General features: G+C 46.7%; 47 protein-coding genes, 2 tRNA genes and 1 riboswitch (1 of these 50 running past the window's edge). Of the genes, 22 read left to right on the top strand and 27 right to left on the bottom strand.

Translation table 11 applies throughout. From position 1 onward, the window contains the following. Nucleotides 1-43, top strand: the final stretch of a protein-coding gene (gene scpA / locus FW767_RS06785; RefSeq protein ID WP_121699501.1) for a methylmalonyl-CoA mutase. Its footprint begins 2093 nt before the window's first position; only the last 43 of its 2136 coding nucleotides appear in the window; the start codon falls outside the window, past its left edge; the stop codon is at nt 41-43. 103 nt (nt 44-146) lie between these two features. Here the strand turns inward: scpA and FW767_RS06780 are convergent, their stop codons facing one another. The 3 genes from FW767_RS06780 to FW767_RS06770 are packed head-to-tail and all read right to left on the bottom strand — an operon-like array spanning nt 147 to nt 2286. After that, on the bottom strand, nt 147-1025 hold the full coding sequence (locus FW767_RS06780) for a carbon-nitrogen hydrolase (RefSeq protein WP_121699500.1): 879 nt from the start codon (nt 1023-1025) through the stop codon (nt 147-149). Nucleotides 1026-1028: 3 nt separating this feature from the next. After that, a complete protein-coding gene (locus FW767_RS06775; RefSeq protein WP_317133119.1) occupies nt 1029-2069 on the bottom strand; it encodes an agmatine deiminase family protein in 1041 nt (346 codons plus the stop codon). Next, the gene (locus FW767_RS06770) at nt 2053-2286 is read right to left on the bottom strand and encodes a hypothetical protein (RefSeq protein WP_121699498.1); all 234 of its coding nucleotides are present in this window, start codon (nt 2284-2286) and stop codon (nt 2053-2055) included. The genes FW767_RS06775 and FW767_RS06770 overlap by 17 nt, the downstream gene beginning before the upstream one ends. A gap of 228 nt (nt 2287-2514) precedes the next feature. Here FW767_RS06770 and FW767_RS06765 point away from each other — a divergent pair, with 228 nt between their 5' ends. From FW767_RS06765 to FW767_RS06750, 4 genes are all read left to right on the top strand, one after another. Continuing rightward, nucleotides 2515-3111, top strand: a complete 597-nt coding sequence (locus FW767_RS06765) for a DUF4136 domain-containing protein (RefSeq protein ID WP_205523847.1) — start codon at nt 2515-2517, stop codon at nt 3109-3111. A gap of 102 nt (nt 3112-3213) precedes the next feature. Further along, nucleotides 3214-4227, top strand: coding sequence for a porin (locus FW767_RS06760; protein ID WP_121699496.1), 1014 nt, complete (start codon nt 3214-3216; stop codon nt 4225-4227). A 137-nt stretch (nt 4228-4364) separates the two neighbouring features. Then, on the top strand, nt 4365-5222 hold the full coding sequence (locus tag FW767_RS06755) for an enoyl-ACP reductase FabI (RefSeq protein WP_121699495.1): 858 nt from the start codon (nt 4365-4367) through the stop codon (nt 5220-5222). Between the two features lie 84 nt (nt 5223-5306). Next, nucleotides 5307-6659: an MATE family efflux transporter gene (locus FW767_RS06750; protein ID WP_121699494.1), complete on the top strand. Its 1353-nt coding sequence runs from the start codon at nt 5307-5309 to the stop codon at nt 6657-6659. Between the two features lie 3 nt (nt 6660-6662). Here the strand turns inward: FW767_RS06750 and feoB are convergent, their stop codons facing one another. The 3 genes from feoB to FW767_RS06735 all read right to left on the bottom strand — a co-directional run bounded on the left by feoB (nt 6663) and on the right by FW767_RS06735 (nt 11233). Further along, nucleotides 6663-9083, bottom strand: coding sequence for a ferrous iron transport protein B (feoB, locus tag FW767_RS06745; protein WP_121699518.1), 2421 nt, complete (start codon nt 9081-9083; stop codon nt 6663-6665). Nucleotides 9084-9194: 111 nt separating this feature from the next. After that, entirely contained in the window at nt 9195-9962 is a 768-nt protein-coding gene (locus FW767_RS06740) for a TIGR03915 family putative DNA repair protein (protein ID WP_121699517.1), read from the bottom strand. Beyond that, a complete protein-coding gene (locus FW767_RS06735) occupies nt 9962-11233 on the bottom strand; it encodes a putative DNA modification/repair radical SAM protein (RefSeq protein ID WP_121699493.1) in 1272 nt (423 codons plus the stop codon). Before FW767_RS06735 ends, FW767_RS06740 begins: the two co-directional genes overlap by 1 nt. Nucleotides 11234-11343: 110 nt before the next feature. Between FW767_RS06735 and FW767_RS06730 the strand changes: the two genes are divergently transcribed. The 4 genes from FW767_RS06730 to radC are packed head-to-tail and all read left to right on the top strand — an operon-like array spanning nt 11344 to nt 16567. After that, on the top strand, nt 11344-13647 hold the full coding sequence (locus tag FW767_RS06730; protein WP_121699492.1) for an ATP-dependent helicase: 2304 nt from the start codon (nt 11344-11346) through the stop codon (nt 13645-13647). Further along, entirely contained in the window at nt 13644-14798 is a 1155-nt protein-coding gene (gene nspC, locus FW767_RS06725; RefSeq protein ID WP_121699491.1) for a carboxynorspermidine decarboxylase, read from the top strand. The genes FW767_RS06730 and nspC overlap by 4 nt, the downstream gene beginning before the upstream one ends. After that, nucleotides 14798-15793 carry a glycosyltransferase gene (locus tag FW767_RS06720; protein ID WP_121699490.1) on the top strand — a complete coding sequence of 332 codons (996 nt, stop codon included), beginning with the start codon at nt 14798-14800 and terminating at the stop codon, nt 15791-15793. Before nspC ends, FW767_RS06720 begins: the two co-directional genes overlap by 1 nt. 51 nt (nt 15794-15844) lie before the next feature. Then, nucleotides 15845-16567, top strand: a complete 723-nt coding sequence (gene radC, locus FW767_RS06715; RefSeq protein WP_121699489.1) for a RadC family protein — start codon at nt 15845-15847, stop codon at nt 16565-16567. A gap of 9 nt (nt 16568-16576) precedes the next feature. Here radC and FW767_RS06710 read toward each other — a convergent pair whose 3' ends face one another. Further along, nucleotides 16577-17350, bottom strand: coding sequence for a porin family protein (locus FW767_RS06710; protein WP_369863475.1), 774 nt, complete (start codon nt 17348-17350; stop codon nt 16577-16579). A 22-nt stretch (nt 17351-17372) separates the two neighbouring features. Then, nucleotides 17373-18518 (bottom strand): PCMD domain-containing protein, encoded by a 1146-nt coding sequence (locus FW767_RS06705; protein ID WP_121699515.1) that lies wholly within the window; start codon nt 18516-18518, stop codon nt 17373-17375. Nucleotides 18519-18715: 197 nt separating this feature from the next. On the opposite strand from FW767_RS06705, the gene FW767_RS06700 reads away from it, so the two are divergent. Beyond that, nucleotides 18716-20296, top strand: coding sequence for a DUF4925 domain-containing protein (locus FW767_RS06700; protein WP_121699488.1), 1581 nt, complete (start codon nt 18716-18718; stop codon nt 20294-20296). A gap of 142 nt (nt 20297-20438) precedes the next feature. After that, nucleotides 20439-20511 (top strand) — tRNA-Glu (locus tag FW767_RS06695). A 518-nt stretch (nt 20512-21029) separates the two neighbouring features. Here FW767_RS06695 and FW767_RS06690 read toward each other — a convergent pair. The 4 genes from FW767_RS06690 to FW767_RS06675 all read right to left on the bottom strand — a co-directional run bounded on the left by FW767_RS06690 (nt 21030) and on the right by FW767_RS06675 (nt 25250). Then, nucleotides 21030-21446 carry a hypothetical protein gene (locus tag FW767_RS06690; protein WP_147438775.1) on the bottom strand — a complete coding sequence of 139 codons (417 nt, stop codon included), beginning with the start codon at nt 21444-21446 and terminating at the stop codon, nt 21030-21032. A gap of 193 nt (nt 21447-21639) precedes the next feature. Further along, nucleotides 21640-23304, bottom strand: coding sequence for a helix-turn-helix domain-containing protein (locus FW767_RS06685; RefSeq protein ID WP_121699485.1), 1665 nt, complete (start codon nt 23302-23304; stop codon nt 21640-21642). A gap of 802 nt (nt 23305-24106) precedes the next feature. Next, nucleotides 24107-24193: transfer RNA gene (locus FW767_RS06680), tRNA-Ser, on the bottom strand. Nucleotides 24194-24332: 139 nt separating this feature from the next. Continuing rightward, nucleotides 24333-25250: a phosphatase PAP2 family protein gene (locus FW767_RS06675; RefSeq protein ID WP_205523846.1), complete on the bottom strand. Its 918-nt coding sequence runs from the start codon at nt 25248-25250 to the stop codon at nt 24333-24335. Between the two features lie 143 nt (nt 25251-25393). Here FW767_RS06675 and FW767_RS06670 point away from each other — a divergent pair, with 143 nt between their 5' ends. The 4 genes from FW767_RS06670 (at nt 25394) to FW767_RS06655 (ending at nt 31254) form a co-directional block, all read left to right on the top strand. Next, entirely contained in the window at nt 25394-26398 is a 1005-nt protein-coding gene (locus FW767_RS06670) for a hypothetical protein (RefSeq protein WP_121699482.1), read from the top strand. Nucleotides 26399-26569: 171 nt separating this feature from the next. After that, on the top strand, nt 26570-28612 hold the full coding sequence (locus FW767_RS06665) for an outer membrane beta-barrel family protein (RefSeq protein WP_205523845.1): 2043 nt from the start codon (nt 26570-26572) through the stop codon (nt 28610-28612). A 45-nt stretch (nt 28613-28657) separates the two neighbouring features. Beyond that, nucleotides 28658-29428 carry a DNA alkylation repair protein gene (locus FW767_RS06660; RefSeq protein ID WP_205523844.1) on the top strand — a complete coding sequence of 257 codons (771 nt, stop codon included), beginning with the start codon at nt 28658-28660 and terminating at the stop codon, nt 29426-29428. 32 nt (nt 29429-29460) lie between these two features. Beyond that, a complete protein-coding gene (locus FW767_RS06655; RefSeq protein WP_121699479.1) occupies nt 29461-31254 on the top strand; it encodes an ABC-F family ATP-binding cassette domain-containing protein in 1794 nt (597 codons plus the stop codon). A 29-nt stretch (nt 31255-31283) separates the two neighbouring features. On the opposite strand, the gene FW767_RS06650 is transcribed toward FW767_RS06655, so the two are convergent. From FW767_RS06650 to FW767_RS06615, 8 genes are all read right to left on the bottom strand, one after another. Then, nucleotides 31284-31958 carry a hypothetical protein gene (locus FW767_RS06650; protein WP_121699478.1) on the bottom strand — a complete coding sequence of 225 codons (675 nt, stop codon included), beginning with the start codon at nt 31956-31958 and terminating at the stop codon, nt 31284-31286. 5 nt (nt 31959-31963) lie between these two features. Beyond that, complete coding sequence (locus FW767_RS06645) at nt 31964-33238, bottom strand: AAA family ATPase (protein ID WP_121699477.1); 1275 nt, start codon at nt 33236-33238, stop codon at nt 31964-31966. Between the two features lie 448 nt (nt 33239-33686). Beyond that, complete coding sequence (locus tag FW767_RS06640; RefSeq protein WP_235898078.1) at nt 33687-34688, bottom strand: iron ABC transporter permease; 1002 nt, start codon at nt 34686-34688, stop codon at nt 33687-33689. Nucleotides 34689-34698: 10 nt separating this feature from the next. Then, nucleotides 34699-35841: an ABC transporter substrate-binding protein gene (locus tag FW767_RS06635; protein ID WP_205523843.1), complete on the bottom strand. Its 1143-nt coding sequence runs from the start codon at nt 35839-35841 to the stop codon at nt 34699-34701. A gap of 8 nt (nt 35842-35849) precedes the next feature. Then, nucleotides 35850-36980 (bottom strand): YncE family protein, encoded by a 1131-nt coding sequence (locus FW767_RS06630; protein ID WP_121699474.1) that lies wholly within the window; start codon nt 36978-36980, stop codon nt 35850-35852. A gap of 27 nt (nt 36981-37007) precedes the next feature. Then, entirely contained in the window at nt 37008-38909 is a 1902-nt protein-coding gene (locus FW767_RS06625) for a TonB-dependent receptor plug domain-containing protein (RefSeq protein ID WP_235898077.1), read from the bottom strand. Between the two features lie 145 nt (nt 38910-39054). Next, a riboswitch (cobalamin riboswitch) is annotated at nt 39055-39254 on the bottom strand. An 81-nt stretch (nt 39255-39335) separates the two neighbouring features. After that, nucleotides 39336-39938: a porin family protein gene (locus tag FW767_RS06620; RefSeq protein ID WP_121699472.1), complete on the bottom strand. Its 603-nt coding sequence runs from the start codon at nt 39936-39938 to the stop codon at nt 39336-39338. A 137-nt stretch (nt 39939-40075) separates the two neighbouring features. Next, nucleotides 40076-40348, bottom strand: a complete 273-nt coding sequence (locus FW767_RS06615) for an HU family DNA-binding protein (RefSeq protein ID WP_121699471.1) — start codon at nt 40346-40348, stop codon at nt 40076-40078. Between the two features lie 192 nt (nt 40349-40540). Between FW767_RS06615 and FW767_RS06610 the strand changes: the two genes are divergently transcribed. The 5 genes from FW767_RS06610 (at nt 40541) to FW767_RS06590 (ending at nt 46354) form a co-directional block, all read left to right on the top strand. Further along, entirely contained in the window at nt 40541-41314 is a 774-nt protein-coding gene (locus tag FW767_RS06610) for a rhomboid family intramembrane serine protease (protein ID WP_121699470.1), read from the top strand. Next, nucleotides 41301-42206 carry a rhomboid family intramembrane serine protease gene (locus tag FW767_RS06605; RefSeq protein WP_121699469.1) on the top strand — a complete coding sequence of 302 codons (906 nt, stop codon included), beginning with the start codon at nt 41301-41303 and terminating at the stop codon, nt 42204-42206. Before FW767_RS06610 ends, FW767_RS06605 begins: the two co-directional genes overlap by 14 nt. A 17-nt stretch (nt 42207-42223) precedes the next feature. Further along, the gene (locus FW767_RS06600; RefSeq protein WP_121699468.1) at nt 42224-43351 is read left to right on the top strand and encodes an endonuclease/exonuclease/phosphatase family protein; all 1128 of its coding nucleotides are present in this window, start codon (nt 42224-42226) and stop codon (nt 43349-43351) included. Nucleotides 43352-43380: 29 nt separating this feature from the next. After that, nucleotides 43381-45549 carry a M3 family metallopeptidase gene (locus tag FW767_RS06595; protein WP_121699467.1) on the top strand — a complete coding sequence of 723 codons (2169 nt, stop codon included), beginning with the start codon at nt 43381-43383 and terminating at the stop codon, nt 45547-45549. 64 nt (nt 45550-45613) lie between these two features. Continuing rightward, nucleotides 45614-46354: a HesA/MoeB/ThiF family protein gene (locus FW767_RS06590; protein WP_121699466.1), complete on the top strand. Its 741-nt coding sequence runs from the start codon at nt 45614-45616 to the stop codon at nt 46352-46354. A 54-nt stretch (nt 46355-46408) separates the two neighbouring features. Here the strand turns inward: FW767_RS06590 and FW767_RS06585 are convergent, their stop codons facing one another. The 4 genes from FW767_RS06585 to FW767_RS06570 form a co-directional block, all read right to left on the bottom strand. After that, the gene (locus tag FW767_RS06585) at nt 46409-47161 is read right to left on the bottom strand and encodes an OmpA family protein (protein ID WP_235898076.1); all 753 of its coding nucleotides are present in this window, start codon (nt 47159-47161) and stop codon (nt 46409-46411) included. A gap of 136 nt (nt 47162-47297) precedes the next feature. Beyond that, nucleotides 47298-47513 carry a hypothetical protein gene (locus tag FW767_RS06580; protein ID WP_147438774.1) on the bottom strand — a complete coding sequence of 72 codons (216 nt, stop codon included), beginning with the start codon at nt 47511-47513 and terminating at the stop codon, nt 47298-47300. A 145-nt stretch (nt 47514-47658) separates the two neighbouring features. Beyond that, entirely contained in the window at nt 47659-48921 is a 1263-nt protein-coding gene (gene fabF, locus FW767_RS06575) for a beta-ketoacyl-ACP synthase II (RefSeq protein WP_121699464.1), read from the bottom strand. Nucleotides 48922-48950: 29 nt separating this feature from the next. Further along, nucleotides 48951-49187, bottom strand: coding sequence for an acyl carrier protein (locus tag FW767_RS06570; RefSeq protein WP_121699463.1), 237 nt, complete (start codon nt 49185-49187; stop codon nt 48951-48953). A 301-nt stretch (nt 49188-49488) separates the two neighbouring features. On the opposite strand from FW767_RS06570, the gene FW767_RS06565 reads away from it, so the two are divergent. Then, a complete protein-coding gene (locus FW767_RS06565; RefSeq protein WP_121699462.1) occupies nt 49489-50355 on the top strand; it encodes an RsiV family protein in 867 nt (288 codons plus the stop codon). Here the strand turns inward: FW767_RS06565 and FW767_RS06560 are convergent. The 3 genes from FW767_RS06560 to FW767_RS06550 all read right to left on the bottom strand — a co-directional run bounded on the left by FW767_RS06560 (nt 50292) and on the right by FW767_RS06550 (nt 55445). Next, nucleotides 50292-51107: a tRNA pseudouridine synthase A gene (locus FW767_RS06560; RefSeq protein ID WP_121699461.1), complete on the bottom strand. Its 816-nt coding sequence runs from the start codon at nt 51105-51107 to the stop codon at nt 50292-50294. The genes FW767_RS06565 and FW767_RS06560 overlap by 64 nt on opposite strands. A 14-nt stretch (nt 51108-51121) precedes the next feature. Further along, the gene (gene speA, locus FW767_RS06555) at nt 51122-53020 is read right to left on the bottom strand and encodes a biosynthetic arginine decarboxylase (protein WP_121699460.1); all 1899 of its coding nucleotides are present in this window, start codon (nt 53018-53020) and stop codon (nt 51122-51124) included. A gap of 85 nt (nt 53021-53105) precedes the next feature. Next, nucleotides 53106-55445: a glycoside hydrolase family 31 protein gene (locus FW767_RS06550; protein WP_369863721.1), complete on the bottom strand. Its 2340-nt coding sequence runs from the start codon at nt 55443-55445 to the stop codon at nt 53106-53108. A 108-nt stretch (nt 55446-55553) separates the two neighbouring features. On the opposite strand from FW767_RS06550, the gene FW767_RS06545 reads away from it, so the two are divergent. After that, the gene (locus tag FW767_RS06545) at nt 55554-57239 is read left to right on the top strand and encodes a tetratricopeptide repeat protein (protein WP_121699459.1); all 1686 of its coding nucleotides are present in this window, start codon (nt 55554-55556) and stop codon (nt 57237-57239) included. Nucleotides 57240-57671 lie beyond the last annotated feature (432 nt).

The raw sequence follows: 57671 nt of genomic DNA, 5'->3' as shown, positions 1-57671 counted from the left end.
ATCGGCCATCAAGATGCTCGAAATCCTCAACGGAGAAGATTAAACTTCCCCAATTACCCATAACAGCCGAGGGCATGTGCTTTATGCACATGCCCTCGCTTTTTATAAGACCAATGGACCGATTGGTCGATAGTATATTATGGGAATCAGTCGAGATAGCGGGAGGTCAGGCCGGAATAGGCGTCAATGCGGCGGTCGCGGAGAAACGGCCACCAGCGCCTTACGTTTTCGGAACGCTGAAGGTCCACATCGACCACAGCACAGACTTCGCTGTCGGAGGCCGCCCGGAAAAGGAACTCACCCTGAGGTCCGGCGACAAACGAGTTGCCCCAGAACGATATACCGGCAGTGGCTCCTGAAGGATCAGACTCGTGCCCGACTCTATTGACAGCCACAAGCGGCAGTCCGTTGGCTATGGCATGACCGCGCTGTACCGTGACCCAAGCATCAAGCTGACGGGCTTTCTCGTCATCTGTATCGCTGCTTTCCCAGCCTATGGCTGTAGGATAAATGAGTATCTGCGCACCGCGCAACGCCATCAGGCGCGCGGCCTCCGGATACCACTGGTCCCAGCACACGAGCACACCGAGCCGTCCTACCGAGGTGTCTATAGGCTCAAAACCGAGGTCACCGGGGGTGAAATAGAACTTCTCGTAGTAAGCCGGATCGTCTGGTATATGCATCTTACGGTATTTACCCGCCACAGTGCCGTCTTTCTCAAACACGACAGCGGTATTATGGTACAATCCGGGAGCACGGCGCTCATAAAGCGACGTCACTATCACCACTCCGAGCTCCTTGGCAAGCTCCGAATAAAAGACGGTAGTCTCGGATGGAAACGGCACGGCAAGGCCGCAAAGGTCGACCGACTCGGTCTGGCAGAAATACAATGAATCATGGAGTTCCTGATTCACAATAAGCTCTGCTCCGCTTCGGGCCAGACGTCTCATCTTGTCAGCGAGACGACGGCGATTATCTTCAATCGAGGCAGTATTGGACTGCTGTATTAATCCTATTTTCAACATAGTTTATATCGGTAATATTTCGCGGGGCACCTGCATTGTCACACAGTGCAGCGATCCATGCTGTTTTATCAGCGCCCGGCAGTCGATCATCCTGATTTCGTGGTCGGGAAACGCTATCTTAAGTATTTTTGCCGCAAGCTCGTCCTTAAGCGGTTGCGCATAAGAGGGCATGAGTATCGAGCGGTTAATTATCAAGAAGTTGGCATATGTGGCCGGCAACCTTTGCCCCTCATCGTCATAAATGGCGTCGGGCATGGGAAGCTGAATGAGATTGAACGGATTGCCCTCGAGGGTGCGCATCTGCATCAGCTGACACTTCATCGAGGCCAATTCGGCATAATGCTCATCGTTCTCGTCATCGCAGCCTACATACAATATGGTGTCACCGGGAGCGAGACGCGCGAGGGTGTCTATATGGCTGTCGGTATCGTCACCGGCAAGATATCCGTGGTCAAGCCAAAGGACCTTTTTCAGTCCGAACTGACGGGTGAGGTATCGCTCAATATCGTCACGCGACATCTCGCCATTACGGTTTGGCGACAGCAGACACTGCGAGGTAGTGAGCAGAGTGCCCTGTCCGTCGCTCTCTATCGACCCTCCTTCAAGCACGAAACCGAGGCGATTGCGATATATACCCTGCAGCACACCTGCACTCGTCATACCGCGAGTCAGCAGATTGTCCTTATCAGCAGGGAATTTAAGCCCCCAACCGTTGAAACGGAAATCACACATGATGTGGCTGCCGTTTTCGATAAGAGTTATCGGGCCGAAATCACGCGCCCACGTGTCATTAGTGGGGAGTGTCACATATAGAACATTGTCAAGGTCGGCGAGGCGGCTTTGCGGTATTGAAGTATCGGGAGCGATGACAACGGCAATCTCCTCTTCGGCAACGGCCCTGATTATATTTTCAAAACAATCAGAAACCTCCTCCAATATAGGCGCCCAATCGGTATCGGCATGAGGCCATGCGAGTATAACACCTCCATGAGGCTCCCACTCCGCCGGAAGCCGGCGGCAATTCACATCATTCGTCATAATCATTTAGTGTATCATATATCGACTCCTGAGAGTCCATGTATTCGTCGCAATAATCGAGGAAGCCCATCTTTTCGGAACTGCCTACGGCGTCGCACCATTCACGGTACTCTTCACGAAGCTCTGTATCTTCATGAAGCATCTTTTTAAACTCGGCCTCTGCTATGTCAACACTTTTATACTGATGAATAATATGCAGAAACAGTTGTGTGATATCGGTCATAATGCAGTGGTATGTCTACGTTAAATTAAGGTGACAATCAATGACGTGTCGTTGCATAATCATAATGTGAGCCCAAATATACTACACTATTCTTTACCCGCCAAACCTTTTTGCAATTTTAAAGAAATATTGTCAATAAGCTTCGCGAAACATTTGACTTTCCGGCATTGTTATCATATTACTAAACAGTAGGGTTTTATGAAATACATATTTTTATTATTTACGACTGTGCTAATATTAACGGGATGTTCCAGATACACTCTGCTCAACAGCGAGACATACAATAATGCCGATATGAGCGATTATGAAAAATACCGCATCGTCAGCCGGTCCAAAGGCAAGCTGCCTCCGGGCATGCAGCCTGTAACCTATTCCAACATCGTAGCCTCGATACGCGACCAGATGCTGAAACGCGGTTATCATGAAGCCCCCGACGCCACACTGCTTATAAATATAGGTGTAACAGTACACCACACTATAACTCCCGAAAGCGCAGCCGATAGTATGCGCCCGGGACACAAAAATCAGTCAGGGCCATATTACAACGGATATTACCCGTTTTTCGTTATGCCACGCGACTTTTATTGGAACGACAGCGAAACCTACACCCGCATCGTAAAGGGTCTTTACGAAGAGGGCGTTCTCACAATCGACATGATCGATACCCGGCTGATGAAGCCGCTTTACTCCTCGTCAGTAGCCACAATCATAAATCCGGTCAACGGCGCATACCGCGATCTTCCCGCCATCAGTCAGGCCGTGTCGGTTATGTTCTCACAATATCCCGTACCTCTTCTGGAAGGATACCGTCAAAACAAAAACTGACGTTGCCTCGACGATAGCACATTAAAACAATGACATAATTTCAGCATGTCGGTTTTATTCTGTATCTTTACGCGCTGAATAAACCACCTTTATACTGTAATTATGCCATTCCGTATTCTTATTTTCTTTTTTACATTATTATTGACGGCAAACATACCGGCCAAGGCTGAAGAATCAGATATCGATTATAAACCGGTATTTCACGGCACTGTAAGATCACGTTGGGAACTTGCCACTGAAAACGGCGAAAACCGCTTTCAGGTGCGCAATGCACGTCTTAGCGTTGAAGGACGGATAGCTCCCGAAATACAATATTATATAAACACAGACCTTTGCGACCGCGGAAAGATGAAAATACTTGATGCATGGGGACAGATCAACATCACTGACGACCTTAAAGCACGGGCAGGCCAGTTCCGTATGCCTTTCGGCGTCGACCCATTCAGAGGGCCTCAAAACTATATTTTCGCCAACCGGTCATTTATAGGCAAACAGGTATGCAACGTACGCGCTGTAGGAGCTAAGTTAGAGTACTCGTTGCCGGTTATTCCGCTCAAGGTCGAGGCCGGAGCATTCAACCCGTCAACCATATCGGACCATGAGACATGGCACCGCAAGATGTCATATGCCGGCAAAGCCACATATACAATAGACTGCGTCAAACTTGCCACCGGCATACAATCGCTAAGCCCCGACTCTGTGAGAATGAACCTCATTGACGGCAGCATAAGCTGGAGCGCCGACCGATGGACAATAGAGGGAGAGTATATGTATAAGCACTATACCCACAAGGCTCACAAAGCATGTCATGCCTACAGCATATTTGCCGATTACCGCATGCCGGTCAATGCAGGCATATTCAACACCCTGTCCTTTCAAGGACGCTTCGACGGCATGACCGCACACAGCAACGGCACCCGTAATGAAGACGGACTTCTGACGACAACCGACCCGGCACGCAACCGCATAACCGCCGGCGCCACTCTGAGTTATGTAAAAAAAGCACTCCACGCCGACATAAGGGTCAACTATGAAAAATACTTTTACCGCCATGACGCCAAATACCTGCCCGGCGACGGCGATAAACTTGTAGTAGAACTTGTAGTCAGATTCTAAATGCCTGATATAGACGACTTATCTGCCCGACTTTCACCGGTTTATAATAATCAGAAGGTATATTGTCGCAACTGAACAAATTTAAAGTATTTTTTGTAACTTTGCAGCCGCAATTTTTTTACTAACATCATATCATAATGAGTCATAACTTATTGAAAGGAAAGCGCGGCGTGATATTCGGAGCGCTCAATGACATGAGTATCGCTTGGAAAGTAGCAGAAAGAGCGGTAGAAGAAGGAGCCGTGATCACGCTGTCAAACACCCCTGTGGCAGTGAGGATGGGCGATGTAAGCAAGCTCGGAGAAAAGCTTAACGCAGAAGTACTCCCGGCCGACGCTACAAATGTCGAGGATCTTGAGATGGTATTTGAAAAATCGATGGAGATACTCGGCGGCAAAATCGATTTTGTATTACACTCAATAGGCATGTCGCCCAATGTAAGAAAAAAACGTCTGTATGACGACATTGACTACGACCTGCTCAACAAAACTCTCGACATATCCGCCATATCATTCCACAAAATGATACAGGCCGCAAAAAAACTCGACGCCATAAACGACTACGGCAGCATAATAGCCCTCAGCTACATAGCCTCGCAGCGCACCATGTTCGGCTACAACGACATGGCCGATGCCAAGGCTCTTCTTGAGTCAATAGCCCGCAGCTTCGGCTACATCTACGGCCGTGAGAAAAATGTGCGTATAAACACCATCTCGCAGTCACCGACACAGACCACTGCAGGAAGCGGTGTAAAGGGCATGGAGTCGTTGATGGACTTCTCAAACCGCATGTCGCCGTTAGGCAACGCCAACGCCGACGAGTGCGCCGACTACTGCATAGTCATGTTCAGCGACCTTACACGCAAGGTGACAATGCAGAACCTATTTCACGACGGCGGCTTCTCAAGCATGGGTATGAGCCTTCGCGCCATGGACCAATATGAGAAGAGTTTCGACCTCTACCGCAATCCCGACGGCACTATACAGTACGGATAAACAGCTGTCATCACCACGACATTAAAAGACAAAAGAGCGGATAAACGACTGAATCCGTCTCTTTTGTCTTTATATAAATACTCTATGACTTCACTTAAGCCGACCAACAGCCTAAAAAAGCAATTGGCATCGCTTACCGTGCCGATATTCATTGAGACACTGCTCATCATGACTCTCGGAGCGGTAGACACTATCATGCTCTCACGGCACAGCGACACATCAGTTGCGGCCGTAGGTGTTGTGAATCAGATAGTCATGCTGTGCTTCCTCGTATTTGAAGTCATAAATCTTGGCACATCTGTGCTTGTGAGCCAATACCTCGGAGCACGTCTGAACAACCGCATCTATGACGCCGTAGGAGTGGCACTCGTCGTGAATCTTGTCATAGGACTGGCCATAAGCGGCCTGCTATGCTTCGGAGCGGTACCCATACTGAAGCTGATGGGTCTTGATGACAACCTACTCAAAGAGGGCATAGGCTATATGCAAATCGTAGGTCTGTTCGCATTCTTTCAAGCGCTGTCACTAACACTGTCGGCGACTCTGCGCGCGAGCAACAAGGCCGTCTACCCTATGATAGTCGTCGGGCTTGTCAACATACTTAACATATTCGGCAACTATGTACTCATATTCGGTAAATTCGGAGCTCCTGCACTCGGGGCCGAAGGGGCCGCCATATCCACCGCCTCAAGCCGCGCCATAGCCATGACTGTGCTTGCCGTAATATTGTTCCGCACCACAATACCGCGCTTCCCATGGCACATATTCAAGAGGTTTCCAGTCAAAGAACTTAAAAACCTGCTTAAGATCGGCATACCCTCGGCCGGCGAACAGCTCAGTTACAGTTCGGCCCAGATAATAATGACATTTTTCATCAATATGCTCGGACTCGAGGTACTTGCAGCACGCACATATGTGGTAAATATAGTGATGTTCGGCTATCTGTTCTGCATAGCCATATCGCAGGGTGGCGCCATATCGGTGGGGCATCTCGTAGGCAAAGCCAAATACCGCGGCGCCTTCATACTCGGCAAGTACGTAATGCGGCTCGCTCTTGTCATTACCGTCAGCCTCTCGCTGGCACTCGCATTTTCAGGCAAATGGCTACTCGGAATGCTTACATCCAATCAGGAGATAATAGCCATAGGATGCACAATACTTTGGATTGACGTACTCGTGGAACTCGGCCGCCCGGTAAATATATTCGCCACAAATGCTCTGCGTGCGGCAGGCGATGTCAACTTTCCGTTTTATGTGGGACTGGCAAGCATGTGGCTACTCCAAGTACTCGGAGGATACGCGCTCGGCATATACTTCGCACTCGGCATCAATGCTCTGTGGTGCATGATTGCAGCCGACGAGCTGACACGCGGCGCCATATTCATACACCGCTGGTGGAGCATGAAGTGGGCCAACAAGACATTTGTCAACACATAGACTCTATATTAGCACGGCAACATTATAAGTAAGCCATGCCACAAGCCATGCCACAAGCGTATTGTATATTACCGAAAATGCTCCGTACCGCCAAGACCCTGTCTCTCTGACAATGGCCACGACCGTGGCAGTGCATGGAAAGTACAGCAATACAAACACCATAAGGCTAAGGGCCGAAGCCGGAGTAAAGTCGGGCTTACCCGTTATGGGATCGGGAGCGGTAAGACGCGCCGACAATGAATTGTCATCAATCTCCTCATCGCCGGTATAAAGCACGCCAAGGGTCGATACCACTATCTCCTTGGCCGGAGCGCCCGCTATGGCGGCTACTGTAGTACGCCAGTGAAAGCCGAGCGGAGTCATCACGGGATTTACGGCCTTGCCCAGCATCTCAAGATAAGAATCACGGTTAAGGTCTATCTCGGAGTCATCTACTTCGGCTATGGCTATGGCCTGAAACTCCGGTGTCGACGAACGCTCATCATGCAGAGGGAAATAGTTAAGCGCCCATACCACTATACTTGCCACAAGTATTATGCCGCCCATTTTTTTCAGATACTGCTCACCTTTGGTCCACATATGACGCAATGAAGTACGGAAAGTGGGCAACCGATATGGAGGCAACTCCATAACAAAGGGTGTCTCGTCGGCTTTAAACCAGAAACGCCTTAACAGCCTTGCAGTCATCATGGCCACCACTATACCGAGCAGATAAAGACCGAGAAATACAAGACCTGCATGACGGTTGAAAAATGTTCCCACAAGAAGCACATATACCGGCAGACGCGCCGAACACGACATAAACGGATTTATAAGAATCGTAATAATGCGGCTGCTGCGGCTTTCGATAGCACGGGCCGACATTATGGCCGGGACATTGCATCCGAAGCCCATGACCAAAGGAATAAACGACTTGCCGTGAAGCCCTATCTTGTGCATGAGCCGGTCCATTATGAAAGCGGCACGGGCCATGTATCCCGAGTCCTCCATAAAGGATATGAAAAAATACAATATGAGTATATTAGGCAGAAACACAATGACCCCTCCCACTCCACCTATTATGCCGTCGGCTATAAGATCCTTGAGCGGACCTTCGGGCATCAAAGTCTGTACAGTACGTGCAATAAAGTCTACAGCAGCCTCAATCCATGCCATAGGATAGGAACCGACCTCGAACGTACACCAGAATATAAACCACATGATCATCAGAAATATCGGAAATCCGAAAAGCCTGTTAGTCACAAAAGCATCGATGACATGGGTAGTCCGGGCCGTCTCCTTGGTGGTCTCGGTATATGTCTCGGCAAGAGCGCCGGCTATAAATCCGTATTTCTCATTGGCAATAAGAGAAGTAACATCCTCATGGCCGTTTTTCTCTATTTCGGCCACCGCTTCATCGCGCAATCCAAATATAGCTTCATGATCGGGCGAACGCCTGACCATGTCCTCCACCTCGCGGTCATGCTCCAGCAACTTTATGGCAAGATACCGCGGCGAAAAATGCGCGCCTATGTTTCCGTCGCGTTTTATGGCATCCTTTATAACAGTTATGCCCCGCTCCACATCAGGTCCGAGATTCACGTGTATGTGCCTTACGGCATTGTCACGTCCTTCGTAGACGCTTATTATCGTATCAAAGAGCTTGTGAAGTCCCTCACCGTTGCGCGACACGGTAGGCACCATAGGCACACCTATCATCTGGCCAAGCAGACTGTAATCAAGCGACGCACCCGAGCGTTCAAGCTCGTCATACATATTCAGAGCTATGACCATAGAGCGGTCCATGTCGATAAGTTCAGTCGTAAGGTAGAGGTTGCGCTCAAGGTTGGACGCCACAACGACATTGACAATCACATCAGGTGTCTCGTCGCGCAGATAGCGCCTTACATAAAGTTCTTCAGGCGAATATGACGACAAGGAGTAGGTACCGGGCAGATCCACTATATTAAAACAATAGCCTCCATACTCGAAACGGCCCTTCTTTGCATCGACCGTAACACCGCTATAGTTGCCTACATGCTCCTGTGCTCCGGAAGCCGCGTTGAACATAGATGTCTTTCCGCAGTTCGGATTGCCGATAAGTGCTATGTTTATCGTTTTGCATTTGCCTTCTATATCCTTACGTATTACTTCATCATGAACCGGATTGCCGGGGTAACCGGCAACTCCGACAGCGTCACCGCCAATATGATGCGACTCCTCAAGAGGAAGCACCTCGACCATCTCGGCCTCGCTCCGGCGCAATGACAGTTCATAGCCCATTATACTGTATTTGATCGGGTCTTTCAGCGGTGCGTTGAGCAGCACCTTTATACGCTGACCTTTGACGAAGCCCATTTCGATGACGCGTTTGCGAAACGCCCCGTGTCCAAGAATTTTTACGATAACACCGGTCTCCCCCGTTTTCAAATCGGAAAGTCTCATCATATATGTAGAATAAATTTCGGTTATCACTCTGCAAATATCGTAATTTTATAAGCGACAACCGAAAAAACGCAGACGTTAATTTATAACCGATATAAATAATAACATTATTTAACCATTTTTCTCCGTAAGATATTTCCAAAACCTCACAGGCATGTCCTGACGTTGCTTTCGAGGATTCATACGCTCCTTGATGGCAATAGCCTTGAAATAAGCGCGCCACATGTCCTGATACAGTTTTTCATCGGCGTCCATCATGGATTCGTCAAGACGCCCGGAGGATATATGGGGCAAAGTCTCGGGCATGGTCACGCAATGCACCTCACGCCCGTCATAATAGTATCCATATCCGCGCCGCTTGTCGTAAATAACGAATGTCATTGATGAAAAACGGTCAACAAAGTGTCCGACAGCCAATGACAAGACATTGTACAACGGCTCCATAAGCGCAAAGTATGTGCCGTCGGCAGCTTTCTGAAACCGTAAAAACTGCCTTATTCTCATAGCCTCATACCGCACCCGCCTCACCATCTTGGTGACCTCGACCACATCGGGGTCTGAAAAATCGGTCTCGATGCTCACAGGCGAATTCAAGGCACGGCATATATAACGAAAAAGCGTTATGTCATAATCAGGCAACTCGCAAAGAAAACTCGTAGCGGTAGCCGACAGCGCAGCTGCCGACAATTTGCGTCCGAGACCGCGCCACACCCGGTCACTCTTACCGGTATCGGCGATAACCTCATGACATTCATCGCAAAACATAGGCAGAACCGCGCCCTCCCGGACAATAGCTTCCGGAAAAGACTTACGTGAATAAGCATCAAACACAGCTGTGAGAAGCCCTTCAAAAGTACCGTCAAACATGTATACCAACATCATGAACCGAAATCAATGGTTAGCTGCAACGGATTGTTATCACGCTCCTTACCGGTAGCGGCGGTAAGGCTGCGACGTACATAGTCGGGCGACACATCGGCCACACACGGCGCTTCAAGCTCGCCGCATGTTATGAAATAGCGTGCCCGCTTCATGACCACACCGATTTTACGCAGATGCTCCGAATTAAGCCTGCGGAAACGTCGCGCATTTACGATAAGCGTAGCCGATTTAACCCCGACTCCGGGTATGCGCAGTATGGACTCATAATCGGCCCGGTTGACGTCGACAGGAAAAAACTCCGGATGGCGCAGAGCCCATGACAGCTTCGGGTCAATATCAAGCTCAAGGTCGGGATGAGCATCGTCCACAATCTCATCGGCCGTAAAGTTATAAAAACGCATCAGCCAGTCGGCCTGATACAGACGGTTTTCCCTGATTAAAGGAGGCTGCTTAAGCACCGGCAAGCGTGCATCGTACGTATTTACCGGAACGTAACCCGAGTAATACACACGCCGCATGGTGGGCATCGAGTAAAAAGCCGATGACAGGCGCAGTATGTCGCGGTCATGCTCAGGCGACGCGCCAACTATCATCTGCGTGCTCTGACCTGCCGGGACAAAACGCGGGGCACTGCGAAATTTACGGCGGTCCTCCTTGTTCTCAAGCACACCCTGACGTATAAACCCCATGGGCTCGTAAACACTCTTGAAATCTTTTTCCGGAGCGAGGTACTTAAGGGAGCACTCATTAGGTATCTCGATATTGACGCTCATGCGGTCGGCATACAATCCGGCCCTGTTTACCAGCTCGCGCGAAGCTCCGGGTATACTTTTAAGATGTATATATCCGTTGAAACGGTGCACGGTACGCAGATCCTGAGCGACTTTCACAAGTCGCTCCATTGTATAATCGGGATTTCTCACCACACCGGAGCTGAGAAACAGTCCTTCAATGTAGTTGCGTCGATAAAACTCCATCGTAAGCTCCACGAGTTCCGATACCGAAAGCGTGGCCCTCGGCACATCATTGCTACGTCGGTTTATGCAATATGCGCAGTCATACATGCACACATTTGTAAGCATAACCTTAAGCAGCGATATGCAACGGCCGTCATCGGCAAAACTGTGGCATATGCCCACACCTCCCACGGTGTTGCCTACGCCGTCGTCCTTGCGTCCGCGGCGCACAGTGCCGCTCGACGAGCACGACACGTCGTATTTGGCGGCTTCAGCCAGTATTTTCAGTTTATTGAGTGTAGCTTCAGTCATAGCCCGTGATTAAGAGAGTCAACAGAGATACAAATTTAATGTATCCGCAGGATATTGCCAAATCAACATTCGGCTGATGTCAATAAAAATCACTATTTTTGCACTGATATATGGAAGACTATATACAACAACTCAACAAGCAGCAACAAGACGCAGTGCTTTACACCGACGGCCCCCAGCTCGTGATAGCAGGAGCCGGATCTGGAAAGACGCGTGTGCTTACATACAAGATTGTGCATCTGCTCCGGCTCGGATACGAGCCGTGGCGCATACTCGCCCTGACGTTTACCAACAAGGCGGCGCGAGAGATGCGTGAACGCATCGAAGGGATGACAGGAGCGGCTACGGCCTCGAAGCTGTGGATGGGTACGTTTCACTCCATCTTTGCACGGCTTCTGCGCAGCAATGCCGAGCGTCTGGGCTTCAAAAGCAACTTCACCATCTATGACACGTCCGACTCCAAGTCGCTCATAAAGACCATCATCAAGGACATGGAACTTGATGACAAGATATACAAGCCATCGGTGGTCATGTCGGCTATATCATCGGCCAAAAACGCACTGATATCGCCACAACGCTATGCCATAAGCGCCGACATCATGGAAGCCGACCGCCGCTCCAAGCGCGAACGCCTGCATGAGATATACCGCATATACCGTGACCGTTGTTTTGTAGCCGGAGCCATGGACTTCGACGACCTTCTGTACTACACAAACATACTGCTGCGCGACAATCCCGATGTGCTCCGCCATTATCAGGAATTTTTCCGCTATGTTCTTGTCGACGAGTATCAAGACACCAACTTCGCCCAACATCTCATCATATCGCAGATATGCCGCGACTCCCACAACCTGTGTGTGGTAGGCGATGACGCCCAGAGCATATACTCGTTTCGCGGCGCCAATATACGCAACATACTCAATCTGAAAAAGTCATACGACAACCTGCGCATATTCAAACTCGAACAGAACTATCGCTCCACACAGAACATCATAAACGCGGCCAACTCGCTTATTGCGAAAAACACGGAACAGATACCCAAAAACGTATTCTCAAAAAACGACGAAGGCTCGCGAATAGAGGTGGTACAGAGTTTCAGCGACTATGAAGAAGCCTATCTTGTAGCCAACAGGATATCGCAGCTGAAGATGCGGCAGCATGACGGCTATGACGAGTATGCAGTTCTGTACCGCACTAACGCGCAGTCGCGTATACTCGAAGAGTCACTCCGAAAGCGCAACATACCGTACCGCATATACGGCGGTCTGTCATTTTACCAACGCAAAGAGGTAAAAGACGCCATAGCATACTTCCGTCTATCGGTCAACCCCGACGATGACGAAGCATTCAAGCGTGTCATAAACTATCCTAAACGAGGTATAGGTGAGACTACCGTCAACAAGATACTGCGCGCGGCCATAGACAACAACGTAAGCGCATGGAGAGTACTCGCCGACACCGGAGAGTACGACCTCGGCCTGAACGGAGGCACAGTAAAAAAACTCACGGCATTTCGTGACATGATACAGGAATTCATCGAAATGAACCGTAACGGAGAAAACGCAGAGACGGTGGCAAGACATATAATAACCCGCACGGCATTGCTGAGCTCGCTGCTTAGCGACCGTACACCCGAAAGCATATCCAAGCAGGAAAACCTTCAGGAACTGCTGGCGGGAATACAGGAGTTCGTGTCGGGAAAACAGGAAGAGGGTTCTGACGGAACGACCCTGACCGACTTTCTCGGCGAAGTATCGCTCGCCACCGATCAGGACACTCAGGACTCGACCGAAGCCTCCATAACGTTGATGACCGTACATGCGGCCAAGGGTCTCGAGTTTAACAACGTGTTTATTGTCGGCGTAGAGGAGGAACTGTTTCCTTCGGCCATGTCATGCGACTCGCTTGCCGCAATAGAGGAGGAGCGCCGACTGCTATATGTAGCTATAACACGAGCCAAGCTGAACTGTGTCATCAGCTACGCATCGTCAAGATTCCGCAACGGACAGACCAAGACATGCTCGCCGTCACGCTTCCTGAAGGATATCGACCGCACCTACCTGCATCTTGCCACCGGCAACGATATCGTAAGACCCGACAACTTCATAAACCCAATCGACAACTACAGGGAAACGTCGGCAAAAGAGAGACGGCGTTCGTTCAGCCATCCGTTGGTTGACCAACAGGAACCGACAACGTATGCCCACAAGTCGGTCACGGCGTATGGCGACGAAGACCTCCACACTATCGAACAACTTGCCACAGGCATGACAATAGAGCACAGCCGCTTCGGACGAGGAGTCATCACCGACATTGACACCGCCGCGGGCGATGCACGCATAGAGGTTAGCTTCAACACCCTCGGCGTAAAGAAATTATTATTGAAGTTCGCACGTTTTAAAATCATCGGATAATGAAACCCAACGACATACCTACCCCGTTTTACATCGTATACGAAGAAAAGCTGCGCCTTAACCTCGAGCTTATAGCACGGGTAAAAAAAGAGGCAGGCGTAAACATCATAATGGCGTTCAAAGCCAATGCATTGTGGAAGACTTTCCCTATAATAAAGGAGTATGTACGCGACTCCACAGCGAGTTCGCTCAACGAGATGAGACTCGGCAACGAAGAGCTCGGAGGCGAGGTACATTCCTACTGCCCCGCCTATACCGACGACACCATAGTGCCTTTCATGGAAGGGAGCACCCACCTTACATTCAACTCCATATCGCAATATCTGCGTTTCAAGCCAGCTGTCGACAGGCATAATGCCGGCGATGGCAACGGCAAAGTATCTACAGGATTGCGCGTGAATCCGCAATGCTCCGTGATTGAAACCGACATATACAATCCAGCATTGCCCGGCTCCCGCTTCGGAGTGACGGCCGACATGATAGGCTCTGAACTGCCCGAAGGCCTTGAAGGGCTGCACTTCCACTCCCTGTGCGAGTCATCGTCCTACGACCTTGAACGGGTGCTTCAGGCATTTGAGCAGCAGTTCGGACGTTATCTTCCGTCAGTCAAGTGGGTCAATATGGGCGGCGGCCATTTAATGACCCGTGCCGATTATGACGTCGAGCACCTCATAAAGCTTTTGCGCGACTTCAAGGCCCGCTATCCGTGGCTGAACGTGATAATGGAGCCCGGCAGCGCATTCACATGGCAGACGGGCGACCTCATAACCTCAGTGGTAGATGTGGTGGAAAACCAAGGGATAAAGACGGCCATAATAGACGCATCATTTGCATGCCATATGCCCGACTGCCTTGAAATGCCCTATAAGCCGGCAATCGCCGAGAGTATAGAGCCTGACGGCTCGGCTCCGGAATACCGTCTCGGAGGCAACTCCTGTCTTAGCGGAGACTTTGTGGGCGACTGGTCGTTTGCAGCACCGCTGAAGGTCGGCGACCGCCTGACTCTTAAAGACATGAATCACTACACGACAGTCAAGACCACCATGTTCAACGGCATCAGCCATCCGTCCATAGTGTTCTGTGACCGCAACGGCGACTGCCGATATCTGCGAGAGTTTGACTATAACGACTATAAATCACGCATGAGCTGATGAAATACTCCGTAATCATACCGGTCTACAACCGCATTGACGAGATAGAGGACCTGCTGCACAGCCTGTCATTGCAGACTAACAAGAACTTTGAAGTCATCATTGTCGAGGACGGCTCCACAATGCCCTGCGCCGACACAGTCAAGAAATATGACGGTCCTATCGACGTGAAGTATTTTTATAAAGATAACGAAGGGCGATCAATAGCCCGCAATTACGGAATGGAACGGGCTACGGGCGACTACTTCATATTCTTCGACTCGGACTGCGTGATACCGCCCGAGTACTTCGCCCGTCTTGACTACGCACTCTCATCAAGACCGCTCGACTGCTTCGGCGGCCCCGATGCGGCCCATGACTCTTTTTCCGACACGCAGAAAGCCATCAACTACTCCATGACCTCGTTTCTGACCACTGGAGGCATACGCGGCGGCAAAATACAACTTGAAAAGTTCACACCCCGCACGTTCAACATGGGTTTCTCACGGAGAGTATATGAGAAAGTGGGAGGCTTCAGAGAGATGTTTTCGGAAGATATCGACATGAGCACGCGCATCAAGAACGCCGGATGTTCGATAGGCCTCGTCAGAGATGCATTCGTATACCATAAACGTCGTGTAGACTTCAGAAAATTTCTGCGTCAGGTATATGTGTTCGGCATGTCACGCATAACTCTCTATCTGCTTTATCCCGACTCGCTGAAAGTCGTGCACATGCTGCCTGCCTTGGCGGTCATGGGCGCCTTGGCGCTGACAGCGCTCGGCCTTGCGGTAAGTCCGTGGTTTTTCCTGCCGCTCGGGCTTTACCTCACAGCCATATGGATATGCGCCCTCGCGGCTACAAAAAGCGTCAAGATAGCATGTCTGTCAATACCCGCAAGCATAATCCAGCTCGGCGGCTACGGATGCGGTTTCATAAAAGCCTACTTCACCAAAATCATATTGCGGCGCGGCCGCAACGTGCAAGAAGAGATACTTTTGCGTAAAGGCAAATGACAAACGCCACAAACCGCCCCACCCCTTAATACTTAAAAAAATCATATCCTTATGAAAACCGACTCTGCTACAGCAGTGCGTGACTACGTACTTATCGAAGACCTTGCGGCCGATGACCGTCCGAGAGAAAAAGCCATGCGTCACGGTATAAAATCGTTAAGCAACGCCGAGTTGATAGCCATAATATTCGGCAACGGCATGAAAGGCAAATCGGTGCTTACCCTTAGCCGTGAACTCCTGTCGCGCAGCAACGGACGCTTGTCGGAGCTGGCCCGCAAGCCCATACGCGACATAATAAAGAAAAATCCCGGAATAGGTCCGGCCAAGGCCATATCGCTGGCGGCGGCCATAGAACTGGGCATGCGATGCCGCGACGAAATACCGCAGGAAAAACCACGCATAACCGGCAGCAGCTCGGTATACGAACTTATGCGCGGCTCAATGCAAATGCTCAACCATGAAGAGTTCTGGATAATGCTGCTGTCGCGCTCCCATCAGGTACTTGACAGTGTGTGCATAAGCAAAGGCGGAAGCGCGGCCACAGTGGTGGACCCCAAGATACTGTACCGTAAAGTGCTTGAGTTCGGCGACATAGTATCGGCCATAGTGCTTCTGCATAACCATCCGTCGGGCAACATGCGTCCGAGTCCGGAGGATGACAGGCTCACACGTCAACTTAAGGATGGCGGAGCGCTACTTGACATAAGAGTGCTTGACCATGTCATCATAACGCCTTCAGGCTACTTCTCTTATGCCGACGAAGGCAAGATATAATAAATAGTATCAGAACGCGTAGCCGAAACCCAAGTTAAGGTATATCGGATACATTGTAAACGTTATAGTCTTGAACGAGGACTTGAATATGCCGTTACAACCCCACGTAAGATTGGCATTTACCGAAAGATGGCGGAAAGCCAACCAAGAAACACCGGCCTGAGCACCCCACTGGAAAGCACGTATATCGTCGGAGAAGTCATAGGCGGCACGTGAATCACCTTCAAACGACACCTTATTGCCCGTCGGGTCATTCTCGCGCAGATAGCCATCATAGACATATCCGTCAAAATTGCTGTTCATGGCTATGCCTATATACGGGCCGGCACTTACCTTAAGACGGCTGTTGATCTTATAATTGGCCGTCAAAGGCAAAGTAAGCAGACTGGAACTGTAACGGGTCTGGACACGTCCCGTCCAGTTGCCTTTCAGACGGCTGCCCTCCTGAATTATCTCCATGCCGTAATTCTTTACCGTGGCCTTTGTTTTCATGCCTTTGGACTCGAATATAATACCGAGGCCTATACCCCACTTTTTGTCCTTGCCGAGCCATTTTGTGGCCTTTGCTCCAAGCTGCAGGTTCAGATTGGGATTGTAGCTGTCGATGCTTCTTATTTCGGCAGGAAGCGGAATAGGTGAAGTACCGCCGATATTCACTCCGGCAAAAACCTCGTAATCAAGCGCATGCAGAGCTGACCAGACAAGGCCCGGAGTTGTATCGCCCTGTGCCGATGCACAAAAAACCACTGCAGCGGCAAAAAACGCCGATATATATCGTTTTATATTCATGACTGTATGCATATTATTATAATTCATCCTGATTAAGACATACAAGCGATACTTCGTCAATCAACAGCGTACTGCCCGGAGCTCCCGAGAAGTAATCGCCGTCTATGCTTGAAGAGAACACAATGGTTATACTGTATTTGCCGTCAATAAGTTTCTGCGGGTCAATCTCTTTGCCTTCACGATATACAAACGGGATATTGAACGAGGTCCATTCGCCGGCGGCCACCCTGTCGGCATCGTTTATCTCGGCCACGGCCACAATGTTAGCATTGTCAGCCGACAAAACATTATATCCGTCAAGCATCTCCATGCCCTTGACCGCCTCGAAAAATACGGCATATATATTGAACTTGTCAACCTTTCCGGGCACCTGAACAAGATTGCCTTTGCCGTCAGTCTCAAAAAACGTCTCGCCCGGAGCATATTTGTAATAGCCCTTTAATGACCGAGGTATGTTGACAAAAGGTGTTCCGAACTTAGTGGCCTTAAGAGCATCCTGCATGGCATTCAGGATGTCAAACTTGCCAATAAAAAGACTTCCGGCGGCCATAGGCTTCTTCACCATCTCGCCGAAATCGCCCGTACTGCGTGTGGTAAGCGCAAGGCATTTGCCCGAATGTCCATTGTCTATCTGATAGGTGGGAAATGCAGAAGGATTGTCTTTCAGGTCGGGACTCCCCGTCAAAGCATAGCCGGGATTTCCGCTGGCCCATGTCATTACTTCGTTGCCGGCAGGACCTACTTCATAAAATATATCATATGTGTAATTTCCGGTGACACGCTGTTTTACATGCTCGAAATCGTAATTAAGATTAATCGTATTGTTGACCTCGACTTCGACAGTATATGTCTTCTGCCACTTTCCGTCCTCGGAAGTCACAATATACTTTTTAGGTGTCGTGAAGTTGCGCACGGTACCGCTCGAAGGCTCTATTGTCGCTCCCGGAGTAAGCTCAAACTCGGGAGAGAGCTCACTGACCGATATATGATTTTTAACAATAAAAATAACTTTATCATTTTCGATTATAGGCTCGCGGTTGAGTATGTCCTCAGGCAACGAGGCCTTGACTATATCGCACTCCGCATTCAGCGGCTCGTTTTGGATACATGCGACAGACGCTACAGCCAATAACACACACGACATCCACTTTAATAATTTCATTTTATAGACGTATGATTTATTTTCTACTATATCTTCCAATTGATACTGCAAAGTTACGTTATTTTCCATAATTTACAATTTTATGGCTCACTTTACCAAATTTTGTTTAACTTTGCATAGATTTCAACCATTATATATAATAATGTGTCCGGGATTGTGAAACTAATCATAACTCAAAATTATATTACGTAAAAAGTATGAAAAAAAATCTTTTCTGCCTCCTTGCTGTCGTGTGCACCATGTGCCTTATGACAGCCTGTAGTGATGACAAAGAAGAACCCTTTGTTGTACCCTCAAAGCCGGTAACATACACAACCGGCAATGGACTAAGCCTTAAAATAGATGACAACAGTCTGCAAAACGCTACGGCTACGTTCAATCCTGATGCCGCCAACCCGGACAAAGGCACTATCGTAATCAAGAACAACGGCTCGTCAAAAGGTGTGACACCCGGTGAAAACGACATAATACCCGGAACCGCCGTACTGACAATACCGGTTGAGCTTAACGCCACCGAAGCCGGTGCCACTTTCAGTGGACAAAGCGAAACAGAGTACTATACCTACAGCTATCAGGGCACTATGCGAAATCACGAAATGCGTATAAGCATATTTGACCTTGCATCAAAAAATCTGCATCGCCCCGACGCAGCAATGATATTCACCGACCTTAACGGCCTGACACTGACTTACAACGGCACTCCGCTTATCGGCAAAATGGTGACATTCACCCCCGATGCCGCCGACAACACCAAAGCAGTGCTCACTCTTGAAGGCGCACCCCTTGACATAACCTCGATTCTCGGACGCGCCAATGAAGCCGGCTTTGCTACTGCGGGTGTGCTTCCCGGATCGCCCAAGACAGACCTGAACGTAACTCTGACATCAGACCTTACCGAGTCGACCTTCAACGGCACAGGTGAGACCGAATACTGCACATTTGCCTACAGCGGCGTTCTGACCAACAAAACAATGAAACTCGACCTCACCGAAGTGAAGTTAAAAAACACCTCACTCGCCGGCACTGTATGGGTACCAACCGAAGAGCATCCTAATGAAATGGGCATGGTCGAAGGCTCAATATATGTCAACTGGGTATCGGATGCGACTTTTGACCCCGGATTTCCTCCGCAGATGTTCGTGACCATGGTATGCTCTATGGGACTTATTCCTATGCCTACTCCTGAAAATCCGGACAAAGTGATAGACCTCAATCAAGCACTTGCAATGTTCCTGCAAAAAGTTAGATTTACCGAGGACGGCAATATCATAGCAGACTATCTTGATGAAGAGACTATGGCTCCAGCAACATCACCCGCAGGCATAGCCCAATATGTTGTGACAGACAATAATTCAATTCTGCTCTTCCTGAACCCCGCCGCTATCGCCGCCGATGCCAACAAATCAAAGGCCGATGAGGGAGAAAACGACATGATTACAGAATTGCTCGGCCGCATCGACATGGAGCAACTGATAAATCTTGCGATGACACAATATCTTCCGATGCTGTCAAACGGAGTTCCTGTGCACTTTAATGCATCGGCCGACAACGGCATGAACATATATGTCGATACCGACTTCCTGCTTCCGATGCTCAAGATTGCCGCACCGGCTTTTGAAGACAAAGAGTTTGTTGACGCATTTGTGGCCAAGATGCTTGAAGGTACCGACCTCGGAATGTTCGGTGCTATGGCTTCAGGAGTATTTAAAAGCATACCTGCGGTTGTAGAGGGCACTTCGACTATAGAATTAGGACTAAGCCTGACAAAAGCAGAGTAATCAAACGAAAATAATTTATTAAAAATGCGGCTTCAAATGAAGTCGCATTTTTATTTTTGATTTTTCTTATTATATTTTTTGCAGAATAAAAAAAATATGCCTACCTTTGCAGTGTCAAAAGTGACAACAACATCATTGACATGGCGATTTAGTGTAGTGGCCTAGCACGCCACCCTCTCACGGTGGAGACCCGGGTTCGATTCCCGGATTCGCTACTCGCCTTTAGCAAGAGCATCGGATGATTTCGATGCTCTTGCTGTTTATAAAACAAGCCGCCATCCTCACCCTGCTTCCGGGGGCCAAAATAGGTTATAGAATTTAAACATACTCTATGTTTGTAGGTACCAATACCACATAGTCCGCAGACCGAAAGCTATACGGACATAGCCTGACATCGTAGAACAAACAAGCATAAACGGCCTATCTATCATCAGTCTGCAATAGCGCAACGTCTGTATACAGCCCTTACACTTCGCCCATAATATAAATACCTTTCGAATTCTTCGGAAATTGCAAACTACGAGCAAATTTGGGTCGCCTTTCGGGGGCTTTGTACGTATCAGGATAACGGACTTTATATCTGCCGCATACGCCGCACCGGGATTGGTTATCACCGACATGGTCTTCATATCCAGTGAATTAAGCTGAGCGAGTTCCTGAAGGTCATTGACCTTGCGCCCGTTGACGTATATTTCAGGAGAAGCATCAATAACTTTCTCATATAGCGCGTATTTTATTGTTTCTTTAGTTCAAGCAGGGCGTCTATAAGACTGCCGTCCATATCGATGCCTTTTTCTTCCAGTTTGCCACTTATCATCCGCTTGGTCTCCCCAAGTACGTTGGAATCAAGATCTTCCCATGCAAAAACCTCGGAACAATCGTCATTGGCTGTGACGCGGGCATTGCGTTCTATCCTGTTACCGACTGAATCCGCCACATAATATATGATGACGGCTTGGAATCTGTTGTCTTCAAATGCCTGAACATCAGACAACCCCACGTACTCCACATCAGAGATTGAATCAAGACGTGTCAGCACTGCTTGTTCAAGATTTCGGTCTCGACGGTCTCCTTTGCCCATGGAGCATGAGGCAAGGAGGGAAGCAACCATCAAAAAAACGATGGTGCAGGAGGTAATTTTTGTTTTCATTTCACATCAGGTTTTAATAATTTTGTTTGCAATCAAACGAAGCGTCATACGACGATTACAGATGCGAAATTACGTACAAAGCGATTTTAACTCCAAATACAACAGTCTTAACACGCAAGATGCAACCGACTGAAAATCAGCGGTTGCATTTCTTAAAAGTCTTAATACTGCCTCATGCGGTCTTAATGGATTCTTAACTTCGGCGCTGACTTAGCAGAAACCGGACAATATCCTCCTTCTCGGGCACTCCGAGCTTCTTCCTTATCGATGATTTTCTGACATAGACAGTGGAGGTGGTCTGCCCTGTTATCACACTGATTTCCTTTGTCGAAAATCCGGCCACCATAAGGACTATTATCTGCTCTTCTTTCAGACTAAGAACGTCGCCATACTTGTGGTGGAGGGTTGCATAGAATCCGGAATAAAGGTTGTCAATCATCTCAAAGACGTTTGACCAGTCGACAAGTTCACCGTTTATCTCTCCGTCGATGGAGGAAATTTTACGCAGCATTTCCCGGTTCTGTTCTGTCGGAGTTTCCGCCACCATCTTGATAATGCCCAGTTGCTTCAGCATGGCGCTGCGCAGTGCCGCCGAACCCTTGATTTCGGAATCCGGCACAGCGGGTGTGGCCTTATACTCGTCGACCATCTTCTGCAGCGCTTCGATACGCTCCTCATTTTCACGCTCGCGTAAACGGCGTATTCTTATAATCCATATAGCGCCGACCATGACAACCAACGTAACAAGACTTATTATAAGGATAATCACTGTCTTGTGTTCACTCTCGGCTTTCAGTGCCAAAGCACGGTTCTGCTGACGCAACGCGCCACGTTCCGACTCCCACTGCGAGGCTTTCACGCGATTGAAGCGTTCATTCTGGCGATTGTTAAGGCCGTTAATGTGCATCAGCTTTATACGCCCCGTCTGCTTGAAGTCGATAATTGCATGGAGCAGATTGCTGTAACTGCGATAATAGGCGTCATCGTCTTTTCTCAATTTGCCTGCTACACTGTCGGCCAATGCAAGGTTTCGCGCGGCCCTACCGACATCGCCGGAGTTAAGCGCGTTTATGGCATACTGGAAATACAGCAGGTCAGCCGCTCCGTTGCCGGGCCCCGCCTTACGGAATATCTCCCCGATCAGCTCATCGCTTTCGCCGCTTCTGCTGTTTTCCGTCAACAATTGTGCCCGTTCAAGTTCAAACAGAAATTGCTTGTCGCCCCACCTGTTGTCGCGGGCATAGTCTATCAGCTCATCCACAAGATAAAGCGCGGAGTCTGTCTCGCCGGCATATTCATAGGCCGATAAAAGCATGTACCGAGCCTCTGTCTTTCTCATAGAATCCGTCTCCAGTTCATGAAACTTTTTCGCGTACGGGATAAGCTCTTTACCCTGATACTCGGAAGCTCCGAGCAATACGCGGACCCTGAGTACCTGCAACATCAACGAGTCGGGCACGTCAGGCAATTCCGCAAGGGAGTCAAGCATGGCCAAGGCTCCGGGAGTATCGCCGACCCAGAACTTATACCAAGCAAAGACCATACCGCTCCTGATGTCTCTCACAACGTCTTTCCCCCGATAATACTCGTGGGCGTAACTTATAAGTGAATCGCCAATCATGGAACGGTTGCGCTTCAAGTGTCCGTACCCTTTCAGGAAATGGTATTTAGCCCGCAGAGAATCGATTTTCAGTTCAAAAGGATCTATAGCATCCAAGATTGACAGTGCGCTGTCGGTATTGCTGCGCATCGTCTGTTGGGCCCGGTCAATCTCTTCATCGTATCGTGACATTGACTTCGAACATGAAACAATGCCCAATACAACAATAGCCGTCAACACATATATTAATTCTCTCATTATTTGTGGTTTAAAAGCGGATGCATCATTTTTTATCGCGCCGGTCCCCGGATATATAAGCGCTGTTCACACGATAGACAAGAATTGTCACTATAATAACAAATATGATTGCCAATGCCCCGGCACAACCGCGCATGAAGTACCATAATTGCCATGAGACATTATCCACCAAGAATATCATACTAATCAGAATGGCAATAGCTACTCCGATAAGGCAAAGAGCGATACGCTTTAACCTTAAATTTGCCGGAGTATTATATAGCTTTTTAAGTTCTTTCCTGTCCATATGCGCATATTTAAAATAGTTTGTCGGTTCCGGTCGTTCAGAGGCCGTTCTACGTGCAAATTTAATAAATATCGATGATTATGCAACTATAATCAATAGCTATACAAAGCAGTTGTTAAACGGCAACTACTTTGTGGTAGGGACACTTGTACAATGACGTCCGGCTGCGACCCGCATGCTTCTCGAAATAGCTATGATTTGTAGTGACAAAAAAACGGTTAACTTCATAGGTTCGATTATTGTGGTGACATAAACAAAATTATTCCCAGCACAATATACATGTCATAAAAAAGCACCAATATGGCGAGAGCCTGCAAATGCTCACAGATTGAATGGCCATGTCCGTACGGCCGCAACCCTTATGGCCATCCGCAACCGCTTTGACCGCATGACCATCCGGATAAGCTGGTGCCGTACTACTGGCGCCCCTACATGCCTGCTGTATTATAATGGGTCAGCGCCTGCTGTTTTTTCAACACAAGAAAACCCGCTGAAATTCAGCGGGTTAACACCTTGCGGAGAGGACGAGATTCGAACTCGTGGTAGGATTGCTCCTACGTCAGTTTAGCAAACTGGTGGTTTCAGCCACTCACCCACCTCTCCTTGCGTGGGTCTTTTCTGACTTAGCGGTGCAAAGTTATGCAATGTTTTCGACTTGTCAAAATTTTTAGCTCAATAATTTTGATGTTTTATCAACAATAGCCGGTACCTACTCTCAATATAAGATAAATAAGACTCTGTATCAGAATGTAATTTGAGTAAAAAACGACAAAGTAAGCATAGATATTGCGTCAGACATTACCATAACATTATAACCGGCGCGTGGCCCCAACATAAGCATGTCGGCAATACGACAGGGGAAACCAAGCGTGGCATCGCAATCAAAAGCCCATCGTCCACAATTGTACCCTCCCTGTCCCCAAACCCGGGATACACCGATGACGATATCGCTTTCAATGCCCCATCTTCCGCCCAAAGACATACCATAAGATGCTCCTGCCGACAATCCGGCAGAGTCAAGCAGTCCGAAAAATTGGCCAGACCGATATACCGGCAATGACTGCACCTTCAATGCAGCAAGCAGCCCAAGATGTTCGTTCAGCGGATATATGACATGTGCTTTTGCCGAAAATCCGGTACGTAGCGACAAACCCTCCCCTATATCGGATAAGGGAAATACAGCTACTGTAGCGTAGTCAAATGCGGCAAGACGCTCATAGGACATATGGGGCAGCTTCAGTGGGGCATCGTGAAAGAAAAGTCCGCCTAACCAATAACCAAGCTCAGCCGAGGCGACACCTATAGCAGCTCCGGCCAATACATCGCGCGGAAGATGACGCCGGGCCATTATACGCTGCATACCCACAGCCGATGCCATTGCATGAAATCCCGTCACCGACCACGGGGAGAAGCGATAAAGCTCACGGGCCCCTATCGAACCGAGATTGTAGGCCCAAGATGTATGACGGCTCGGAAACGAATCATCGCCTGACCCATCGGGACGTCTTTCGGTCACCGTATGTTTCAGCACCTCGGTAATGCCGACGTTAACAGCAAATGCCGTACCGGCCTGCACCACGCTCTTCAACGGACTGCGACTATGTGACAGACTATCCGGTTTTTCTGCCGCATGCAGCGACACAGCAGCTAACGCAAACACGGATAATAAAATACATTTTAACTTCATATACAGGATTTACATACAAATGTAGTCCAATTATTTCCGTCATTCAAATAAAAATTGCATAAATTTGCAACATAACCATTAACAATCCATGTCACAGGAATAATACAGAATAAAACATGCGTATCATACTATATATAATAGCTGTGTTTCTGACTGCCGGATGTTCATACTCAACCCAGTATATAAGAAGTCTTGACGATGCCGAGCGGTTAATGGCTGAAAATCCGGAAAAAGCGTTTGACCGGCTCAACCTAATCGATGTATCACAGCTTCACGACTCGTCCACAGTGGCGCGTTGGGCTTTATTATATAGCGAGGCAATGGCCGCCCGCAACCTGCATGCGCCGTCAGACTCAATAATCAATATTGCTATTGAATATTACGGAGCACACAGAATTGACGACAAATACCGTAGAGCGCAAGAGGCGAAACGCGCTTTAACCGGCTCTGTAAATGTTGAGGGCAATGCGTTGGTGACAGCCCTTTATCTTCAAAAGGAGAAAGAGTTTATGCTTTATAAAGAGCGTGCTAAACACAACCGACGTTTATTATACGGTCTGTTGCTTCTGTCGCTTGCAGCAGGCATAATAGTATGGCAACGACAACGTTTAAAAATAAGATCGGCACAGACAGCAGTGCTTATGGCCGAAGCCTCGGCATTAAGAAGCGACATCAGCAACAACCGGAAGGGAATGACCGTTATGGAAAATAAGCTGAAGCATCTATTTGATACCCGCTTCAACCTTATTGATTCGCTTTGCGATACATATTACGAAGCACAGGGAACTATTGCCGAGCGCAAAGCTATTGCCGACAAGGTAAAACGGGAGATAGACCTGATAAAAAACGACCCGGTAATAATAGCCGACATGGAAAATACGGTCAACGATTGTCGTGACAATCTGCTATATAATCTAAAAAAAGAATACAGCGATTTAAAACCATCGGAATACCGGCTTGCATTGTATCTTGCATGCGGGTTATCAAACCGCACCATAAGTCTGTTGCTCGGGGAGAGCATCGAGGTTGTATACAAACGTAAATCACGTCTTAAAAATCGCATCAACAACAAAAACGCACCCCATCAAACTGATTTTGCCGGTATTTTCAAGCAAAAATAGCTGTGGTCAGACAATCACGTCACGTTTCACCATAACTAATTAGAAACAAAAGCATTACACACAGCACGGTCAGACTTTTATTTTGGCAAATGAGGCATTGTCTAAGTAATTTTGTAAAAAAAAATTGCGACAATGAACTTAAACTTCAAGTACGTCACATTAACGGCATTTATGATACCGTTAATGTCTCTGGCCCAAAACGACGAACTGTCAGACTCTATCACAAAACAGTTGCAGGAAATAGTTATAACAGCAAAGCAACCGGCAACACGTCTTGACGGCACAACTCTCGTAACAACTGTAAGCGGTTCAGGACTGCAACACATCGGCACGGCACTTGACGTGCTTGCACAATTACCGATGATGCAAGTCGAAAACACAGATGTATCAGTCAGCGGTAAAAACGATATCGAAATCTATATAGACGGACGTCCGGTGCACGACACAAAGGAGTTGCAGCACCTGCTATCATCCGATATGAAAAAAGTGGAGCTACTTATGTCGCCGGGCGCCGAATATAAAAGCACCGTAGGCGCTGTCATAAAAATCACCACACAACGTAACATTATCAAAGGGCTGTCGCTTACAGCCATATCGCAGTCACAGCACCGCCGCAAGTGGTCACTATCACAAACAGTCGACGTTAATTACAGAATCAGCGGATGGGACATATTTGCATACGGTGATTTTTCCCACAATAACAGTTTAACAAAAGGCTCCTCCATAAACAGACTTATATATAATGGCGAGACGACGACTATAGGAAGTACACAGAACAACAATTATAAAGCAAATGCATCATCAGTGAAAGCCGGCTTCAATTATACTGACGGGAAACAATCACTCGGAGCATACTACAACCTGAATCCCGAGCATAGCGACTTCACAAATAACGGTACGGAATGGCTTAACGATTCTCATCCCGAAGAGCGCTGCATAACCCGCAATACGAAAGCAGGGAGCCACATGGTGTCAGCATATTATGACAATACTGTCGGCAATAAGTACCACTTACACTTTGACGGCGACTTCAGGTCAGCATACATCGATAACGACGTCACAACATCATATCCCAATGCGGAATTATCGCTTGTAAAATCAACCGATCACAACCGCTCGACTCTTTGGGCTGGAAAACTGTACTGCGACTTTCCGCTTCTGAAAGGCAATTTCTCTGCAGGTGCACAAAGTTCCTTCACTCGTTCAAGCCTCGATTATATTATGCGGAATCCGGAAATAGACAGTTATGTGCCATCGTCGTTATCCGCATCAAGACAGATATCGGCCGGTATGTTTGCATCATGGGCTTACATGACCGGGAGGTGGAGCATGTCGCTTGGTGCAAGATATGAATACAGTGACTACACTTTCACACTTAACAATGTAAAAGATAACAACATCAGCCGCACAGACCATATGTTCACTCCCGACATATCACTCGGTTACACTTTCAGCCCTACGGCCCAGCTCAATATCAGCTACAATACGGCTACCGTAAAACCACCCTATGCACGTATTACCGGCAGCAGGAATTATGTAGGCATACACGAACTCGAAGGAGGAAATCCCGGACTAAGAGACGAGACCATGCACAACCTTCAGATATTCGGCATGTGGAAAAACTTCATTCTTCAGGCCGATTATGTATACTCGAACGACAGCTATGCCTTTGTCAAACAACTATATGAAGCCCCAACACTTCAACTTCTGCTTCATCCGATAAACATCGATGTGTCATCGGTGAACCTGTATCTTATCTGGAGCAATACATTCCGATTCTGGCGGCCCGACTATACCATAGGATTATATCGCCAATGGCTCAATATCGATGAGATAAAATATGACAAGCCCATTTTCTCATATTATTTTGCCAACACATTCACCCTTCCACATGACATCGCAATAACCGCCAATTTAAGCGGACAGACCGAAGGTGACATGCACACCAACCGCTTCAACACAACTTGGTTCACCATGAACGCATCAGTAAGCAAAGCCTTCCTCAACAAAGCACTGACTGTAAAAATATCGGCTACAGACATATTCAATACTGCCAACAACAACTGGACCATGTATACCTATGGCATATCGTTTGACAAGCGACAAAGCTACGACCGACGCGGCATAACGCTTAATGTAGCCTACCGTTTCCGACCGCAAAAGAGCAAATACAAAGGCAAAGCCGCCTCTGAAGCCGAGCTAAAACGTCTTTAGTTATTTTTTCAGTATATTTGCAGAATGAATATATCAAAGGCAAAGATGTCAGCTGACAAAGCAAACCTCGACACGCACAAAACCGTCGAAACATGGCAGGATGAGCTTAGGCTCGTAGCCCATAGCGAAAAAATACCCGACCTTATGCGTTTTTTCAAGACAGGTCGGGGCGAATACGGCGAAGGTGACATTTTCATAGGTATTTATGTACCAGACAACCGCAGGATTTCAAAAGGTTATGCAGTGTTGTCATTATGCGAAATTGGCAGAATGCTCGACAGTCCAGTCCATGAATTCCGGTTGGCAGGCTTTCTCGCTCTTGTAGAAAAATACAGAAAGTCACCACAGTCTTATAAAGGCGAAATAGCCGACTTCTATTTCGCCAATTGCCACAAAGCCAACAACTGGGACCTTGTGGACTTAAGCACAGAGTACATACTCGGGGTCGAGTACGCCAATGGCAATAGACTTGAGGAACTTAACACCCTCATCAATTCCGATAACCTGTGGCGTCAACGCGTAGCAATGGTAGCAATGCTTACTCCGGTGAGGCAGGGCATACTCGACCTGCCGTTAAGCGTGGCCGACATGCTTCTTGAGCATCCACATAATCTTATGCAGAAAGCCGTCGGATGGGTGCTGCGGGAAGTGGGCAAAAAAGACATGGCCCGGCTTATTGATTACATCAACATAAACATACATCGCATATCGCCGGTAACCCTCAGTTACGCCACCGAAAAGATGAGCAAAGACAAACGCGACGCTCTACGCCTTATGCGGAGACAATACAAAAAGCAGATATTGCCTGTTCGGTAGATTTTCCGTAAGTTTGTACAAAATATCCATTTATGGCTACAAGTTATCTACAGGTTGAAAATCTGACAAAAAGCTACGGCGACCGCATGCTATTCCGTGACGTCACTTTCGGGGTATACGAGGGTGACAAAATCGGTATTATAGCTAAAAACGGTACCGGAAAATCAACCCTGCTCAACATAATTGCCGGCAAAGAGAGTCCTGACTCCGGCAATATAACCTTCAGATCGGGACTCCGAGTAGGTATACTGGATCAGACTCCCCTCTTTCAGAAAGATGACACCGCTCTCGGCTACTGTATGCGCGACACAGAGCACCTGCACGTAGATGAACATGACGTATGGACTTACGAAGACCGCGCACGGCAGATGCTGACCCAGCTCGGTATAACAGACGCCGACAGCCCCGTATCCACCATGTCAGGCGGGCAATCCAAGCGCGTGGCTCTCGCGAAAGTCATACTCGGCAATCCGGACCTGATAATACTTGACGAGCCGACCAATCATCTTGACATAAAAGTAATCGAATGGATAGAGAACTATCTGACTCGCTCACGCATGACGCTGCTCATGGTGACCCACGACAGATATTTCCTTGACCGCGTTACCAACAAAATAATCGAGATTGACCGCGAAAGCATATATACCTACGACGGCAATTACGATTACTACCTGCGACGTCGGCAGGAACGCATAGAAGCCATGAGTGCGGAACTTGCCAAAGTAAAAAACACTCTGCGAAAAGAGCAGGAGTGGATGCGGCGTCAGCCTCAAGCCCGCGCTGGAAAGGCAAAATACCGTATTGATGCATTTTATGATCTGAAAAGCAGGTCAAGAATAAATCTGTCGGAAGACAATGTAGAACTGAATGTCAAGTCATCGTACATCGGATCAAAAATATTCGAAGCCAATGGTGTAAACAAGCGTTTCGGTGAAAAAATCATACTTGACGATTTCACATACACATTTGCCCGATATGAGAAAGTAGGCTTAATCGGTCCTAACGGTGTTGGCAAATCCACGTTTATCAAGATGCTCCAAGGCATCGTCAGCCCCGATAGCGGAGAGTGGAACGTAGGTGATACGGTACGTTTCGGCTATTACAGTCAGGAAGGCATATCGTTTGACGACAATAAACGGGTAATCGACGCCATCACGGAAATAGCCGAAGACATTGTCGTAAACGGTGATGTACGGTACTCACCCATGCAGTTCCTAACCCATTTCCTTTTCTCACCCGCCGACCAACAGAAGTATATAAGCACTCTAAGCGGTGGCGAACGCGCACGTCTTCATTTGGCATCAGTACTTATGCGTTCGCCCAACTTTCTTGTGCTCGACGAGCCTACCAACGACTTGGATATAATGACCCTCGGCATACTCGAGGACTACCTGCGCAACTTCAACGGCTGCCTTATTGTAGTCAGCCACGACCGTTTCTTCCTTGACAGCATCGTCGATCATCTTTTTGTTTTTGAAGGCGACGGCGTGATAAAAGATTTTCCGGGAGGTTACACTGATTATAGGACTTGGCTTTCCGAACATACAGAGAACTCAGCCCCAGCCAACAAAACCTCAGAAGCTAAAGACAACAGACCGCGGCGTGAACGCAATGAAGCCAGAATGACATTTAAGGAACGTCGCGAATTTGAACAGCTTACAGTGGAAATAGAGCAACTCAACAATGAGAAATCAACACTTGAAGCAATCTTCAAGAGCGGAGAGGCAGTCAAAGACATCATTGAGAAATCAACACGTTACGAAGAAGTCAAGACTCTGCTTGATGAAAAAGAACTACGCTGGCTCGAACTCTCGGAAAAAGAATAAACTATATAAATAAGTTAATAAGCTAAAAGTTATATATAATTTGTAACATCTAATTTTATTTCGGAATCGCCATCTTTTACCTCTATAAAATACAGTTCAATATTCTGAAATATACCTCTGTCTCCTAATGGCAAGCCTTTTAAACAATAGAAATCCTTAGGTTTTAAAAATCTAATATGCGATTTATTTTTTATAAAAAAACTTCGAGCAAATTCATGTTTTTTCTTTGTGTCACTATCTTTTAACATATCTGCTTTAGATACATTGTATATAAAATCTGGTTTAGGAGGATGCCCTACTATAAAACCCTTAACAATATAATCTTCCAATTTATAACACGACAATAGATGTAATATCATATTCGTTTTAATAAAAGAAGATAGGATTTGAGTCTTAGCCTTATAAAAAATTTCAGTACTGAATCCTGATTTCAATTCAGTTATGAACATATATTTCTTACCACCGTGCTCAAATATTATTACTCCATCACAATCCTTACAAAATAATTCATTTTTAGTAGATTTTTGGAAAAAGGCTGTCATATCTTTTGCCAAAGTAGAATCGAAATAATTAAAATCAGAATTAATCCATGTTACTTTACGCACTGTAGCCTTTTCATCATATTCCAAAATATCAATCGCCCCTTTCCCTATTAAAGAGGGATAACGTGTTAATATTTTTGATAGTTTTTCACAAATTGCCATTATATTTAGATATTATCAATATATTCATCAATAATCGAAACGCTCTCAAAATCAGACATAATGGTTTTATGGAAAGAATCAAACGGTATCATACTATCTTTTAATACATCCAATTCGAAAATTTGTGAAGATTTATCTTCTCTTTGAGTCAAATAATATGCTTTTATCATATCAGGATCAATCAAAGCTTCAAAATATATACCTAATTTTTTTAATATCAGAGATATATCTTTTTTATTTTGCTTATATATTTTAAACAGCTTAATAAGAAGATTTAATCTTTTAATAAAATAATCGCTATGCGTAGTAATCTGCATATGACATCCCCGTGACAAAGTATATCCAATAAGATCCGCCACATGTTGTTGACGTTCAGGATGTAGATGCGCCTCAGGCTCATCTAACAATATAGATGTCCGTGAAAGATTAAACCGATTTAACAACATTGTAAATGGAGCTAATTCCTTTACAGAAGAGGCAGCAGCAGTCAATGGCATCTCTACTCCATCTAATGTTGTATAGATTATATTATTATCAGATTGAGACAATCTACCATTATTAACAATATCTAAAATATCAGTTAATATCGGATCTTCTTCTTTCTCTTTGGTAATTGGAGTTCTATACAACTCTGATTTTAAAGATATGAATTGTTCATACATTCCACTTTTAAAAACAGGATTACCTTGCAACTCCATCAATGCACCACGAGATGATGGCAATATGCAATCTTGAGGAAAATTCTTAAAACTTCCAAATATAGAAGCTGAAAGCTCAGCACGGAACAATGTTTCAAATACATACGCACCTATATTAGGCGTATCACCTAACAAACTATAAGAATAATTTTTTGCTTTAATGCGATATATCAATTCTTCCTTATTCGTTAGGCCTCCCATCTCCTCAAAATAACTGAATTCAATATATTCATCACTAAAAGGCCATTTAATATCCACTTTACCACTAAATTTCTCATGGCCAATCATATACCCTATAAATGTTATAGCATCTTGATTAATCCAATTAAATATATCCTGCACTTTAACTCGAAGAATTATATCCCCAGATTTTTTCCCATTTAACAATTCATCATAATTGAATTGCTTAAAATATTCTTCAAGTCTGTTGCTTCCAAGAATTGTATAGATATAATGAGTAAGAAAAGCCACATAGCTTTTACCAAGTCCGGAATTTCCTACGAACAACATAAATGGACGTACAACAACTTCAGCATCCGTTATCGCACCAAGTCTACTTATTTTTATCCTTACTTCATTCATGGAATATAATTGTTATTAAATTAATTACAAAAATAGCATTTAAAATTTGAATTGTACTATTTCTCATTTCAAATTTTAAATAAATTAGTATATTTAGGCAGTCATCTAAATTTTAAATAAATCTTCTTATTTCTAAACAGATTACATAACCCATCTTATAATATAGAACATTATTCAATATTTCATATACTGTAAAGCCCTACATCATTAAAGCTATCAGGGTGTATAATCATGAAATAAGTACGTTTAATGTAGCGATTAATCGAATCCCCCCAAATATTAAGATTGTCATCATCCACTTCATAATATTCAATCTCAACAATTGCATACTTAATATCATCACCACAATCATAAATCCATGAATTATAATTGCATGAGTAAATAATACATCTAAATATATGCCAATGACAATCTACTCCATCCGAGATGTTGATAGTATAATATCGCATCAGCGACGGCGGCGTTCTTTGAGGATAACGTAAAGGATGACGGGAGCGCCTATGACAGGGGTGACTGCATTGACAGGCAGTATTCCGCCTCCGGGGAGCAACGATATCAGATTGCACGACATAGCAACAAGCGAGCCGATAAGAAGCGTGGCGGGCATGAGCACACGGTGGTCATCGGTACGGAAAACCAGACGGGCTATATGAGGCACCGCCAGTCCGATAAACGCCACAGGACCGCAATATGCGGTGATGACCGACGTCAATAATCCTGTAGCAAGCAGCAGGCGATTGCGCACACTCTTCATGTCCACTCCGAGATTGCGGGCATAAGAGGTTCCGAGTAAAATTATGTTCAACGGTTTTATAAGCAATATTGCCATAAAAATACCAGCAAGTGTCATAAACGAGAATACAGGCATCTGAGCCATGGAGACCCCGTTGAAGTTACCCATGCCCCACATAACATAGCCTTGGACCCCCTCTGCCGTAGCGGCAAAATTCAACAGCATTATCACTGATGAGGCGAGATAGCCTATCATAATACCGGTTATAAGCAGCATAAGGTCGTTTTTCAGCCATGCCGACAATAACAGAAGCAACCCCATTATGGCAAGACTTCCAAAGAAAGCACCTATCATAACCGCTACATAACCTCCCCATGAAAAAGCCCCGGCCGAAACCGAACCGCCGAGCAGAAGCATAACCACAGCCACTCCAAGACTCGCACCTGAATTTATGCCTAATATAGAGGGGCCGGCCAACGGATTTCGAAAAGCGCTCTGAAGCATCAGACCTGACACGGCAAGCCCCGCTCCGGCAAGCAATGATGTAAGCGCAAGCGGCAACCGGCTCCCCAATACGATAAACCGTACCGCATCAGCAACTCCGTCACCGCCTGACAGGATGTGAAGCACATCGCGCGCAGGTATAGGCACCGACCCGACAAACAAGGTCAGAACAAATAGCGCGGCCACACACGCCGATATGACGAAAAACTTCACTGTCACCTATCTATTCAATAAAAAGTTCCGTAAAATACCGGTTGCCCTTCACCTGCGACAGTTCGGGATGACAGAGCATTATAAGGTCGTTAAGCAGCCATTGCGGATGAAACGGCACCTCTTCATAAAACCTCACTTTGCCGGTATTGCAACCATACACTCTTTTATTCTTAAACGCATCAAACTCACGGTATATTGCATTATCGCGTCCGAGTTCATCCAAAGTCTTGTCTACAGGCTGTGAATAACGTATGGCCCAGACATCGGCATCCTGCGCCTTATACAGCACTTCCTCAGCCGAAAGGCCTATGCTACCGCTGCGTTTGTATTCATCAAAAGGATTTGTGCCTCCTGCGTCTTCAATAAAGCGGCCCATTGTCGACACCGCCCCCGGCACATACCATGACTGTCCGTAAAGCCGGTCAATCAAAACTTTCGGACGATGCCTAACTGTGTCAACAAGAGCGGCCAAAGCATTATACTCCTTTACGGTATGGCTGAAAAGGGTGTCGGCAAACTCCTTACGTCCGAAAAGCATTCCGTAGAATTTCATCCATTCTGCACGGGCAAGCGGCGATATCTCCATATAGTCGGCACATTCTATTATAGGTACACCAAGTTGCCCCAACTTACCGTAACCACCCGAATTTTCAAACGGAGACAGCAGTATAGCATCAGGCGACAGGCTTATGATGCGCTCTATGTCGGGTGACATACTGTTACCGCAATCCATAACCGCCCCGTCGGCAATACGCTTCTTAAGTGACCGTTCGTGAATATACTGGGCGTCACAGACTCCTTTAACAGCATTCACAGCTCCCAGCTCACAAATCAGACTATTATGCACCGAAGAGTATATCAGCGCGGCGGAGAGCGGAGTGCGCACAACAGTGCCTGCAGGCAACCGCTTGGGCAACGGCTCCGATGCCGGCACCAGAATATATGTATTCAATATTTTTGTGCTATCCCACGGATTGCTGACGGAAACCTCAGTGAAATCTTCATGAGTCACTATTGTCAGAAGACGCGCATAATCCAACGACAACGTATCACCCTGCGAAACAGCAGAAGAGGCACTGCCGCCTCCGCAAGATACGAAGGCCGACAATGCCAGCATTACAGCAAGCGACTTTAATACAGTCACTGTATTCATATGAATTATTAATTAAAGAATACGGCAGCTTTAGGGTTCTGGCCGCCGCAGTCAAATTTCTCAACAAACGTACCGTCTTTTCTGAATCGATACATAGTGCCGTTACCATCAGCAAATAAAGTGGTACCTATATATATATCACCATTCTCAGGATTGACAGACATCATGGATATACTCTTGTTAATGAGTTCGGCAGGAGCGTCTTTTAAAAATGATGAGCCGACAAGCTTACCGGCCTTTATGTCGTAGTAGCTGAAAGTATTGGTAGAGATACGGGTGCTCCAGTCGGTACGCGAATCAACGAGATAGATCACATCGTCGCCGGCGGCCATGTCAGTAGCATAACCCAATTTGCTCACTTTATTATTGTTCTTAGGCTCTATAAACTGCAATACGTAGCTTTCGTCAAAATAATCCCATGAAATCAAGAATACATTATCATCCTCCTCGACAAGCTTATTGGGGTTCTGAGCCACTGTCAACGTCTCTTTAAGCGAGAAAGTCTTCAGGTCTATGACCTTGACCTCCTTTTTATATACGTAATCGTTTTTATTGGTTGCCGGATTGAAGACAATCTCATAAGAATTGGCCACATAAAGATTATCATCGCATATGACAACACCTTCAAGATTAGCTCCGAGCCCGTTAAGTTTAGCCTTTACTTCAAGTGTAGCGGCATCAATCTTTGCCACAATACCTCCATAGAACGAAGCATATATATATCCGTCCTCAGCGGCTATATACCGTACACCTCCACGCAGGTCGGGATCTGACGAAAACAGAGTGCGCTTCTCCTGAACACATGCGGCATTCAGTTTGGCTATGTAATTGGAACCGTACACCGATACGTATATGCTGCCGTTGTAGCGGATCATACTCTGACCGGTATCACCCAGACGGCTTTCATTCTGACGATAAAAAATGTCGTCGATAAAGTCGCCGTTTTGAGGATCATAGAATGCTATACCTGCATTATTTGAATCGATAGAACCTTCATTAAGAATATAGACACGTGAGTCAGGTAACTCAACCTTGGAGTCGCCATCGTCCCATTCATTGTCATTATCGCCACAAGACACCATCATGGCGCCTAAACCGAGTGTACACAAGGCACCCAATAGAAAACTTCTGATTCTCATAAAATAAAATTTAAATTGTTATGTTAGTTAGAATATGAATGTACCTGTAAGCCTCCAAGACCTCCCGGGCATAGGATAGAACTTTATTACGTCATACTGGCAGTCGGTCAGGTTGACAAGTTCACCAAGAAGTTTAAGATGACATGTTCCTAAATCAATTTCGCGCGACAAAGTAAGAGTATGTTCGGCATAGCCGGCAATTTCGTTAACCGGTATGTTTTCCGACATATAATATCGCTTGCTTACCGCTACTATCGAATATCCGACATTCAACCACGGCGTTTCGACTATACCTGATGCATTGCCGCTATGTACAGGCGTGTACGGCAACAAGTCCTTGTATGTCTTGGCATCACGGTCAGAGAGGTCTACGGCACGCTGCCACGTATAGGCTCCTGACAGTATAAGTTTCAATCCGCGCGTAAACGAGAGTGCCGTGGCCAGCGTCACATCCAGTCCGGTCACATGCACCTTTCCGAAATTTACCATGCGCCAAGCATAAGTGGTAGGGAAAGCGACGATCTTGTCGGTAACGTCATTATAAAATCCGTCAAGTGTGACCGACATATAATCCATTGCCGGAAAAAACGAGCGGCTCCAAGTGACGCCGACGTCAAATTCGTCAGCCTTTTCAGGACGCAATGTGCGATTTCCAAGACGAAAATAATATAAATCATTGAATGACGGGGTACGGAACGTGCTTTTATACATGGCCCTGAAAAAGAGCATTTCATCTTGCCACGGCTGTACATTGACCGACAAACCCGGTGACAAGCGTTTTATGTCGTGCGGGCTATCACCCTCTTTGACCGTTTCTGTAATATAAGTACCTACAAGAGTGCCAGTGACAGTAAACAATCTACGCTGCCATCTTATACTCAAAGCACTCAGCGAAGTGTACCGGTCAGGATAAGGACAGTCAATCATGGTACTCCTGAGTGTATTAATCAAACCGTCCTGCGCAAAAGCCACATTAAGTTCAGGCAACGGACGGTAAAGGCCGGTAGCCGACAGATAATACTCATTCTGCTTATGCACGGCATTGTACTCTCCGCCGGTAAACTGCGGACCATACTCCCTGTCACGGTTCCAGCCGTAATTATATTTACCTTGGACCTTAAATTCCCATTTCGGAGAAAACCGGCGACTGTATTTAACCTGCATAAAAGCATTCTTATCCCATAACGTTTCGGTAGACACAGGATTGTACAGGGTTACGGCTCCTGGCAATCCTCGCTTCGAGTAAAAATAATAGCCCTTCAGCTGAAGCTCACCTCCTTCAGGCAATGAGTAATACATATTGGCCTCACCATGCCAAGAGTCTATCGCAGAATTGTTGCGACGCTCCGTAGTGACATATTTGCCGTTGACCAATTTAAACGGATAGTTACCGTCAGCTCTAAGAAAACTGCCGTCAACCGACGTCACCACTCTGTCACTCAATTTCTGCCACCAACGAAATGACGGGCTGACATAGCCGAATGACCCGCCTTTAACCATCAGCCGAAAAGCCGACGAACGGTCATCGTCAAACACAGGACGCTCGGTACGGATACCCAATACCGCAGCCGAAGCATATAGCTTGGCAGCCTGAAGCATGTCGTCATTCTGTCCCACGGCAAGCGACAACATAGCCACATTGTCAAGAGAAAAGCGACCGATATCAATCTGACCGGCCTGACAGTTGCTTACCGGAGCACCGTCATAACTCACCGCAGTATGTGCCGCTCCCATATTGCGTACCGATACGGTCTTTAAACCGCCTATGCCGCCATAGTCCCTGACATTGGCACCGGCGAAACGCCTTACAGCATCGGCCATATTCTGTATGCCAAGCTGCGACATATCAGCTCCCGACAAAGTCTGGACGGGAATTGCCGATGATACCTTTATAGGCGAACGGCGGGAAGATACAGTGACTTCCTGCATGCGATGCACTTTACCGGTAATAGTGTCAGCATGCACCGGTACCGGAAAAGAAACAGCAATCAAAGCCGCTCCCACCAATGAACGGCTACTACACAAAATGCGCGATAAAAATAGTTTATGTCCTCTCATCCTCGAAAGAAAAACATTAATAAATAATGCATCGGCAGGTCTTCGGACTTATTTCAGGTAAAACAAGGCGCCTTCCCATTGTGACAGACAAAAGTGGCACATGCCTTGACCCATAAGAAAATTACCGCAGCGGGACTGTCCGGGATTCACACCCGTGTTCCCTTTTAATCTCCTTGCCATAAAAAGCCTTGGAGAACCGAAGCGACCGCAAAGTTATATACTTTTGTCCAAATAACAAAAAAATATGCCGCATCAGAATTGACACGGCATACTATCATAGTGTTAACAATATGTATATCAGAACAGATAGGCAGCGGTTATAGTCCAATAACGGTTCTTTCCTTCCACACCGCCTTTACCGTCGTTTATATTAAGTTTGTTGACCGCTTTGGTAAGGCCGAGGCCGTAGCTTGCTCCGACCTGAATATGCTGAATAAGCTGCACACCGAAACCGAAGTTCCAAGCGATATCAACACTCTTATTCTTGTAAGCGTCACTTATGGCACGACGGCTTGTCAGAAATGAGAATGCCGGACCGGTGGTAAGATAAGGAGTTATAATCTTACCTATAACGGGGACTCCGATCTTCCACTTGAGGTTAAGAGGGACATCGATATAATCACGATTGTCTTTAACAATGTTTTCACCATCCATCCACTTTGCCGAACGGCGTACATACATGGCCGACAAGTCAAAGCCGAGACCGATCACAGGTACTGTAAACTCGGTCATGACGCCGGCAGTGAATCCGGCACGATTGTCGCCGTCAAAAACACTCTTGTTGAAATGAAGATCATTGACAGCCACACCTACACGAGGACCGATACGGAACTGCGCCGACACCGGCATAGCCGCAAAAACCATTACCGCGGCCAAAATAAATCCTTTAATCAATTTCATAATCTCTTATATATAATTTGTTTTTGGATAAACCTCTGTTTTATGAGTACACAATACGACCGCCATTATGCACATGCAATATCAGCGGTCGTATCAGATAAGGTCAAGTAATTTTTAATATACTTCTTAAAGAAATATTAGTTTACCTTAGAGGCAAGTTCTGCACCCGGTTTAAATTTAACAACTTTGCGGGCGGGAATGTTAATAGTTTCTTTTGTGCGGGGATTGATGCCTGTGCGTGCGCCCTTTTCAGTAACGGCAAATGTACCGAAACCGATAAGAGCAACCTTGTCATCGCTTTCCAATGCTCCTGCGATAGCTTCAAGGCAAGCATCAAGTGCGTTCTTTGCATCAACTTTTGTTAGGTTAGCCTTCTCTGCAATGGCATTGACCAAGTCTGTTTTGTTCATAATTGTGATAAATTAATTGAAATTACAATCGTTTAGATGTTACAAATATAACGTGAAATTTTTAAATAAAAATATTTTTTGCAAAAAAAATGCGAAAAATGACAGTTGCTTCGCTCAATTATTTATTGGAGGGGTGTAAAACGGGATATTTTGAGTAAATTTGTAAACGAAAATCAACATTTTATATTGAGAATGATACGAAACGGTGGTTCTTTTTTCGGCGTCATACCGCCTGTAACCAAAAACCTGATTATAATCAATGCCCTCATATGGCTGGCTATGATGGTATTGCCCAACCGACTCGGCATAGATTTTGTACGCTATGGAGGTCTGCACTATATCACCGCACCCGACTTCAATGTCGTTCAGGTGATAAGCTACATGTTTATGCACTCCACACAGGGCATAGCTCACTTGTTTTTCAACATGTTTACCCTGTTCATGTTCGGCATAACACTTGAACGAGTACTCGGCGGCAAGCGTTTTCTGTTCTACTACATATCATGCGGCATAGGAGCAGCCATCATACAGGAACTGACATGGGCAATGATGATGAACTCCTACATAACAGAAAATGTAGAGATGGTAGTAGCTAACTTCGCCCACGCCAACGGCATGAGTATGGAACAGGCCAAATCCTACATATCGCCCGTAGAACTGATGCATTTAAAGCAGAACATCGAAAATGCACTTGTAACGGTAGGCGCATCGGGAGCCATATACGGTGTACTGCTTGCATTTGGCATGCTGTTTCCCAACCGTCCGCTGTACCTGATGTTCATACCTGTGCCAATCAAGGCAAAGTGGATGGTACTCGGATACGGCCTTATAGAACTTTCGCTCGGCTTAAGCTCGGCATCGGACGGCATAGCCCATTTCGCCCATCTCGGCGGAATGATATTCGGCTTTTTCATCATATTGCACTGGAAACGCAAAGGTATAGTGGGAGGCAATGGATATTATTGAGAATCTGCGTTATAAATGGCGATACGGGTCTATGCTTATAAAACTCGTATTTGTCAACATAGCGGTATTCATAATCCTGAATGTCGCCACTCTGATACTGTCAATAAGCGGTCAACCGGCACAACTCGCTCTCGGACTGGTGGAAATGCCGTCGCAACTGCCTGCCCTTTTAGTCAGGCCATGGACGGTGCTGAGCTATATGTTTTCGCAGTATGACTTTCTGCATCTGCTGTTTAACATGGTATGGCTATATTGGTTCGGATCAATATTTCTGCTGGCCGATTCTTCCAAAAACATGTGCGCACTATATATATATGGTGGTCTTGGAGGAGCGGCGCTGTTCATAGCAAGTTACGCGGCAATGAATATGCACGGGCTACTCATCGGCTCTTCGGCATCGGTACTCGCCATCGTCACGGCAACTGCCATAAGACAACCCGGCTATAAAGTGGGCCTTCTGTTTCTCGGAGAGATATCTCTGAAGTGGCTTGCCATTATCACCATAGTCATAGACCTGCTGAGCATGGGCGGCAGCAACGGTGGCGGACACATAGCACATCTGGGCGGAGCCATAACCGGAGCTATATATGCCATAGCACAGCGCAAAGGCATCAATATAGCCGCTCCGTTCAACTCCATGACAGATTCAATTGTTAATTTGTGGAAACGCATAACGGCTCCACGGCAACCTAAGGCGAACAGCAGTCAATCAGGCGGCACCTTTTACCACGCCGGAACTGCGACAGGAACTTCAGGAAACAAAAAGCCGGCGGCAGAAGCCGATGAAGCTTCTCTTGACGAGATACTTGACAAAGTCAAAAAGTCAGGCTACGGAGCTCTTACCGCCGAAGAGAAAAAACGGCTGTTTGACATAAGCCGACGCATAAAATGACAAGAAGATAAATAATCATGAGCAGAAGTATAACATCGATACTGAAATCAGCCATACTTGCAGTATGGGTGGGTATCAATGTGCTTGTAGCATTATGCACACTGCTGGCCGCATATGGAGGTTACATACCGCCACGGATATTTCCACTGGCACAGCTCGCCAACATGACATTCAGCGGCTGGGTCATACTGTCAGCCATACTTCTTGCTGTCAATTTCATTGCCGTAAAACGACTGACAGTGATGTTCGGAGTGACAATGCTGCTTTGTGCCGGCCCGCTCCTCACCGTTTTTCCGATTAATTTCAATTTAGGTTCCCCTACTCCGGAAGAAGAGAAAACATCATTCTCGGTACTAAGCTATAATGTTCTCGGATTTCGCGACAATGAAGAAGCGACACCGTCATGGGGCAACCGTACATTATCGTACATAATAAACAGCGGTGCTGACATAGTATGTCTTCAGGAGGCCGCACCTCTTCACGGCAAAGGAGCATATGGAAACAAAGCTCAGCGCGATTCGCTGGCAGCCATCTATCCTTATTATACCGAACTGCCTGACCGAGCCGGAGAGACTTTATTGTCAAAGTATCCCTTTAAACTTATCGACACTCCCCAACCCGACTGGGGCTCCGGGCACTACACGGCCTATGAAGTGAATATAGACGGACATCCGACAACAGTGGTAAACTGTCATCTGCAGTCGATAGGACTTACTCCCGATGACAAAGAACTGTACAGAGAACTGACAGATAAAGACACACGGCCTACCAAATCGGAGCTGACAAAAGTCAAAAACGACCTTATCGGAAAATTGTCCAACGCATTTATCACACGAGCCGAACAAGCACAAAGTATAAAAGACTTCCTGACAGGAAGAGGCGACAACGTGATTCTTGTCGGAGACTTCAATGACGTGCCCGGGAGCTATGCTTACCGCACCATAAAAAGTTGTGGTCTGCGCGATGCCTATTCAGATTGCGCGTTCGGTCCTATAATAACATATAATACCAATCGCTTTTATTTCCGTATAGACCATATACTGTACCGTGGCAACTTTAAGGCGGCGGAAATAAAACGCGGCAATATACGCAGTTCTGACCACTATCCGCTTACAGCTACATTTATCCGTGACAACAAAGAATAAACAAACCAATTTCTTATACTTTTTTTCAAATGAAAAAGCTAAAATTAATCCTTGCCTCGGCACTGCTAATCACAGGAGTTTCAGCAGCCACGGCAATCATCACCAACGCAATGGACAAACAAAAAAATCCGTTCTTGAGCGAGTATGACACCCCTTATGACATACCGCCGTTTGACAAAATCACTTATGCCGACTATCTGCCCGCACTGAAAGCCGGCATAGAACAACAAAAAAGCGCCGTAGAAGCCATAGCCGGCAATACGGAAGCGCCTACTCTCGAGAACACAATCATAGCTCTCGACCACAGCAGTCCTATTCTTGACAAAGTATGTGCCGTATTTTTCAATCTTGACGAGTCAAACTCATCACCGGAAATGAATGCCATAGGAGAAGAGTTTTATCCACTGTTATCGAAGCATAGCGACGAGATAGCAATGAATCCCAGACTCTTTGAACGCATCAAAGTGCTTTACGACAACCGCGACAAGATGAATTACAGCAAAGCTCAGCGTCTGCTTATAGAAAAATCGTACGAAAGCATGGTACGCAACGGGGCGCTGCTCGACGAGGCCAATAAGTCAGAACTTAAAGAGCTTAACGGCAAACTCGCCGACCTGTATCTTAAATTCAATAAAAATCTTCTCTCTGCAACCAACGCATTTTCGATAGTAGTGGACAATAAGGAAGAGTTAAAAGGGCTTCCCGCCACGAGTATAGCAGTTGCTGCCGAAGAGGCTGCCAAACGCGGTCTTGAAGGCAAATGGGTGTTTACACTGCATGCACCGAGCCGTCTGCCGCTTCTCCAGTATGCCGACAACCGCGATCTTCGTGAAAAGATGTACAAGGGCTACACTACTCTCGCATCGTCAGGAGAGTATAACAACTACCCCGTGATAGCCGAGATCCTGAAAGTACGCGCCCGTAAAGCCAAACTGCTCGGCTATGATACATATGCCGATTACATGACCGCTAATGTTATGGCCAAAAACGTGGCAAATGCAGAGGAACTCCTCATGCAGATATGGAAGCCGGCCATAGCCCGTGTAAACGAAGAGGTAGCCGAAATGCAGTCGCTCAGCAATAAAGAAGGCAACACGTTCACCATCGCACCATGGGATTATTACTATTATGCCGAAAAAGTGCGAAAAGACAAGTTCAATCTTGACGAAGACGAAGTACGCCAGTACTTCCATATCGACAACGTACGCAAAGGCATCTTCGAAATGGCACACCGCCTGTATGGAGTAACATTTACCGAAATGCCCGACGCGCCCAAATACTATCCTGAAGTTACCGTCTATGACGTAAAAGATGCCGACGGAAAACACGTGGCGGTATTCATGACCGACTACTTCACTCGCTCAAGCAAGCGTCAGGGCGCATGGATGAGCGAATTCAAGGGTTCGTTCATCGACGGAGACAAAGTAGAGCGTCCTATCATATTCAATGTATGCAACTTCACACCTCCCACGGCCGACACCCCTTCGCTCCTTACTCTTGACGAAGTGGAAACTATGTTCCATGAATTCGGACACGGCCTCCATGGTATGTTGTCACGCGCCGAATACAAAAGTCAGGCCGGCACCAATGTTGACCGCGACTTCGTGGAGCTCCCCTCGCAGATACACGAACATTGGGCAATGGAACCGGAAATGCTCAAGATGTTTGCCAAGCATTATAAGACCGGCGAAACAATACCCGACGATCTTATAAGCAAACTTCAGGCTGCCTCGACTCACAATCAAGGTTTCACCACCACCGAACTTGCCGGAGCCGCACTTCTTGACCTGCAATGGGGTAAACTTACCGACACCGATAATGTTGACGTCGAAGGCTTCGAAAAAGCTGTCGCCGATAAACTGAACATGCCTAAAGAGGTTCAATATCGTTACCGCAGCCCATATTTCAAGCACATATTCGGAAGCGACGGATATGCTTCAGGTTACTATACTTATCTGTGGGCCGAAGTACTTGACACCGACGGCTTCGAATTATTCAGCGAGAAAGGCATATTCGACCCCGCAACAGCCAAAGCGTTCAAAGAAAATGTACTTGAAGCCGGCGGCAGTGACGATCCTATGGAGCTATACATAAAATTCCGCGGCAAGAAACCGACTCCTGAGGCTCTGCTGCGCAACCGCGGTCTTATCAACGAACCGGCAAAACCGGGCAACATCAACACTCCCGAAGGAAAATAAACAGTAAGTCAACAATACAAGAGGCCGTGCCGCAATATGTACGGCCTCTTTTCTTTATATAGATATGATGACCTCAGAACGATACGACCGCCATGTGATGCTTACTGATGTCGGAGAGGAAGGACAACGGCTGATTGCAAAAGCCCGCATACTTGTCGTAGGACTCGGAGGACTCGGCTCTCCAGCGGCGCTATATCTTGCCGCAGCCGGCGTAGGCACACTTGGCCTGATTGACGGAGACAAGGTGGACATAAGCAATCTTCAGCGTCAGGTCATACACAATACACCGGCATTGGGAAAGCCCAAAGTCATTTCGGCCGCCGAAACCTTAGCACGACTAAACCCCGATGTAAAAACAGAAGTGTATGACAGCTTTCTGACCGAAGCCAATGCATATGACATAATAAGCCGCTACGACTTCATTGTGGATGCTACCGATTCATCACAGACAAAATATCTGATAAACGACACTTGCGTCAATGCCGGCGTAGCGTTTTCTCATGGAGCCATAAAAGAGTACGACGGATATACGTTCACCTACGCGCCGGGATGTCCGTGCTATCGATGTCTGTTCGGAGTAAACACACCTATAAAGGATATTCCCCCCAGTGCCTCCTCGGGAGTGCTCGGTGTTGTGCCGGGTATACTCGGTACCATACAGGCTGCCGAAGCGCTAAAGTATATAACAGGCTTAGGGGAACCGCTTACCGGCAGACTATTGAAATTCGATATACGGACGATGAATTTCAATATTATAAAATTCAGGCACAATCCGGATTGTAAAAAATGCAATAACATAAAATGACAAATGGGGTGCGCTTCATCACGGCGTACCCCATTTATTATTAAAGAAGAAGTATCAATCAAATGTTATTTCAGCCCGACGGTCATGAGCATTGTCTGAAAACGCGTTGGTCGGTCCCATGCCTATTGTATTCACGCGTGAGGCAGGAACCCCGTGAGCTATCAGATAATCGCCTATGGCTTTAGCACGACGTTCACTTAGCTTACGGTTATAATCGGCATTGCCCGTAGCATCAGTGTAAGCTTTTACCGTAACAGTCTCGCCCATAGCCTTAGCCCTGTCAACAACCTTATTGAGGGTAGCGCTTTCAGGCACACCGGCACTATCGTATGCGAACAGATAAACGACCTTGTCGATGGCATCGCCGCCTGCTTCGGAAGCATCCGTATGGCCAGCAGCAAGCTTGCCGGAAGCATCTCTTCCAGAAGCGACATCATTATATACAGCTGTTGACTTGGCAACTTTATCTCCCGACAAGCCATACATACCTATCGTCTCGCCATCCACCGCTTTCTGCCATTGGGCACCTGTCAACAACGGCTTTTTTTCATTAAAGCGGTCATGGCCGACAAAGAAAAGAAAACCGGCCACAACAAGTGCAAGCCCCAATATAGTCGCAAAAACGCCCCATTTCATGGACGCGGTCGCCGCCGGCACAACTCCCGATACAAGAGCGGCATCAGCAGGAGCACCTACCATTAAAGGAATTTTATGTACCGGAAGCCCCAACGGCTCGGGATGAGCCGCAATGCCCAAAGGCTGCTTATGGGCCGCGAGTTTTTTGTGTGTCATATCATTTTTAGCCATAGTATAGTGTGTTATGGTTATATAGAAAATAACACATGTCTCCCATCAAGTGTTTTATAAAAAACTTTAATCAATGAGGGTCATACCATGCAACCTAATATATTTTTCAGAAAACCAAGTAATATATTTTACATATTCAATCAGCAGGTATGTGCTTTAACATGACATATGATGAAGAATCATTGACCGATACTTTATGGCATATCAAATCGGCCGTGAGACCGTCATCCAACTGCATAATCTGATCCGTAGCGCTACAGTCTGATTTTATCGTTCCTGTATGCACCATTACAGCTATACATCCCGGTATTAGATATATCATTATGATAAAGGCGAATAGAAATTTATTCATAAACTGGCTGATTATTTTACTCGCTTTTATTAACACATAACAATCATATTAGGTTCAGAACATATTCAAAAAAATATATAAATAAAGCGGGAAATGCCAATCGGCATCTCCCGCTTATAATGACGATACGTGCTATCGGATATTCTTAATCCACATACTTCTTTACAATGACAGTGGCATTATGTCCACCGAACCCGAATGTATTGGAAAGAGCGGTGTTTACAGTACGTTTCTGCGCCTTGTCAAAGGTAAAGTTAAGATTGTAGTCAATCTCTTCATCCTGATCCTCGGGATCATGGTTGATAGTAGGAGGAACGATATCGTTCTGAACGGCTTTCACACAGAAAAGGGCTTCAAGCGCTCCTGTGGCACCAAGAAGGTGGCCGGTCATTGACTTTGTAGAACTGATGTTCACTTTGTAAGCATGGTCACCAAACACTTCCTTTATGGCCTTAACCTCGGAAAGGTCGCCAACAGGAGTGGAAGTACCGTGAACATTGATATAATCGATATCCTCAGGCTTCATCCCTGCATCTTCAAGAGCGTTCTGCATCACAAGTTTCGCACCGAGACCTTCGGGGTGTGTAGCAGTAAGATGGTAAGCATCGGCCGACATACCGCCGCCGACAACTTCAGCATATATTTTCGCTCCGCGAGCTTTAGCATGCTCCAGTTCCTCAAGAACAAGCACAGCCGATCCCTCACCGATAACAAAACCGTCGCGCGACTTGCTGAAAGGACGCGAAGCGGTCTCGGGGCTATCATTGCGTGTAGATAATGCATGCATGGAGTTAAAACCACCTACACCTGCAGGATATACAGCAGCCTCGGCTCCGCCGGTAACGATGGCGTCAGCCTTACCGAGACGGATAAGATTGAATGCGTCAATAAGAGCATTAGTCGATGATGCACAAGCTGACACGACACCATAATTGGGTCCGTGGTAGCCGTACTGCATGGACACATGGCCCGATGCAATGTCAGCAATCATCTTAGGGATGAAGAAAGGATTGTATTTCGGCCCCATATCCTCGTGCGTAGCATAGTATCCGGCCTCTTCTTCAAAAGTATGAAGGCCACCTATACCCGCAGCGATAATAACACCTACGCGATTTTTGTTGATGCCATCGTTTTCGAGGTCAGCATCCTTGACAGCCTGCTCGGCTGCAACAAGCGCATATTGTGCGTAAAGGTCAAGCTGACGGAGTTTCTTGCGGTCGAAATGATCGGCGGCATTAAATCCCTTAACCTCACACGCAAACTGTGTTTTGAATTTAGAGGCGTCAAAATGCGTAATGGGCGCGGCACCGCTAACTCCGTTCAAGGCATTGTCCCATGTGGTATCCACATCATTGCCTATCGGAGTTATTGCGCCGAGTCCGGTTACGACAACTCTCTTTAATTCCATTTAAAAAACAGAGAAATTTTGGGGTTCAATTAGTTCTTAGCTGCTTCGATGTATTCGATAGCATCCTTTACAGTAGTGATGCCTTCAGCCTTATCATCGGGAATAGTGATGCCGAATTCTTTCTCAAACTCCATGATGAGCTCAACGGTGTCAAGGCTGTCTGCGCCAAGATCCTTAGTGAATTCAGCAGTTTCAGTTACTTCGTTTTCGTCAACATTGAGTTTGTCAGCGATAATAGCCTTTACTCGAGATGCAATTTCTGACATAGTTCTAAATTTATTAATTAGTAATGATATTTGCGATTTTGCAGTGCAAAGTAAATAATTTAAATCGAGATACTAAAACTTTTCAATGCACAATGTGTCTTTTTTTGAGCAAATAGGCCTATTTAGCCTAAATATTGGCCGTTTTTGCTTTATTTTACACATATTTAATAATATAAATACTATTTGGATAAATATTACATTATGGTTACAAAAATAGCATTATAACTCCCTGACGGCTTAACTTAGATGAACAAATTAGGGCTCGACTACGTCATTAAATAAATAATAATCAATTTATCATATGAATTTCAGATATTACCCTTATGTATGCGCGTTAATGGCACTCGCAATCAGTGCATCATGCACCGGCAAAAAGGCTGCATCGCCGGACTGCGACACATCAGAAATCCACAACTTTGAAGTAAAACAGACAGTAAAGACCATTGAGCGCGATTACCTGTGTGAGGATGCCGACATGTGTTATGGCGACAGTATACCTGTATACAGCACTATTAAAATAGCGGTAGAATGGCCCGAAAAAATGGGTCGGCACGATATAAGCAGATTGCAGGATTCTCTAATATACAGCATATTTGACACTACAGGCATATCTATAGACCAAGCTATTTTAGCATCGACGGAACGCCCCGAAGACATCGATCTGTTCAAAATGAAGCGCGTGGACAGTATCCCCGTATCGGAAATTAACAGAGTGCTCATTCGCGACATTATAGCGTCGGTTATCACTTTTAGCCCGCGTTTCATCGTATACCAAATCATGACAAGCACCTACAGCGGTGGCGCACATGGCATTACGGAGTCGAAATATCTTAATTACGACATGGCTGCTTCAAGAACAATAACATCGTCCGACATATTCAAAGCCGGCACTCAGGACTCGGTATTGCAGGCAGTAAAAGATGGTCTGATGACAAAATTCAACGTGTCATCAATGAAAGAGCTTCAGGACAAGGGCATATTCGCCGACCGGATATATGTCACCAACAACTTCTATCTTCAGGGGTATGACATAGTATTTCATTACAACCCTTATGAGATAGCTCCATACGCCATGGGAAGCATAGATATACGCATACCTTACTATCAGATACAATCCTGTATCAAACCAGAAGCCGTATCCATGCTGTCGGAAGCGGCGGAATACTGACCGGCATAGTCGTACGGATATGTGACATCCCACAAAAACAGCGGCTGGGGGGGCATTGATGTGCCGGCGGCACATCGGTCATGAGCTTCAACAACTTTCATGAATCGGGTTTCGGACATCTTGCCGCGACCGACATCAATCAATGTGCCTACCACGGCACGGACCATATTACGGAGAAAACGGTCGGCGCTTATAACAAATACGTGTCGGCCGTTGCCTATATCCATCCACTCCGCGCGTGTAACCCTGCACAGATTGGTTTTGTTGTCGGAATGTAGTTTGGCAAATGACGTAAAATCATCTATGTCAAGTAACATGCTGCCGCAACGATTCATACCGTCAAAGTCAAGACCGGGGGGTTCCTGCCAACTATGTGTATATAAAAACGGCGACTTACCGGAATGAGTATAATAGTGGTAAGTCCGTGATACGGCATCGAAACGGGCATGAGCATCACTATGTACGGGCCACACACCCTCTATGGCTATATCGCGTCCTGTAAGAGCATTCAGGCTCCGCAAAAACATAGTTATCTCACCCAACGGTTTCTCGACATCAAAATGCGCTACCATAACTCGCGCATTTACACCCGTATCGGTTCGCCCCGCTCCGGTAATGCGTATATCGCTGCCGAGTATCCGCGACAGCCCTTCCTCGATGGTCGATTGGACGCTTACAGCATTGGGCTGCGACTGCCAGCCATGAAAAGGCGCCCCGTTGTAAGCGAGGCGCATAAAATAACGTTGTGACATAGACTCGGTAGTTTTCAGTCTTTTTCGAGATATGTATAGCCGTACAGTCCCGAACGATAGCGGCTCAGAAATTCACGTCCTTCTTCAGGGGTTATCTTGCCGGCCTTCATCGAGGACGTAACCCAAGTCTCCACATTTCTTACCAGTTTCTTGGGGTTGTACTGCACATAATCGAGCACTTCATCGACAGTTTCGCCATATATTATCTGGTCAATCTCATAACGGTCCTTGTACACACTTATATGTACAGCGTTCGTGTCGCCAAAAAGATTGTGCATGTCGCCAAGTATCTCCTGATATGCTCCAACGAGGAATACACCTATATAGTAGGGTTCCTTGTCCTTGATATTATGTACAGGCAACGATCCTGTGGTGCCATGACCTGATATATAATAGGATATTTTGCCGTCGGAGTCGCATGTTATGTCCTGAATGGTAGCCATACGGGCCGGTTTCTCGTCAAGACGGCATATAGGCATTATAGGGAAAACTTGGTCGATGGCCCAAGAATCGGGAAGCGACTGAAACAAAGAGAAATTACAGAAATATTTATCGGGAAGCATTTTGGCTATCTTGCGCAACTCCTCGGGGGCATGCTTCATACCGGCAGCTATCTCCCCTACCTCACGGGCAACAGACCAGAAAAGCTTCTCTATCTGAGAACGTGTGCGCAAGTCAAGCATACCGAGATTAAACAGGTCGAGGGCTTCTTCCCTTATCTGCAATGCATCATGCCAGCTTTCAAAAAGCCGAGGCTGGTCAAGGCGGTCCCATATTTCATATAACTCACGTGACAATTCATGATCGTCAGGACCGACCTCATGTTTTTCGTTCCATACAGGAAGCGATGTGGCGGCAAGAGTGTCGAATATCAACACCGAATGATGAGCAGTAAGCGATCGGCCGCTCTCGGTTATGATATTGGGTTGTTTTATATCGTTTTTAACACATGCATCCACAAGTGCCGACACCGAGTCGTTGGCATACTCCTGTATCGAATAATTCATTGAGCTCTCGCTTGATGAACTGCGTGTACCGTCATAATCAACTCCAAGACCGCCACCTATGTCGATAAACTCTACATCAAAACCCATTTTGGTCAATTGCACATAGAATTGCGTAGCCTCTCTAAGAGCATTTTTAATACGGCGTATCTTTGTTATCTGACTGCCAATGTGGAAATGAATGAGCTTGAGGCAACTCGTCATCTTGTTTTTAGTAAGGAAATCAAGAGCCTCAAGCAACTCGCTCGAGTTCAATCCGAATTTGGACTGATCACCTCCCGACTCTTCCCATTTGCCGGAGCCGGAGCTCGACAACTTTATGCGTATGCCTACATTGGGCTCAATGCCCAACCGTTTGGCCACCTCTGCTATAAGAGTAAGTTCGTTGAGCTTCTCGACGACGAGATATATACGGCGCCCCATCTTCTGCGCAAGCAGTGCAAGTTCGATATAATCGTTATCCTTATATCCGTTGCATATGATAAGGGCATTTTCAGCTATATTGGTGGCAAGTACCGCATGGAGTTCGGGTTTTGAACCTGCCTCAAGGCCGATGTTGAATTTTTTGCCGTGCGATACAATCTCCTCCACAACCTCGCGCATCTGGTTTACCTTTATCGGATATATGATGAAGTTTTGGGCTTCATAGTCATACTCCTTGGCAGCCTGTTTAAAACAACGCGAAATTTTCTCAACACGGTTGTCGAGAATGTCGGGGAAACGCAACAATACAGGCGCAGCCACATCACGTACCTGAAGCTCGTCAAGCACATCTTTCAAGTCCACTGAAGCATAACCCTCGCGCGGAGTCACGGCCACATGCCCTTTGTCGTTGATGGAGAAATACTTAAGTCCCCATCCATTGATATTGTACAGCTCAGCGCTGTCCTCAATACGCCATTTTCTCATTTAATCAATAAGCTATCTTTTTATAAAAACGCCACAAAGATAGTGACTTTTAACTTAATCACGAAATCAGAGGCGCAAGCACCGGCTAAGGTACGGACACTTCCTCTATTTCCGTCATACCGGGTGTGTAGAGCCTTGCTTTATTAACGTCTGATGACCCGTAATGTTTCCATGAAATCGACTTCCAGTCAATCTTGTCTGTAGACTGCGCGGGAGCTACATGAGGAATTACGGCTCCGTCTTTTACAAGTATCACACACTGAAGCTCACCGTCGGCATTTATGCGGTTCCATCCCGGTCCATAGGTCTTCCCAGTCTGATAATCGATCCATTTTCCTTTACCGGGCAGATATACATCACGTTCAAATCCGGATTCAAACAGCGGCGCCACCATAATCTGCGAGCCAAACATGTACTGATCCTCGATCAGCCATGCACCGGGGTCATCGGGGAATTCAAGCAAAAGAGCACGAAACATCGGCCATCCGTTTTCGGTACACTCTTTGGCCTCCGTAAAGATATAAGGCATAAGTGAATACTTCAGTTCGGCACTTTTGCGGAAATAGTCGATAAAATCATTGTTGTCATACAGCCACGGTTCAGTAGGAGGCGCACCGTGAGCACGACTGTGAGAGGAAAGAAAGCCCATAGGAAGCCAACGGCGATAAAGCTCTTCGGGAGTGCTTGTAACAAACCCTCCTATGTCATGGCTCCAGAAACAGAATCCCGACAGACCGAGCGACAGACCGCTACGCACCGTTCCCTGCATGCCGGTATTGGTAGATGCGGCATCACCGCCCCAATGAAGAGGATAACGCTGGCTTCCGGACCAAGCCGAGCGCGCCCATATTATATTCTCACCTTTTACTTGTTTTGTTATATCGGCTACAGCCTTGTTGTATCTTACAGGATAAATATTGTGTTCATACCATCCGGTACGTCCGTTACTGTACACAGCCTCCACAGGCGCTGCCTCACCGAAATCGACCTTAATGGCCCCTACTCCCATTTTCAGCAACCCGGCGAGTTTATCCTGATACCATTTTACCGTAGCAGGGTTGGTAAAATCAAGTACGGCATCCTCATAAGGCAGCGTACCTTTGCCGTTTTTCACGGCAAGTCCCTTATCTACCAGCTCCCCGAAATATTTGTTTCCGGGTACAAAATAAGGCAATTGCCACAGACTTATATGGAATCCGTCCTTAAGCAGATTGTTTATCATTTTTTGCGGATTCTTAAACCGCTCGGGAGAAAATTCGTAGTCACACTGCCAGTCAACATCAAACCATCCGGTATCGAAATGTATCACATCGGAAGGTATTTTATTCTCACGAAGTTTACGGGCTATCTCACGGCCCTCCTCCTCAGTGAAATATGATATACGGCTCATCCATGTGCCGAACGACCACAGCGGAGGCATATCGGGGCGTCCCGATATGCCGGTGTATTCCGACAGTATATCTTTTGGCCGGCCGAAGAATACAAACAGGTCCAGATCTTCATCAGCCATAAAAAGTTTGTTGGCGCCGATATAGCTATGTCCAATATCGGCAGTCACCGGAGCCGACGTGTGAATAAACATACCGTAACCGCGGTTGCTGAAGAAAAACGGCACGGGTTTGTACATATCGGTACTTTCAGGCCCCTGCGGGTCAGTGACAAAGAGATTGAGTTTCTGCCCGGCTTTATCAAGAGGTGTGGGTGACTCGCCGAGTCCGTATATCCTCTCACCCGGAGCAAGCGACCATACCGGATTAATGCTACGGGAATTATCGCTTCCCCGCTTTATGAAACTGAATGGAGGCACCTTTATCTGCGTACTGTCATTGTCGCTCCATACACGTGTCTGCGTAAGCACATTACCGTCGGCGTCCTTGAGTATCAGTCGCCACGGACAGGCATTTATGCGTAACTCTCCATACGGCGACTTGTAGATAATATCACGTCCCTCATGAATAACGGTCCACTGCGACGCATCATGCCCCGGCTTTCCGTCAAGCATGACCGATATGCTGTCATAATCGGCTGAAGCCACCGGCGAAGTCAGGACCTTCACTCTTAAGGTACGTGCATTGACAGGCTGCACGCTGAACTTCAACCGGGGATCCTGCGGATAAGCAGTGTCAGGAAAATCAAGCGACTTCAATGGTTGATGCAGATATGTATTGGCATTGAAAGCCTGACGAGGCATAAGTTGATGTCGCTTCCACTCGACGACACCCTCACCGGTGGCGACATTGAAATCGACAAGACTGTCTACAAAAAAATAAGTATTGCTCAGGTCCGAAAAATCCTGACTCATGTCCTTGCTCTGCGACAGCAGATATGCCGCACCGGCATTGGTCTTGGTTTCGCCGCATACAGCCACGGCACAGGCACAGGCTGTCACAAAAGCGGCACTACGACGCAAAAAAATGTTATTCATGATTGATGTAAATGTAATTTTCACAAATATAGCATTTCTTTTTCTAAAAAGTCGTATATTTGTAGTGCAATAGATATATTCCAACATTAAATATTAACATTGATTATCATGAACAGCAAATTATGCTATTCAGTGGTGCTGGGGACAGCGCTTCTTCTCACCGGCTGCGGTAAGAAGATGAACCAGTTTAAGGCCGATTATTTCACGGTCAACCCCAATCCTCTGGAAGTAGTGGGCGACAAAGTGCCCGCAACAGTTACCGGAAACATTCCCGGCAAGTTTTTTGTAAAGAATGCGGAAGTTACCGTAACCCCCTACCTTGAATTCGGAGGAATGGAAGTGGCTTCTGCTCCTTACACCTTCCAAGGAGAGAAAGTAAGAGGCAACAATCCTGTAGTAAACTTTGAGAATGGCGGTACAGTAACAATACCCGTACAGTATGTCTACAATCCCGACATGCGCACGAGTGAACTATCGCTTGCGTTCACAGTAAAACAGGGCAGCAAACAATATGCTCTCCCCCGTGTAAAAGTAGCCAACGGAGTTGTGGCCACCGCCGCACTCGCTGATGTAGGCACAGTGAATCCGGCAATAGCTCCCGACAAATTTCAACGTGTGATCAATGAGAAATATGACGCAGACATCAAGTTTCTCATAAATCAAGCCAATATACGTGACGGACAATTGCGCTCGGCCGAGATGCAGAACCTGCATAAAGAACTCGTAGAAGCCAACGACGACGGACGCCGCGAAATCAAGGAGATAAACGTCACTTCATATGCATCGCCTGACGGTGGTGTTAAACTCAACACCCGCCTCGCTGAAAACCGTGAGAAAAACACGGTAAACTATATGGAAGGCAAACTCAAGAAGGATCACATCTCCAACTTCGGCGAACTCACAGCCGACTTCACCCCCCAAGACTGGGAAGGTTTCAAGAAACTCGTTTCGGCAAGCAATATTCAAGACAAAGAGCTTATACTCAGCGTACTTGCAATGTACAAAGACCCCGAGCAGCGCGAACGCGAAATAAAAAATCTGTCATCAGTATTTGATCAGCTTGCTGAGGAGATACTGCCACAGTTGCGCTACTCACGCATCACCGCATCAATCGACGTAATCGGCAAGAGCGACGAAGAGATCAAGAACATCTACAAGGTTAACCCCAAAGGCCTTACAGTAGACGAAATTCTCTATGCAGCCACACTTACCGACGACAATGAACAGCGTATCCAGATCTATGATACGGCCGCCAGTTTGTATCCCAACGATTACCGCACGTTTAATAATCTCGGTATGTGCCAGTTCCTTGATCAGGATTATGACGCTGCACAGGCATGCTTCCAACAGGCCGCTAAAATAGCTCCCGAAAGCGGAGAAGCCCAGATGAACCTCGGCCTTGTAGCACTCCTCAACAACAATTACAAGGAAGCCACAGCCAAATTCGGAAATGCAGCCGGTGTGCCCGCACTTGCCGACGCTCTCGGTGTATACTACATGAAGCAGGGCGATTACAACTCTGCCATACGTGCATTTGGCGACAGCAAGAGCAACAATGCCGCCCTTGCCCAGATTCTCACAAAGGACTACAGCAAGGCTAAAGCTACCCTCGGCGCCATCGACTATCCCGACGCAACGACCTACTACATAGCCGCTGTACTCGGTGCACGCACCAACAACAGCGATATGGTATACAACAATCTCCGCGAAGCCTTCAAACTCGACAAGTCACTGGTCAACCAAGCCAAGACTGACCTCGAATTCAGCCGCTTCAACATCAACAGCCTGTTTTAAAGATTAAAACATACAGCAAAGTCATCTGACTTATTAAAAGATCAGGCCTAAAATCACAGTGATTTTAGGCCTGATTGCTTTTATACAGCCAGTCTCCCCAAATTTAGAGCGGTTTTAAACGGCAACTATGTAGTCCGGCTGCGACCCGTATGGTCCTCTGCAATCGCCAGCATCATATCCGTCTGAATTACTTACGACATATGGCCTCCGGATATGCGGGCGCCGTGGTACTGGCGCCCCTACATGCATGCTGCATCTTACCTTTGCAATCATGTTTTACTTCTGATTACGATTGTCTAACACCACATATGGAAAAGCCACTCTACTTTGACCCTTTTGGCCAAACAGAATTTACCCACCTTGGCCATAATATGATTGACCCTTTAAAGTCCTGGTGTTAGGGGTCAATTTTATTTTACCCTTTTAATTCTC

The organism is Heminiphilus faecis, from assembly GCF_008728965.1.
Lineage (GTDB): Bacteria > Bacteroidota > Bacteroidia > Bacteroidales > Muribaculaceae > Muribaculum > Muribaculum faecis.
Note: the sequence above shows the minus strand (reverse complement) of the source record. Positions and strands in the feature narration are given on the sequence as shown.

Excerpts from the sequence above, each read along its gene's own strand:
- FW767_RS06660 (WP_205523844.1), top strand. The coding sequence starts at position 28,658 with ATGTCAGCTGACAAAGCAAACCTCGACACGCACAAAACCGTCGAAACA.
- feoB (WP_121699518.1), bottom strand. The coding sequence starts at position 9,083 with ATGAGACTTTCCGATTTGAAAACGGGGGAGACCGGTGTTATCGTAAAA.
- FW767_RS06700 (WP_121699488.1), top strand. The coding sequence starts at position 18,716 with ATGAAAAAAAATCTTTTCTGCCTCCTTGCTGTCGTGTGCACCATGTGC.
- FW767_RS06610 (WP_121699470.1), top strand. The coding sequence starts at position 40,541 with ATGATACGAAACGGTGGTTCTTTTTTCGGCGTCATACCGCCTGTAACC.
- FW767_RS06655 (WP_121699479.1), top strand. The coding sequence starts at position 29,461 with ATGGCTACAAGTTATCTACAGGTTGAAAATCTGACAAAAAGCTACGGC.
- FW767_RS06590 (WP_121699466.1), top strand. The coding sequence starts at position 45,614 with ATGATGACCTCAGAACGATACGACCGCCATGTGATGCTTACTGATGTC.
- fabF (WP_121699464.1), bottom strand. The coding sequence starts at position 48,921 with ATGGAATTAAAGAGAGTTGTCGTAACCGGACTCGGCGCAATAACTCCG.
- FW767_RS06770 (WP_121699498.1), bottom strand. The coding sequence starts at position 2,286 with ATGACCGATATCACACAACTGTTTCTGCATATTATTCATCAGTATAAA.
- FW767_RS06570 (WP_121699463.1), bottom strand. The coding sequence starts at position 49,187 with ATGTCAGAAATTGCATCTCGAGTAAAGGCTATTATCGCTGACAAACTC.
- FW767_RS06630 (WP_121699474.1), bottom strand. The coding sequence starts at position 36,980 with ATGAGAATCAGAAGTTTTCTATTGGGTGCCTTGTGTACACTCGGTTTA.
- FW767_RS06730 (WP_121699492.1), top strand. The coding sequence starts at position 11,344 with ATGGAAGACTATATACAACAACTCAACAAGCAGCAACAAGACGCAGTG.
- FW767_RS06690 (WP_147438775.1), bottom strand. The coding sequence starts at position 21,446 with ATGAAAACAAAAATTACCTCCTGCACCATCGTTTTTTTGATGGTTGCT.
- radC (WP_121699489.1), top strand. The coding sequence starts at position 15,845 with ATGAAAACCGACTCTGCTACAGCAGTGCGTGACTACGTACTTATCGAA.
- FW767_RS06780 (WP_121699500.1), bottom strand. The coding sequence starts at position 1,025 with ATGTTGAAAATAGGATTAATACAGCAGTCCAATACTGCCTCGATTGAA.
- FW767_RS06595 (WP_121699467.1), top strand. The coding sequence starts at position 43,381 with ATGAAAAAGCTAAAATTAATCCTTGCCTCGGCACTGCTAATCACAGGA.
- FW767_RS06580 (WP_147438774.1), bottom strand. The coding sequence starts at position 47,513 with ATGAATAAATTTCTATTCGCCTTTATCATAATGATATATCTAATACCG.
- FW767_RS06740 (WP_121699517.1), bottom strand. The coding sequence starts at position 9,962 with ATGTTGGTATACATGTTTGACGGTACTTTTGAAGGGCTTCTCACAGCT.
- FW767_RS06735 (WP_121699493.1), bottom strand. The coding sequence starts at position 11,233 with ATGACTGAAGCTACACTCAATAAACTGAAAATACTGGCTGAAGCCGCC.
- FW767_RS06560 (WP_121699461.1), bottom strand. The coding sequence starts at position 51,107 with ATGTCACAACGTTATTTTATGCGCCTCGCTTACAACGGGGCGCCTTTT.
- FW767_RS06615 (WP_121699471.1), bottom strand. The coding sequence starts at position 40,348 with ATGAACAAAACAGACTTGGTCAATGCCATTGCAGAGAAGGCTAACCTA.
- FW767_RS06635 (WP_205523843.1), bottom strand. The coding sequence starts at position 35,841 with ATGAATACAGTGACTGTATTAAAGTCGCTTGCTGTAATGCTGGCATTG.
- FW767_RS06605 (WP_121699469.1), top strand. The coding sequence starts at position 41,301 with ATGGATATTATTGAGAATCTGCGTTATAAATGGCGATACGGGTCTATG.
- FW767_RS06645 (WP_121699477.1), bottom strand. The coding sequence starts at position 33,238 with ATGAATGAAGTAAGGATAAAAATAAGTAGACTTGGTGCGATAACGGAT.
- FW767_RS06760 (WP_121699496.1), top strand. The coding sequence starts at position 3,214 with ATGCCATTCCGTATTCTTATTTTCTTTTTTACATTATTATTGACGGCA.
- FW767_RS06600 (WP_121699468.1), top strand. The coding sequence starts at position 42,224 with ATGAGCAGAAGTATAACATCGATACTGAAATCAGCCATACTTGCAGTA.
- FW767_RS06545 (WP_121699459.1), top strand. The coding sequence starts at position 55,554 with ATGAACAGCAAATTATGCTATTCAGTGGTGCTGGGGACAGCGCTTCTT.
- FW767_RS06755 (WP_121699495.1), top strand. The coding sequence starts at position 4,365 with ATGAGTCATAACTTATTGAAAGGAAAGCGCGGCGTGATATTCGGAGCG.
- FW767_RS06650 (WP_121699478.1), bottom strand. The coding sequence starts at position 31,958 with ATGGCAATTTGTGAAAAACTATCAAAAATATTAACACGTTATCCCTCT.
- FW767_RS06670 (WP_121699482.1), top strand. The coding sequence starts at position 25,394 with ATGCGTATCATACTATATATAATAGCTGTGTTTCTGACTGCCGGATGT.
- FW767_RS06585 (WP_235898076.1), bottom strand. The coding sequence starts at position 47,161 with ATGGCTAAAAATGATATGACACACAAAAAACTCGCGGCCCATAAGCAG.
- FW767_RS06705 (WP_121699515.1), bottom strand. The coding sequence starts at position 18,518 with ATGAAATTATTAAAGTGGATGTCGTGTGTGTTATTGGCTGTAGCGTCT.
- FW767_RS06625 (WP_235898077.1), bottom strand. The coding sequence starts at position 38,909 with ATGCAGGAAGTCACTGTATCTTCCCGCCGTTCGCCTATAAAGGTATCA.
- FW767_RS06620 (WP_121699472.1), bottom strand. The coding sequence starts at position 39,938 with ATGAAATTGATTAAAGGATTTATTTTGGCCGCGGTAATGGTTTTTGCG.
- FW767_RS06720 (WP_121699490.1), top strand. The coding sequence starts at position 14,798 with ATGAAATACTCCGTAATCATACCGGTCTACAACCGCATTGACGAGATA.
- FW767_RS06750 (WP_121699494.1), top strand. The coding sequence starts at position 5,307 with ATGACTTCACTTAAGCCGACCAACAGCCTAAAAAAGCAATTGGCATCG.
- FW767_RS06565 (WP_121699462.1), top strand. The coding sequence starts at position 49,489 with ATGAATTTCAGATATTACCCTTATGTATGCGCGTTAATGGCACTCGCA.
- speA (WP_121699460.1), bottom strand. The coding sequence starts at position 53,020 with ATGAGAAAATGGCGTATTGAGGACAGCGCTGAGCTGTACAATATCAAT.
- FW767_RS06775 (WP_317133119.1), bottom strand. The coding sequence starts at position 2,069 with ATGATTATGACGAATGATGTGAATTGCCGCCGGCTTCCGGCGGAGTGG.
- FW767_RS06550 (WP_369863721.1), bottom strand. The coding sequence starts at position 55,445 with ATGAATAACATTTTTTTGCGTCGTAGTGCCGCTTTTGTGACAGCCTGT.
- FW767_RS06685 (WP_121699485.1), bottom strand. The coding sequence starts at position 23,304 with ATGAGAGAATTAATATATGTGTTGACGGCTATTGTTGTATTGGGCATT.
- FW767_RS06665 (WP_205523845.1), top strand. The coding sequence starts at position 26,570 with ATGATACCGTTAATGTCTCTGGCCCAAAACGACGAACTGTCAGACTCT.